The 56,136-nt window shown below is 56.5% G+C and carries 55 protein-coding genes (2 of these 55 running past the window's edge); 23 read left to right on the top strand and 32 right to left on the bottom strand.

From position 1 onward, the window contains the following. The 4 genes from dapF to ACUN9X_RS00520 form a co-directional block, all read left to right on the top strand. Window positions 1-67, top strand: the 3' portion of a protein-coding gene (gene dapF, locus ACUN9X_RS00535; RefSeq protein WP_445471862.1) for a diaminopimelate epimerase. The gene continues 884 nt to the left of window position 1, outside the view; 67 of the gene's 951 nt are visible here — the last part of the coding sequence; its start codon lies off the left edge, out of view; its stop codon occupies window positions 65-67. A gap of 109 nt (window positions 68-176) precedes the next feature. Next, entirely contained in the window at window positions 177-938 is a 762-nt protein-coding gene (locus ACUN9X_RS00530; protein WP_445471861.1) for a DUF484 family protein, read from the top strand. A gap of 95 nt (window positions 939-1,033) precedes the next feature. Beyond that, the gene (xerC, locus tag ACUN9X_RS00525) at window positions 1,034-1,999 is read left to right on the top strand and encodes a tyrosine recombinase XerC (protein ID WP_445471860.1); all 966 of its coding nucleotides are present in this window, start codon (window positions 1,034-1,036) and stop codon (window positions 1,997-1,999) included. Window positions 2,000-2,144: 145 nt separating this feature from the next. Then, window positions 2,145-3,800, top strand: a complete 1,656-nt coding sequence (locus tag ACUN9X_RS00520; protein WP_445471859.1) for a diguanylate cyclase — start codon at window positions 2,145-2,147, stop codon at window positions 3,798-3,800. Between the two features lie 29 nt (window positions 3,801-3,829). Here ACUN9X_RS00520 and ACUN9X_RS00515 read toward each other — a convergent pair whose 3' ends face one another. Beyond that, a complete protein-coding gene (locus ACUN9X_RS00515; protein WP_260036779.1) occupies window positions 3,830-4,063 on the bottom strand; it encodes a DUF2789 domain-containing protein in 234 nt (77 codons plus the stop codon). A 163-nt stretch (window positions 4,064-4,226) separates the two neighbouring features. On the opposite strand from ACUN9X_RS00515, the gene ACUN9X_RS00510 reads away from it, so the two are divergent. Then, window positions 4,227-7,367, top strand: coding sequence for a transporter substrate-binding domain-containing protein (locus tag ACUN9X_RS00510; protein WP_445471858.1), 3,141 nt, complete (start codon window positions 4,227-4,229; stop codon window positions 7,365-7,367). Here the strand turns inward: ACUN9X_RS00510 and ACUN9X_RS00505 are convergent. Beyond that, on the bottom strand, window positions 7,364-7,765 hold the full coding sequence (locus tag ACUN9X_RS00505; protein ID WP_445471857.1) for a hypothetical protein: 402 nt from the start codon (window positions 7,763-7,765) through the stop codon (window positions 7,364-7,366). The two genes, ACUN9X_RS00510 and ACUN9X_RS00505, sit on opposite strands and share 4 nt — an antisense overlap. A gap of 324 nt (window positions 7,766-8,089) precedes the next feature. On the opposite strand from ACUN9X_RS00505, the gene ACUN9X_RS00500 reads away from it, so the two are divergent. Further along, window positions 8,090-8,680 (top strand): hypothetical protein, encoded by a 591-nt coding sequence (locus tag ACUN9X_RS00500; RefSeq protein ID WP_445471856.1) that lies wholly within the window; start codon window positions 8,090-8,092, stop codon window positions 8,678-8,680. 177 nt (window positions 8,681-8,857) lie between these two features. Further along, window positions 8,858-11,128 (top strand): patatin-like phospholipase family protein, encoded by a 2,271-nt coding sequence (locus ACUN9X_RS00495; RefSeq protein WP_445471855.1) that lies wholly within the window; start codon window positions 8,858-8,860, stop codon window positions 11,126-11,128. Between the two features lie 35 nt (window positions 11,129-11,163). Here the strand turns inward: ACUN9X_RS00495 and ACUN9X_RS00490 are convergent, their stop codons facing one another. The 5 genes from ACUN9X_RS00490 to ACUN9X_RS00470 all read right to left on the bottom strand — a co-directional run bounded on the left by ACUN9X_RS00490 (window position 11,164) and on the right by ACUN9X_RS00470 (window position 15,823). Then, window positions 11,164-11,349 (bottom strand): hypothetical protein, encoded by a 186-nt coding sequence (locus tag ACUN9X_RS00490; protein WP_260036771.1) that lies wholly within the window; start codon window positions 11,347-11,349, stop codon window positions 11,164-11,166. Window positions 11,350-11,590: 241 nt separating this feature from the next. Continuing rightward, entirely contained in the window at window positions 11,591-12,283 is a 693-nt protein-coding gene (locus tag ACUN9X_RS00485) for a GntR family transcriptional regulator (RefSeq protein ID WP_445471854.1), read from the bottom strand. Window positions 12,284-12,414: 131 nt separating this feature from the next. Beyond that, on the bottom strand, window positions 12,415-13,845 hold the full coding sequence (gene cls, locus ACUN9X_RS00480; RefSeq protein ID WP_445471853.1) for a cardiolipin synthase: 1,431 nt from the start codon (window positions 13,843-13,845) through the stop codon (window positions 12,415-12,417). Window positions 13,846-13,872: 27 nt separating this feature from the next. Then, window positions 13,873-14,964 (bottom strand): AraC family transcriptional regulator, encoded by a 1,092-nt coding sequence (locus tag ACUN9X_RS00475; RefSeq protein WP_445471852.1) that lies wholly within the window; start codon window positions 14,962-14,964, stop codon window positions 13,873-13,875. 376 nt (window positions 14,965-15,340) lie between these two features. Continuing rightward, window positions 15,341-15,823, bottom strand: a complete 483-nt coding sequence (locus ACUN9X_RS00470) for a hypothetical protein (RefSeq protein WP_260036764.1) — start codon at window positions 15,821-15,823, stop codon at window positions 15,341-15,343. 170 nt (window positions 15,824-15,993) lie between these two features. Here ACUN9X_RS00470 and ACUN9X_RS00465 point away from each other — a divergent pair, with 170 nt between their 5' ends. Together ACUN9X_RS00465 and ACUN9X_RS00460 are read left to right on the top strand one after the other, a co-directional pair. Further along, the gene (locus tag ACUN9X_RS00465; RefSeq protein ID WP_260036763.1) at window positions 15,994-16,677 is read left to right on the top strand and encodes a hypothetical protein; all 684 of its coding nucleotides are present in this window, start codon (window positions 15,994-15,996) and stop codon (window positions 16,675-16,677) included. Window positions 16,678-16,687: 10 nt separating this feature from the next. Next, entirely contained in the window at window positions 16,688-17,476 is a 789-nt protein-coding gene (locus ACUN9X_RS00460) for an alpha/beta fold hydrolase (protein ID WP_445471851.1), read from the top strand. 87 nt (window positions 17,477-17,563) lie between these two features. On the opposite strand, the gene ACUN9X_RS00455 is transcribed toward ACUN9X_RS00460, so the two are convergent. Continuing rightward, the gene (locus tag ACUN9X_RS00455) at window positions 17,564-17,719 is read right to left on the bottom strand and encodes a hypothetical protein (protein WP_445471850.1); all 156 of its coding nucleotides are present in this window, start codon (window positions 17,717-17,719) and stop codon (window positions 17,564-17,566) included. A gap of 231 nt (window positions 17,720-17,950) precedes the next feature. Between ACUN9X_RS00455 and ACUN9X_RS00450 the strand changes: the two genes are divergently transcribed. The 3 genes from ACUN9X_RS00450 to ACUN9X_RS00440 all read left to right on the top strand — a co-directional run bounded on the left by ACUN9X_RS00450 (window position 17,951) and on the right by ACUN9X_RS00440 (window position 20,574). Beyond that, window positions 17,951-19,042 carry an SMP-30/gluconolactonase/LRE family protein gene (locus ACUN9X_RS00450; RefSeq protein ID WP_260036758.1) on the top strand — a complete coding sequence of 364 codons (1,092 nt, stop codon included), beginning with the start codon at window positions 17,951-17,953 and terminating at the stop codon, window positions 19,040-19,042. Between the two features lie 47 nt (window positions 19,043-19,089). Then, entirely contained in the window at window positions 19,090-19,503 is a 414-nt protein-coding gene (locus ACUN9X_RS00445) for an acyl-CoA thioesterase (RefSeq protein WP_260037348.1), read from the top strand. Between the two features lie 108 nt (window positions 19,504-19,611). After that, window positions 19,612-20,574, top strand: a complete 963-nt coding sequence (locus tag ACUN9X_RS00440) for an NADP-dependent oxidoreductase (RefSeq protein WP_445471849.1) — start codon at window positions 19,612-19,614, stop codon at window positions 20,572-20,574. Between the two features lie 33 nt (window positions 20,575-20,607). Here the strand turns inward: ACUN9X_RS00440 and ACUN9X_RS00435 are convergent, their stop codons facing one another. From ACUN9X_RS00435 to speA, 5 genes are all read right to left on the bottom strand, one after another. Continuing rightward, window positions 20,608-22,470: a cation:proton antiporter gene (locus ACUN9X_RS00435; protein WP_260036756.1), complete on the bottom strand. Its 1,863-nt coding sequence runs from the start codon at window positions 22,468-22,470 to the stop codon at window positions 20,608-20,610. Between the two features lie 90 nt (window positions 22,471-22,560). Beyond that, window positions 22,561-23,358, bottom strand: a complete 798-nt coding sequence (gene tcdA, locus ACUN9X_RS00430) for a tRNA cyclic N6-threonylcarbamoyladenosine(37) synthase TcdA (RefSeq protein WP_260036754.1) — start codon at window positions 23,356-23,358, stop codon at window positions 22,561-22,563. A 321-nt stretch (window positions 23,359-23,679) separates the two neighbouring features. Next, on the bottom strand, window positions 23,680-24,315 hold the full coding sequence (locus ACUN9X_RS00425; protein WP_445471848.1) for a ChrR family anti-sigma-E factor: 636 nt from the start codon (window positions 24,313-24,315) through the stop codon (window positions 23,680-23,682). Continuing rightward, entirely contained in the window at window positions 24,312-24,911 is a 600-nt protein-coding gene (locus ACUN9X_RS00420) for a sigma-70 family RNA polymerase sigma factor (RefSeq protein WP_445471847.1), read from the bottom strand. The genes ACUN9X_RS00425 and ACUN9X_RS00420 overlap by 4 nt, the downstream gene beginning before the upstream one ends. 108 nt (window positions 24,912-25,019) lie before the next feature. Further along, on the bottom strand, window positions 25,020-26,930 hold the full coding sequence (gene speA, locus ACUN9X_RS00415) for a biosynthetic arginine decarboxylase (protein WP_445471846.1): 1,911 nt from the start codon (window positions 26,928-26,930) through the stop codon (window positions 25,020-25,022). A gap of 225 nt (window positions 26,931-27,155) precedes the next feature. On the opposite strand from speA, the gene speE reads away from it, so the two are divergent. Further along, complete coding sequence (gene speE / locus ACUN9X_RS00410; RefSeq protein ID WP_445471845.1) at window positions 27,156-28,016, top strand: polyamine aminopropyltransferase; 861 nt, start codon at window positions 27,156-27,158, stop codon at window positions 28,014-28,016. Between the two features lie 231 nt (window positions 28,017-28,247). Then, window positions 28,248-28,454: a DUF6316 family protein gene (locus ACUN9X_RS00405; RefSeq protein ID WP_260036746.1), complete on the top strand. Its 207-nt coding sequence runs from the start codon at window positions 28,248-28,250 to the stop codon at window positions 28,452-28,454. A gap of 84 nt (window positions 28,455-28,538) precedes the next feature. On the opposite strand, the gene ACUN9X_RS00400 is transcribed toward ACUN9X_RS00405, so the two are convergent. Both ACUN9X_RS00400 and glnK read right to left on the bottom strand, forming a co-directional pair. Then, window positions 28,539-29,807: an ammonium transporter gene (locus tag ACUN9X_RS00400; protein ID WP_260036744.1), complete on the bottom strand. Its 1,269-nt coding sequence runs from the start codon at window positions 29,805-29,807 to the stop codon at window positions 28,539-28,541. A gap of 72 nt (window positions 29,808-29,879) precedes the next feature. Next, window positions 29,880-30,218 carry a P-II family nitrogen regulator gene (glnK, locus tag ACUN9X_RS00395; protein ID WP_260036742.1) on the bottom strand — a complete coding sequence of 113 codons (339 nt, stop codon included), beginning with the start codon at window positions 30,216-30,218 and terminating at the stop codon, window positions 29,880-29,882. A gap of 325 nt (window positions 30,219-30,543) precedes the next feature. Here glnK and ACUN9X_RS00390 point away from each other — a divergent pair, with 325 nt between their 5' ends. Next, entirely contained in the window at window positions 30,544-30,792 is a 249-nt protein-coding gene (locus tag ACUN9X_RS00390; RefSeq protein ID WP_260036741.1) for an accessory factor UbiK family protein, read from the top strand. Between the two features lie 135 nt (window positions 30,793-30,927). Further along, complete coding sequence (locus ACUN9X_RS00385; protein WP_445471844.1) at window positions 30,928-32,454, top strand: YifB family Mg chelatase-like AAA ATPase; 1,527 nt, start codon at window positions 30,928-30,930, stop codon at window positions 32,452-32,454. 20 nt (window positions 32,455-32,474) lie between these two features. Here the strand turns inward: ACUN9X_RS00385 and ACUN9X_RS00380 are convergent, their stop codons facing one another. Then, on the bottom strand, window positions 32,475-33,584 hold the full coding sequence (locus tag ACUN9X_RS00380; RefSeq protein WP_445471843.1) for a histone deacetylase family protein: 1,110 nt from the start codon (window positions 33,582-33,584) through the stop codon (window positions 32,475-32,477). A gap of 114 nt (window positions 33,585-33,698) precedes the next feature. Between ACUN9X_RS00380 and trmB the strand changes: the two genes are divergently transcribed. Further along, window positions 33,699-34,427 carry a tRNA (guanosine(46)-N7)-methyltransferase TrmB gene (trmB, locus tag ACUN9X_RS00375; RefSeq protein WP_445471842.1) on the top strand — a complete coding sequence of 243 codons (729 nt, stop codon included), beginning with the start codon at window positions 33,699-33,701 and terminating at the stop codon, window positions 34,425-34,427. A gap of 59 nt (window positions 34,428-34,486) precedes the next feature. On the opposite strand, the gene ACUN9X_RS00370 is transcribed toward trmB, so the two are convergent. The 10 genes from ACUN9X_RS00370 to ACUN9X_RS00325 form a co-directional block, all read right to left on the bottom strand. Further along, a complete protein-coding gene (locus ACUN9X_RS00370) occupies window positions 34,487-35,020 on the bottom strand; it encodes a hypothetical protein (RefSeq protein ID WP_445471841.1) in 534 nt (177 codons plus the stop codon). After that, window positions 35,020-36,282 (bottom strand): radical SAM family heme chaperone HemW, encoded by a 1,263-nt coding sequence (gene hemW, locus ACUN9X_RS00365; RefSeq protein ID WP_445471840.1) that lies wholly within the window; start codon window positions 36,280-36,282, stop codon window positions 35,020-35,022. The genes ACUN9X_RS00370 and hemW overlap by 1 nt, the downstream gene beginning before the upstream one ends. Beyond that, entirely contained in the window at window positions 36,177-36,785 is a 609-nt protein-coding gene (gene rdgB, locus ACUN9X_RS00360; RefSeq protein WP_445471839.1) for an RdgB/HAM1 family non-canonical purine NTP pyrophosphatase, read from the bottom strand. Before rdgB ends, hemW begins: the two co-directional genes overlap by 106 nt. A gap of 2 nt (window positions 36,786-36,787) precedes the next feature. Next, entirely contained in the window at window positions 36,788-37,249 is a 462-nt protein-coding gene (locus ACUN9X_RS00355) for a DUF4426 domain-containing protein (protein WP_445471838.1), read from the bottom strand. A gap of 10 nt (window positions 37,250-37,259) precedes the next feature. Then, window positions 37,260-37,853: a methionine biosynthesis protein MetW gene (metW, locus tag ACUN9X_RS00350; RefSeq protein WP_260036728.1), complete on the bottom strand. Its 594-nt coding sequence runs from the start codon at window positions 37,851-37,853 to the stop codon at window positions 37,260-37,262. Next, entirely contained in the window at window positions 37,850-38,998 is a 1,149-nt protein-coding gene (gene metX / locus ACUN9X_RS00345) for a homoserine O-succinyltransferase MetX (RefSeq protein ID WP_445473157.1), read from the bottom strand. The genes metW and metX overlap by 4 nt, the downstream gene beginning before the upstream one ends. Before the next feature lie 208 nt (window positions 38,999-39,206). Next, entirely contained in the window at window positions 39,207-41,171 is a 1,965-nt protein-coding gene (locus ACUN9X_RS00340) for a dynamin family protein (RefSeq protein WP_260036727.1), read from the bottom strand. 255 nt (window positions 41,172-41,426) lie between these two features. Next, window positions 41,427-42,011: a YggT family protein gene (locus ACUN9X_RS00335; RefSeq protein WP_445471837.1), complete on the bottom strand. Its 585-nt coding sequence runs from the start codon at window positions 42,009-42,011 to the stop codon at window positions 41,427-41,429. 63 nt (window positions 42,012-42,074) lie between these two features. Beyond that, complete coding sequence (gene proC / locus ACUN9X_RS00330; RefSeq protein ID WP_260036724.1) at window positions 42,075-42,911, bottom strand: pyrroline-5-carboxylate reductase; 837 nt, start codon at window positions 42,909-42,911, stop codon at window positions 42,075-42,077. 70 nt (window positions 42,912-42,981) lie between these two features. Continuing rightward, entirely contained in the window at window positions 42,982-43,704 is a 723-nt protein-coding gene (locus tag ACUN9X_RS00325) for a YggS family pyridoxal phosphate-dependent enzyme (RefSeq protein ID WP_445471836.1), read from the bottom strand. Window positions 43,705-43,972: 268 nt separating this feature from the next. Here ACUN9X_RS00325 and ACUN9X_RS00320 point away from each other — a divergent pair, with 268 nt between their 5' ends. The 3 genes from ACUN9X_RS00320 to ACUN9X_RS00310 all read left to right on the top strand — a co-directional run bounded on the left by ACUN9X_RS00320 (window position 43,973) and on the right by ACUN9X_RS00310 (window position 47,842). Then, the gene (locus tag ACUN9X_RS00320) at window positions 43,973-45,007 is read left to right on the top strand and encodes a type IV pilus twitching motility protein PilT (protein ID WP_260036722.1); all 1,035 of its coding nucleotides are present in this window, start codon (window positions 43,973-43,975) and stop codon (window positions 45,005-45,007) included. 53 nt (window positions 45,008-45,060) lie between these two features. Continuing rightward, the gene (locus ACUN9X_RS00315) at window positions 45,061-46,182 is read left to right on the top strand and encodes a PilT/PilU family type 4a pilus ATPase (protein WP_260036721.1); all 1,122 of its coding nucleotides are present in this window, start codon (window positions 45,061-45,063) and stop codon (window positions 46,180-46,182) included. A 256-nt stretch (window positions 46,183-46,438) separates the two neighbouring features. Beyond that, on the top strand, window positions 46,439-47,842 hold the full coding sequence (locus tag ACUN9X_RS00310; RefSeq protein WP_260036720.1) for an OmpP1/FadL family transporter: 1,404 nt from the start codon (window positions 46,439-46,441) through the stop codon (window positions 47,840-47,842). Between the two features lie 107 nt (window positions 47,843-47,949). On the opposite strand, the gene ACUN9X_RS00305 is transcribed toward ACUN9X_RS00310, so the two are convergent. Together ACUN9X_RS00305 and polA are read right to left on the bottom strand one after the other, a co-directional pair. Then, window positions 47,950-48,342 carry a hypothetical protein gene (locus ACUN9X_RS00305; protein WP_445471835.1) on the bottom strand — a complete coding sequence of 131 codons (393 nt, stop codon included), beginning with the start codon at window positions 48,340-48,342 and terminating at the stop codon, window positions 47,950-47,952. 267 nt (window positions 48,343-48,609) lie between these two features. Next, window positions 48,610-51,327 carry a DNA polymerase I gene (gene polA / locus ACUN9X_RS00300; RefSeq protein WP_445471834.1) on the bottom strand — a complete coding sequence of 906 codons (2,718 nt, stop codon included), beginning with the start codon at window positions 51,325-51,327 and terminating at the stop codon, window positions 48,610-48,612. A 90-nt stretch (window positions 51,328-51,417) separates the two neighbouring features. On the opposite strand from polA, the gene ACUN9X_RS00295 reads away from it, so the two are divergent. After that, window positions 51,418-51,735: a DUF2782 domain-containing protein gene (locus ACUN9X_RS00295; protein WP_260036715.1), complete on the top strand. Its 318-nt coding sequence runs from the start codon at window positions 51,418-51,420 to the stop codon at window positions 51,733-51,735. 38 nt (window positions 51,736-51,773) lie between these two features. Here ACUN9X_RS00295 and ACUN9X_RS00290 read toward each other — a convergent pair whose 3' ends face one another. After that, a complete protein-coding gene (locus ACUN9X_RS00290) occupies window positions 51,774-52,340 on the bottom strand; it encodes a fibronectin type III domain-containing protein (RefSeq protein WP_445471833.1) in 567 nt (188 codons plus the stop codon). A 309-nt stretch (window positions 52,341-52,649) separates the two neighbouring features. Here ACUN9X_RS00290 and ACUN9X_RS00285 point away from each other — a divergent pair, with 309 nt between their 5' ends. After that, on the top strand, window positions 52,650-53,057 hold the full coding sequence (locus ACUN9X_RS00285) for a hypothetical protein (protein WP_260036713.1): 408 nt from the start codon (window positions 52,650-52,652) through the stop codon (window positions 53,055-53,057). A 65-nt stretch (window positions 53,058-53,122) separates the two neighbouring features. Here ACUN9X_RS00285 and ACUN9X_RS00280 read toward each other — a convergent pair whose 3' ends face one another. Together ACUN9X_RS00280 and pyrE are read right to left on the bottom strand one after the other, a co-directional pair. Then, entirely contained in the window at window positions 53,123-53,788 is a 666-nt protein-coding gene (locus ACUN9X_RS00280) for a DUF4124 domain-containing protein (protein ID WP_445471832.1), read from the bottom strand. A gap of 74 nt (window positions 53,789-53,862) precedes the next feature. Then, window positions 53,863-54,501: an orotate phosphoribosyltransferase gene (gene pyrE, locus ACUN9X_RS00275; protein WP_445471831.1), complete on the bottom strand. Its 639-nt coding sequence runs from the start codon at window positions 54,499-54,501 to the stop codon at window positions 53,863-53,865. An 80-nt stretch (window positions 54,502-54,581) separates the two neighbouring features. Here pyrE and ACUN9X_RS00270 point away from each other — a divergent pair, with 80 nt between their 5' ends. Beyond that, window positions 54,582-55,388: an exodeoxyribonuclease III gene (locus tag ACUN9X_RS00270; protein WP_260036708.1), complete on the top strand. Its 807-nt coding sequence runs from the start codon at window positions 54,582-54,584 to the stop codon at window positions 55,386-55,388. 43 nt (window positions 55,389-55,431) lie between these two features. On the opposite strand, the gene rph is transcribed toward ACUN9X_RS00270, so the two are convergent. Beyond that, a protein-coding gene (gene rph, locus ACUN9X_RS00265) for a ribonuclease PH (protein WP_260036706.1) crosses the window boundary here: on the bottom strand, window positions 55,432-56,136 show its 3' portion. 12 nt of this gene lie beyond the right edge of the window; only the last 705 of its 717 coding nucleotides appear in the window; its start codon lies off the right edge, out of view — the gene reads right to left on this strand; the stop codon is at window positions 55,432-55,434.

Below are 56,136 nucleotides of genomic sequence, written 5' to 3'. Positions count from 1 at the left end.
AGGGCGGCAGTCGAATCGGAACAACAGAAGTAAATCCAGAAAAAAAGCTGGCGCTGGGACCTCTTGACGGGACTGGTAGTTGGATAACAAGAGTCGTGCCTTTGTGACTTGTATTACGCACTCCAAAAAGCGGGTGCTGCAACCACCAAGAGGCGGCCGAGAAAGGAGGATTCCGGATGACAGACCAGGCGGAACCGCAAACGTCGGGCACAGCGACAGAAGAAGATGTCGTTGCCTATCTGAAAGCACACCCAGAGTTTTTTGTGGGGCAGAGCGATCTGTTGCGCACCCTGACCTTGCCTCATGACAGCGGGCGCGCTATCTCGCTGGTTGAGCGCCAGGTTCATCTGTTTCGGGAACAACGGGATATGCTGCGCCATGAACTGGGCGAGCTGATTGAAATTGCCCGGCACAATGACCGGCTTTTTGAAAAGAGTAAGCGTCTGCTGACCCAGGTGATCGAAGCGCGCACCATCACCGAAATGGCGTCAGTCATCGACGACAGCATTCGTGGCGATTTCGGTCTCGATGCAGCCTCGCTGATTATTTTTGAGCAGGGCACGTTGAAGCCCGATGCCGATACTTCGGCTGCCGAAGGCGCGCTGGTCCGGGTGAACCGCAAGGAAGCAGAGACCCTGTTGGGTTCGCTGCTTGAGGGGCAGCGCGCCGTGTGCGGTCAGTTCCGTATTGATCAGCGGGCGTTTCTGTTTCCCCAGCGGGACACTCCCATTGCATCGGTTGCACTGGTGCCGCTTCGCCACGGCGATCTGCTCGGGCTGTTCGCGATTGGTAGCCAGCAAAGCGGCTATTTTGACGAGAGCATGGGGTCGATGTTTTTGTCATACCTGAGCGACACGCTTAGCCGCTTGCTGCCGCCTTTGATGGCGCGCCACAGTCAGTTGGAGCCGGTTTCCGACCAGGTAGCTGAATCCCGCTAATCGGCGCCCGTCGGGCGTAGAGGAAGTGGCAGAAGGTCGCGAACGCGGCGGTTTTGTCACACTCGCTGAAAGCGCCGACGAAACTGAGGTATGCGATGAGTGACTTACCGGACACGCTTGCCCTTTCAATGGCGGGTTTCGCCGAGCATCTTGCTTCCGAACGCCGCCTGTCGCCACATACCTGCCAACACTATCTCCGTGATATCGAGCGTCTCGCCGAAGAGTTGCATAGCCAGCAGCTGACGGACTGGAGCCAGCTCGATGTACATGGGTTGCGCCGTCATGTCGTTGAGCTGAGCCGGGAAGGCCTGGGTGGTCGCAGTATCGCCCGTCACCTCTCGGCTATTCGCCGGTTTTACGAATTCATGCTGCGCGAGGGTGCGGTAAAGGACAATCCCGCGCTTGATGTGCGCGCTCCCAAGTCCGGCAAGAAGCTTCCTCGTGTGGCCGACGTGGATCAGCTCAACCATCTGCTTGATGCTGACGCCGACGACGTGCTCGAAGTGCGCGACCGGGCCATGCTTGAACTGATGTATTCCTCCGGTTTGCGACTGGCCGAGTTGGTGGGGCTTGATCTGGTGAGCATGGACTTGTCGGGGGGCGAGGTTCGGGTGTTGGGTAAAGGCAGCAAAACCCGCATTTTACCAGTGGGGCAGAAAGCAGTATCTGCACTGAGCGCATGGCTGGATGTGCGTGCGTCGCTGGCCAGAGACGGCGAGGAGGCGGTGTTCCTCAGTCGGCAGGGCAAGCGGCTGAGCCCGCGCAGTGTTCAGGCCAGACTTAATCGCTGGGGCTTGTTCAAAGGGGCAGACCAGCGTCTGCATCCTCACCTGTTACGTCACTCGTTCGCCAGTCACCTGTTGGAATCAAGTGGCGATCTCAGAGCCGTGCAGGAATTGCTCGGGCATGCCGATATCTCGACCACGCAGATTTATACGCACCTTGATTTTCAGCATCTGGCCAAAGTTTATGATGCCAGCCATCCGCGAGCCCGTCGCCGTCCCGGCCCCGCTGCATCGCGATTGCAGGCAGAAAAATCGTCTTCACATGACGGTGACTAACAACGCCTGGTAGCGCATTGAGCTGGTGGCGAGCTAGAAAGACCTGCCGCCTGCGTCTACTTTTACAAAGAGGTCACGGCAAACGCGTTGCGTGCAACTGTCATTTCATATCAACAGGTTTTAATTGCGAGTGGGACTAATTGGAATGAACCAGAGCGACTGGCAGGAAGAGCGATACACGCTGCAAAGGCTTCTGGTAAGAGCAACGCTTTTTGCTGAAGGGCTGGACGGCGAGCTGGATCGCCTACTTGATGGTATTCGGGACGAGTTGCGGGGCGAGAGCGGCAACCTGGTGAACCTCAAGCGTGCTCAGGCCGGTCTCGACAAAGCGCTGGTGCGACTCGATGCCCGCAAGGTGGACGATCAGGCACATTTGGTCGAGAGCCTGTCACGGCTGCTTGCCGCCATCGATGAGACTGCCGGCGACAGGCTGGCTCGCAAGGATATCCGCCAGCTCGACAAAGCACTGGGCAAACTTGAAGACGGCGTTCGCCCTCTCAACACCTGGCTGGCCGGACTGACCGGGCTGGTTGAGTCCTGCGCACCGGCTGAGGGCCAGGCCAAACCGTCCTGGCGACGGCTGTTCTCCCGGGATAAAGACACCGCAGCAACGCCGCCGGCTTTGGATGCAGAGTCGCGCGATGCGGACGATGCAGACATTCGCAATTCTTCGGCTGTTAATAGCCCAGCCAGCCCTGAACCCGCCGCCGCTGCCCCGAATCAGACTGGCGCGCAGGATGACAGTTCAGGTGACGACCGGCTCAGAATCGCGCGGCGTATTGGCGAGCTGATCGGCCATATGCTGGCTCAGGTCAGCCTTGAGTCGTCTATGCAGGCCAAGGCGCAGCATCTGAAATCACTGCTGGATCAGAGTCAGGACTGGGACACCATCCGCGACGCACTGAACGATATTCTGGATCTGGTCGTCGCTGCAATGAGCCAGGGGCGATCGGAGTTTGAAGACTTTCTGAAACGTCTCGATGAGCGATTGCTGGCGCTGAAGGAAAACTGTGCAGCACAACTGGAGGCCAATGCAGATCGCCGGAGTGCCACCGAATTGCTGGACCGGGAACTGAATACCCGTCTGCAAAGCATTGGTGATGCGGTGGACACCTCATCCAGTCTGAACGATCTGAAAGCGTCGGTCAGCGACCATATTCAGGCTCTTGCTGAATCTTTCAGCCGTTACCGGGAAGGTGAGGGCCAGCGTGAACAGGTGCTGCAGGAGAAGCTGGCCGCCATGCAGGAAAAACTGGCGGGCATGGAAGTCTATTCCGAACAGGTGCAGGATCAACTCAAGGCCGAGCGTTCGCGGGCCCTCACGGATGCGCTGACCCAGCTGCCAAATCGGGAGTCGTGGCAGCAGCGTCTCGAGTTTGAGTATGAGCGCTGGGCCCGTTACCGGAATCCGGTCACGATGGCGGTTGTTGATATCGACTTTTTCAAGAAAGTGAATGATTCGTATGGCCACAAGGCCGGTGACCGGGTAATACAGCTGGTAGCAAAAACCCTGAAAGATCGCCTGCGATCAACTGATTTTGTGGCGCGTTACGGTGGAGAAGAGTTTGTTGTGCTGATGCCGGAAACGGAAATTGACGTGGGCTACCGTGTACTGGACGGTTTGCGTACCCATGTCGCCGAACTGCCGTTCCACTTTCACAGCACGCCGGTGCACATCACCCTGTCTGCAGGGATGGCAGCCTTCGGCGCAGCCAATACGGTTGATGAGATCTTTGATCTGGCCGACAAGGCGCTATACAAAGCCAAGCATGCCGGCCGAAACCAGGTGGTCCGGGCGTAATGCCAGGCTCGCCCGATGCCGGTCTTCGTTTAGTGTCTTAAACGCGCATCCAGTTCATCAATGACCTCCGCCCAGTCGGAGTCGTCGTCGATACCCTGATGCAGAAAACCGGCTTGAGCCTTGTTCCAGAAAGCCGCATCGGCAAGAGCAGTTTCCGGCGGTAACGGCGCGTGGCGGGCGATGAAGTCGTCGACGCTTTGAGTGTCGGATGGCAGGCCGAGTTGCTCAAATAATGTGGAAAGTGTGTGCTGGCTCATATCCATGATGAAACCTCCTTCAGTGCGATGATCGCCTGCAGCGCAGGCCGTCCTTCATTTGTTAACATGCTGATCTGAATAAATCCAGTTCATTGCCAAAGGATAATCTGTGATCCACCGCCTTGTTTTTTGGTGTTTCTGTTGCCTCATATTGATACCGGCGGCCGGGGTGCTTGCCGATCCGCGTATGCCATCGCCGCTACCCGTGCTGGGGGCAGAGGATCTGAGCTGGCTGGCTCAAAACGGGCCACTACGAATTGGTATTGCCGGGCAGCGAAAGCCATTGGCGTACATTGCGGCGGATGGCGAGATGGCGGGCACTCATCCGGCTTTCGCCCGGCTGGTTGCAGAAAAGCTCGACGTGCAGGTCGAACTGGTTCCGGGGGCTCCTGTCACGCTGGAGACGCGGCTTCAGCAAGGCGAGCTGGACGCCATTGTGACGCTTTACCAATCGCCCCACAGCGCCCCTGAAATGCTGTTCACTGACAGCATGATGTCACTCAACTATGGCCTGTTTGCCAATGCGGACGACGCATCGGTGCAGCGGCTGTCTGATCTTGAGCACAAGCGTGTGGCGCTGATCTCCGGCGACAGTCACCAATACAGCTTGTTGGATTCGGTGAAATCATTCCGCCCGATTCCTGTGCGCAGTGTCAGCGAAGCGGTGAATAGCATCACGTCGGGTCGGGCTGATGCCTTTTTTGCGCCCATGCCGGTGATTTCCGATTATCTGCGGGCCGGGTTGATCAACCAGATCTCGCTTGTGGCGGTGCTTAACAATCAGCCGGCCGAAGTGGTGTTCGCCACGGCGGCAAACAACATTCGCATGCAGCGCATTCTGAACGCCGGTGTCAATGCCGTCAGCGGCCAGGAAAATCGCGCGATTCTGGATGACTGGATTGGGTTCGAGCTTGCAGGTAAAGCGCCGGACAATGAGGTCAGCATTTCATCCCAGGAACAGCAATGGCTGAACCGTCATCCGGATTTGAAAGTGGCGTTCCGCCGTGACTGGCCGCCTTTCGAATTTTACGAGGATGGTCGCAGCACCGGGCTGGTACCGGATCTCGTCGGCAAGCTGGGTGACCAGCTCAATATCCGTTTTTCCAGCCCGAAAATTGACGACTGGTCCACTGCCGAAACCATGCTGCAAAACGGCGACGTGGATATTATTCCCGCCTTGCCTCGCACACCACGGCGGGAAAACCTGTTTCTTTTCACGCGTTCATACCTGAGCCTGCCCATTGCGCTGGTTATCCGTGACGACGGGCGGTTTATCGGCGATCTGCGTGAGTTGAGAGATGAGCGCGTCGGGGTTGTGCGACAACAGGCCAGCCATGAATACCTGCTGATCAACCATCCCGAACTGAACCTGTATCCGGTTGATAATCTCGAAAAAGGTTTGCTTGGGCTATCCAATGGCGATCTGGATGTGATGGTAACGCATATTCCAGGCGTCAGTTACACCGTGGCCCACTTGGGTTTGTCGAACCTGAGAATCACCAGTATCACGCCCTATCAGTACGAACTGAGGCTGGCCGTGCGAAAAGATGAGCCGGAACTGCTGCGAATTCTGAATAAAGGACTGGGCAGCCTGAAAAAGCAGGATTACGACACCGTCTACAATCGCTGGATCCATCTCGATATCGAACAGGATATCGACTATACGGTGGTCCGTCGGGTAGTGCTGATCGCCATCGTCGTGGTGCTGATTTTTCTTTACTGGAACCGCAAGCTATCGCGGGAAGTGGATGAGCGCATCCGTTCGGAGAACGCCCTTCGGGACAGTGAGGATGAGTTACGCGCAGCCAAGCTTGAAGCCGAGCAGTTGGCGCGAGCGGCGGAATCCGCCAGTCGGGCGAAAAGTGAGTTTCTTGCCAACATGTCCCACGAAATTCGCACCCCGATGAACGCGGTAATGGGTTACAGCGAGTTGCTTGAAGGCAGCGTGACGGATGCGCGCCAGCGGGGTTATATCGAGTCCATCAAGGCCGGTAGCCGAAGCCTGCTGACGCTGATTAACGACATTCTCGATCTGTCCCGCATTGAAGCGGGCAAAATGAAGCTTGAGTTTGGTGCGCTGGACCTGCAGCGATTGCTGGAAGATGTGCAGCGGATTTTCGAGATTCGCGCCCGTGCCCGCGATCTGACGCTCAGTGTCTCGCTGGCTGATAATATTCCCGCCGCCATGGTGCTGGATGAAACGCGGTTGCGGCAGGTGTTGTTCAATTTGGTGGGCAATGCCATCAAGTTTACCCACGAGGGTGAAATTCGCATTCATGCCCGTACCGAAAGTTGCCACACGGACGAGACGAGGGATGAGTGCCAGCTAGTGATAGAGGTGACCGATACCGGCATCGGTATCCCTGAAGACCAGCAGGATCGTATTTTCGATGCGTTCGAGCAGCAGGAAGGGCAAAGCAACCGGCAGTACGGCGGAACGGGCCTGGGGCTGGCCATCAGTCGTAAGCTGGTGCGGATGATGGGCGGGGAGTTGACGGTAACCAGTCACGCTGGTGAAGGTTCTTGCTTCCGGATCGTATTGCATGATGTGGCCACGTCGTCTGCCGGGCCGGAATCCAGTCGTGATGAGGCAGTGGTTTACCGGTTTGATAACGGTCTGGTGCTGGTGGTCGATGATAACCAGATCAACCGTCAATTGGTTCGGGACATGCTGGAACCTGTGGGATTGCGGGTCATTGAGGCGAGTGATGGTGCCCAGGCGCTGAATGTGGCGAATGAATGCCTGCCGGATGTCGTGCTGATGGATATCAGGATGCCAGTCATGGACGGTTTCAGTTGCCGCAAAGCCATGCACGAGGATGACAATCTGGCCGCTATCCCCGTTGTGGCGCTAACAGCATCGGTGATGCCGGGTGATGCTTCCCGCATCGACGAGGCCAGATTTGACGGCTTCCTGCAGAAGCCGGTCAGTCGTCAGGTTTTACTGGGTGAACTGGCGCGCTTTATGATCCATGAGACCGATCAGACTGACGATGAAGCTGAAGGCGATGACGCACGGCCGGAACTGCAAGTCGTGACCAACAGCTATCTGCGGCTGCAACTGGCTGAAGAGTTGAAGCAGACCTTCACCGATGACTGGCAGGCCACCCGCGGCAGCGGTGACCCTGAACAGCTGTCGCTGTTTGCCGGGCAGCTCGTGGAGTGGGGGCGTGATCGGGGTGTGCTGGAAATTGTTGAGTATGGCCGTGAGTTGCAGGAGGAGATTGACGCGTTCGATCTGGATAGCGTCCACGCCCGGCTGGAGCTGTTCCCTGAATTACTCAACGATGAGCCGCAGCAGGAGCCTTAAAGGCAGTCGTACTGGGACTGACGGTCAAATGCGACTGACACCATGTCATACCCCTGGTTGCTCAGGCGTTGCATCAGTTCCCGGTCGCGAATCATGGCCATGCAGATCGTGTTAATACTGGCTTGCAGTCGGCCATCGTCCGGCATCTCCTGATAGCGAAAATCGACGATCAGGTACTTGCGTTCGTAATTCGCCGATTCAGGAATATCGTCGCGATCAACGCTGGTCATGCCGATATAGGTAGGCCCCTGTTTGAACAGCCCGCTCATCAGCAGATCAATGTTTTCAGCATGCGCTGCGGGCATGGCAGAAAGCAGACCGAACAGAGCCGCGACAGTGAGTGACAGTGCACTGCGCCCCTGACGCCTGGATGAGTTGACCAATCGGTTGCTGGGCATAAGATGGCCTTGCCTGATGCATGTAACATTCTGTAACTATCTGTTGCGAATCATTATGACAAAGGAATGAAAATCTGCTTAGTGGCGGCCGCATATTTTTTCATTTGTTTGCAATGCGGCTGTGTCAGGAAGAGAGGGCGTTCTGGCGGACATTTCAGCCCGTCGGTGGCAGGCGGTTTTGGCAGCACGATATTCTGCGGGTGGGGTACACTGTAAAAAAACTGTCGGAACGTCAACGGCAGACAACAGGGCTTTGGCCTGTACCCATGAACCGGATTCACGATCGGTAATCAACGGGGCATGGTATTTCGGGGGAATCAGATCATGTATCAGTTAGTGTTCAGAGGCGAATGCACGCCACAAACCGATGAAGCAACCGCACGCGCCAACGCGATGGCGCTATTCAAGGCAACGGTTGATCAGGTCGACAGGATGTTCAGCGGTCAGCGCGTCGTGATCCGCAACAAACTCGATGAAGCCCAGGCCGGCAAGTACGAGGCGGTGTTGCGAAAGCACGGCATGATCGCCCATATCGAACCGATGGAAGGGACCGCGCCACCACCACCGGCTGCTTCACCTGCACCGGTTCAGGCGCCCGAGCCTGCACCGACGACCCCGCAAGCACCCGCCGCATCTGAGAGCAGCTCTCAGGTCCCTGTCGAGCCGGGCGACCGGCTTCAGGTGGCTGGTGAAAAGGTTGATGCCATTCTCTCGGGTTCTTCTTTACGTGTGGAGCAGGCTCACGACCGCCTGACGGAAGAGCGCCATGTTGATGCCCCCATGTTTCAGCATCTCGATGAATGGACCCTGGCACCGGCTGGCAGCACGCTGGTTGAAAAGAAAGAGGAGATCCCGACCGCGGTGCCGGATATTTCCCATTTGTCACTGGTCAGTGACGAAGGCGATCGCGAATAATAGGCCGGCCATAGCGCCCGGCCAACTCTTGGCAAGTACTCGTGGATGATCCGCTCCGGATCACGTTCGCGGGTGCCAGGGGTTGCCGGGTAAAAGGGCAGGTTTGTTAACGGTCAGTGGGTCTTCGATGGACTGTCTTCAGGACGGGGTCGCAAGATCATGGGTAGGGAGTCCCAAGTGTTTCGGGTATTGTTTTCGTTTGTTCTCGCCAGTCTCTCGTTATCCGTTCAGGGGCAGCCGTCCGAGGGTGAAATGGACCGGTCCCGGTCCGCTTCTGACAAGCAAGTGGTCGCGCCCGCTTCGGAGCGTCCGCTGGTTGCGCTTGTCCTGAGTGGCGGCGGGGCCAAAGGCATGGCACATGTGGGGGTGTTGCGGGCTCTGGAAGAAATGCATGTGCCAGTGGATATCGTTGTGGGTACCAGTGCCGGTTCAGCCGTAGCTGCACTCTATGCGCTGGGGATGGATGTAGACGATATTGAAGACCGCTTCATCGATATGGATTGGCTTTCCAGCTTTCGTGACAGTCCGGGGCGTGCCTATAAACCGGTACGTCGTAAAATGGAAGACTGGCGCTATCCAATCGATCCGGGCATCGGTGTGGGGCGTGACGGGCTGAAATTGGGGCGCGGTCTGGTGGCCGGCCAGAATCTCGGATTTATCCTCAATGAACTGACTAGCAACGCTTCGTTGGTCAGGGATTTCGATGAGCTGCCTTTGCGTTTCCGTGCGGTCGCCACCGATCTTGAGACTGGCGAAGAAGTGGTGATCGGCGATGGCGCCCTGGCGACGGCTATTCGCGCTTCAATGAGCATTCCCGGGGTTTATGCGCCCACCGAATACAACGGCCGCTGGCTGGTGGATGGCGGGATTGCCAACAACCTGCCGATCAGCGTCGCGGAGTCGATGGGTGCAGATGTGATTATCGCTGTGGATATCAGCGACACGCTGCTGGACAACGACCAGCTTACCGGCGCATTTTCTGTTGTCGGGCAGCTCACCACGCTGATGACTCGCAGCAATGTGGAAGAGCAGCTTGAACTGCTTACTGATGAAGATGTGCTGATCCGTCCTAATCTCGACGGCCTGACCTCAGCCGATTTTTTTGATTCCTCACGCATTATGGAAGTCGGCGCCACTGCAACCCGGAACGCCGCGGTTGCCTTGAACCGGCTTCGGGTCGACCCGGTTACCTGGGCCGGCTATCAGCAGCGGCGTTCTGTTAACCACTTTACTCCCAAGTTGATTTCCAACATTGAAATAAAAGATGACTCACGCCTGTCGTCGGAGTTTCTGCTATCCCGCTTGCGCCAGAAAATTGGTGAGCCTTTGGACGCCGAACAGCTTCGGGATGACCTTCGCCGTATTTACGGGCTCGGTTACTACGAAACCGTCAGCTATGCGCTGCAGTCGGACGAGTCGGGTGAGGGATCGACGCTCGTTATTGAAGTTGAAGAGAAGAGCTGGGGGCCAAATTACATGCGGTTTGGTCTTGGTTACGAAGACAACTTCGAGAATGACACCCGCTTCAATGTAGCCGCGAACTTCCAGATGACGCAGTTGAATGCGCTGGGTGCCGAGTGGAATACCGGTGTGCAGCTCGGTACCGAGCCGTACGTGCGGACCGAGTGGTTCCAGCCGCTGGACTACGGCTACCGTCGGTTTTTGCTGCTGGGCGGCGACTATCAGCGGGAAGCCTATAGCGTGTTTGACGACCAGGGCAGTCGGGTTGCGGAAGTCGAGGTCGAAAAACAGGAAATCGATGTCAGCCTTGGCCTCGAGCTGGGCGCCGAAGGGGAACTCCGGGGTGGCTATCAGCGGGGTTATTCGTCGGTAGATGACGCTTTGGGTTCAAGCGGAGCCTACTCTGACAGTCGCATTGAACGCGGCGCCTGGGATCTCCAGCTTACAGTCGACACACTGGACGACCCGTTTCTGCCCAGTAGCGGTGGGTTCCTTGGGATTAATGGCCGCTTTGAACGCCCCGGTCTCGGGTCCGACAGCGATTACGATCGCACCACGCTTTTGGGTATTGGCGCTCAGGAATGGGGGCAACAGGTTGTGGTTGGGCAACTATACGGCAGCATGATTACGCGCGGCGAAGCGGGCGTTGAAAGCTATGTGTCACTGGGTGGCTTCCGCCGATTATCGGCCTATGCCCGAGGAGAGGTGACCGGCGCCGATGCGGCACTGGCAAGCCTGTATTCCTATCGCCGCTTTGGAGGGCCGGTGGTGCCGTTTTTCGCCGGGGCAGGCTATGAGGGGGGCAACGCCTGGCAGAATGTGCGGGACGCCAGCTGGAACGATGTCATCCATTCCTGGAACCTGTTTGCGGGTATTGATACGTTCCTGGGGCCAGTGCAGCTCTCCACGGCTTATGCCGATGATGACCACTGGACGACATTCCTCACAGTGGGTTACTCACTGGAAAGCCTGTTCATTGCCCCCTGACGCCATGTCTGCCTGCGGTTTGCAGCAATTGGCCACTATCTGACCGGTCCTACCAGCACCAGACGCGGTGCTTTGCAGTCACCGTTCAAGGGCCGCTCCAGAATGGCGCGGTATTCATCGCCAGGCCGGGCACTATCAGGTGCCGGATAAAACAGGATGTCGTCGCCGGGGAAAAATTGCCAGGTGCCGACACGAGCCGTCCTTGCCAGAAGTGATACCACGCCTTTCACCCTGCTCCAGGCGCAACTGGCGGGAGGATAGGGCTCAGCGGGTTTCGATACCGCTGGAGGCTCCGTAGCCTGGGGTTCCTCAGGGGATGGCTCCGGGGGCGCGGGTTCAGGAGCAGGTTTGCGCTCAGGCACGGGGCGGACCGGCTCGGGTGTCGTCGGTTTCGGGCTGCTGGCACACCCCCCGAGCAGCAGGGCTGCAATAATCAGAGCTACCGTGGTTGTTGATTCGGATTCACGAGGCCGCATTGCGACCGGTTTTCGTCGGTTCTGCATCGATAAACGCCAGTACCTGTTTGCACTGTTGTTCTGCATACCCTTTGAGAATAGCGACAAGCCGCTCTTCATCGTGTGCTTTAATCGCTTCAATGGACGCTCGCATGTGGGCGAGATTGTCTTCGAGCACTTGCTGATTGGCGTGCTGGAACGCCACAAATGCGCAGCGCTTCGCCGACGGCCATAAATCCTTGATGGCCTCCAGAATAAAATAATTGTCTGCGTAGGTCAGGGATGCCTGAGTATATTCGATACCAAGATCCAGAAACGCGAGCAAGTCACCCCGGCGGTAGCAATCTTCCATGCTGGCATAGAGTGATTCCAGTGCTTCCATGTCTTCCGGTTGCCACTGGCGGGTCAGCTTGCGGCCGGTGTGGCACAGGTAGAGTTCGAGCACCTCGTACAAACTGCGGACAAAATAGTCGTTCAGTTCGGTAACAAAGGCGCCTTTTCGCGGCACGTTGCGCACGAGATGCCGCTTTTCCAGCAGCAGCAGACCTTCCCTTACGGAGCCGTGGCTGACATCCAGCTGTTTGGCCATGGCGTTTTCAAAGATGCGCTCGCCGGACCTCAGTTGACCAAAACAAATCAGGTTCTCAATGTGCTGTGCGACCTGTTCGGTCAGCGTTTCACGTGGCTTGAATGGTTTCATCAATATACGTCCGGGATGATGACAGCAATCGGGCGCGATGCCCGGCCGGGTAGGTCAGCAGGATGTTTCACTGCCCGATTCGAGTGCAATGGTTATGCTCTCACATTCCCTGATAACTGCAAGTGCAGTCGCTATAACACGGGGGCCAGCAGACGCACGGCGCGGCAGGTTAAGCGGAATGGCAGCGAACGTTGGCTGTAATCGGCCGGCGTCATCTCCCGACAGTGACCGAGATCGGTTTGGAGCATGGCATCGACTTCCGCAATGAAAGACGTTGACGTTACCAGTGCCCCGATTTCAAAATTCAGTCGCATGGAGCGATTATCGAGATTCGCCGTGCCCACCATTGCATAGCGGTCATCCACCAGCACCACCTTTTGGTGCATGAAGCCGGGTTGGTAGCGATAGATACCGATACCGGCCTGGCTGGCCTGAATCAGGTAAGAGTAGGCGGCCAGCCGGACCAGCAGGTGGTCGGGGTTTTCGGGAATGATAATGCGGACGTCCACGCCCCGCAGCGCAGCCAACTGCAGAGCATTGACGATCTGCAGGTCGGGGACGAAATAAGGGGAGCTGATCCAGATCCGCTCCCGGGCGCTGTTGATGCAATTGAGGAAAAACAGGGTGCAGGTCTCAAACCGGTCTGCCGGGCTTGAAGGCAGAATCAGCACGTCGTGTTGCCCTTCGGGATTATGTGAAGGTGTCCAGTTGAGTTGGGGCAGGGAGTTCGATGCCCACTTCCAATCCTCGGCGAAGGCGAGCTGAAGGCCCATCACCGCAGGGCCTTCGATCCGGCAATGGGTATCGCGCCAGGCAAGACGGTTGGACTCAGTGCCCAGATACTCGTCGCCCAGATTGATGCCGCCAACAAACCCGACATTTCCGTCACAAATCAGCAGTTTGCGGTGATTCCTGAAATTGATCTGAAAGCGCCGTCGCCGGACATTGCCATCGCCGAAAGCGTATACCTCGGCGCCGGCCCGGGTCAGGGCCTTGATGTAGGCTCGGGGCAGCCAGGCACTGCCGATATCATCGTAGGTAAAGTAAACCCTGACGCCTTCGGCGAGTTTACGCTCCAGAATCGACTTGATGCGCTGGCCCACCTTATCGGAACGGATGATGTAAAACTCCAGCAGAATATAGTCGGTGGCGTTCTCCATGGCCTCGAACAGCGCCTCAAATGTTGCTTTGCCATCCTGCAACAAGCTGCATTGATTGCCGCTGGTGAACGGCTGACGGGCAAGGCTGGTCAGCACCTGAAGATCAGGATCCAGAGACGCTGGTGTGACGACATGGGGTTCACGGGACTTGTTCTGGAACACGCTGAGCAGATGATTGAGGGAGACATCCCGTGAGCGGCGTGCCTGCACATAACCGGAAAAGCGGTTGCGACCAAACATGAAAAACAAGGGGAGTGCGAGGTAGGGGAATGCCAGCAGCGAGATAATCCAGGCGATGGCGCCCTGAGTGGTTCTGTAGTTCAGCAGTGTCCGGAACACACAAAACAGTGCCAGTCCGTAGACGACGGCGAGAAATAGCAGAAACAGCGTCGGATTCCACATGGCGACTCCGGATGGCTCGATAACAGGTCAGCGATGTCTGGCACGGTATTGTGCGGGGGACTCGCCTGTCCAGCGTTTGAAGGCCCGGCTAAAAGCGCTCAGCTCCGAAAACCCCAGCAGAAATGCGATCTCACCCAGCGCATACCGGTCGGCGGCGACGTAACGCAGGGCTTTGTCCTTTCTCACATGTTCGACCAGTTCGTGAAAGCTGAAACCTTCTTTTTTCAGGTGACGGTAAAGTGTTTGCCGGCTCATGTTGAGCTGATGAGCCAGAGAATCGGCATCAATCCGCTCACTGGCCATTTGTCGTGAAATCAGGCGGCGCACTTTCCGGCTGAGTCGTCGCCGGGACTGAACCCGGGTCAGCAGACTGTTGACCTGGCGCAGCATCGCGGAGTGGATATAGGGATTTCGATGAGGAATAGGGCGGGTCAGATAGCGGGCGCTGAAAGCAATCGCCATGCGCGGCATATCAAACTCGATCGGACACTGCAGGATGCGCTGGTATTCGCTGGCATACACCGGCGCGGGGTGCGCAATATGAACCCAGGCAATATCGAGCGACGGATGAATGAAATGTCTGGCCCGACTGACGGTGGCTGACAGGGTCCGGTCCATATCCTGGCGGCAATAGTGCGCCGGTTCGTCCACTTGCCAGGACAGAATGGCAAGATCGTCGGTTTGTTCGAAGCGCAGGCTCACGGTTTCGTTGATCAGACGATGCAGGCGGACATATTGCGTGACGGTTGCGCCCAGCGTGTCGCAGTTGAAAAAAACATGTCCGAGTAGCCCCATGCGGTCAGGATCGACAATTTCGCCGGCATGGAGGCCGATGGCCTGATCACCGGTTGCCTTTTCGGCGAGAGCCCAGAGGGCGTAGTGGTGGTCAGCAGAAATGCGGATATCGGGATCAGACAAGGCTTCGATCGAGCAGTCCAGCAGCGATTCAACCGCTTGGGAGTCGAGCAGCTGACGTTCCTTCAGGTAATGCACCAGCCCCAGGGAGGTAGAAGCGGCGACCTGCGGAATATGGCGCCTGGTTTTCTGCTTTTTCGCGCCATCTGTTGTTGCTCCAGATGTTGCACCAGATTTACTGGCACCGGATTTTGCTGGGCTCATTGCGACCGTTTTTATTGGAGTGGTGTTACCAAATGTCAAACAGTTGGGACGGAGTGTCAACGCATTGAAGGTTTTTCAGGGTTATTCTTTGGTCATATTCATAACCCGACCAGAACCAAGGAGGTCGCAGGTATGCAATTTGAAATCTTTGTACCCCATAACGAGTTTGAGCGTCTCAACTGCATTGAGCTGGAAAAATATCTGAACAACATTTTCTATTGCTGATGCGCGCCGCTCGGCAGCGACATGGCAGCATCTTCAGATGTTGAGTAACAGTAGTCCGAAAGTACCCTTCGAATTGGCCGCCTGAAAAGGCGGCCATTTTTTTGTCTGGCGAAAATGGTGTCTGCGAGTATTGAGCGAGCCAGGCCTGGCGTCAGGATTGATCGTTGCGGGCAAATGCGGGAATGGCGTTCAGGGGCTGTACTCTTAGCCTGAGTTTTTCCGTGCGATCCAGAATGCCTTCAATACGCCCCAGTTGTGCTTTGGTATGCTCTGACCGCATATAACGATTGGCTGCAAAATCGAACATCAGTCCGTAGAGGGTGGCATCCCCGATACTGCGTTGATTCTGTACTCTGGCCACGAGCCGCTCAACGACCAGGTCACCGGTCGCCATTTCGAGCACCAGTCGCAGTTCGACCCGGGTGCCCTTCGAGAGGGCTGAATCGCCGGTGGCCTGCCTTTTCACGAGAATAGAGACACCTTCACGGGTGAAGTCTTGGCTTTGGGCCAGTGCATACGGGGTAAAGAACCCTTTCCGGATGCGCCAGGACACTTGCAGCTGGGCGGCAGGAAAACGGCGGAACTTCCGGCGATCATTGGTTGAGGGCGCTTGCATGCGTGCGGTTTTTCTCATTATTGAAACATACTGCAATAGTCAGTAGGGATTGGCGGCGACAATCCGAGCATATCCTGACAAGCTGTCCGCTGAAAGGGCCTTGTCCACGTTTCGCCCGATCCATCTCTTTTTTTCGGGGACTGTCTCATCTCCGGAGCCCGTCATAAATGTTGCGGAGGACGTTTGGTTTGTCTCAGAAATTGATGATTTTTGATCTGGATGCCGGCTTTCTTGATGATGAATTGCTGGCCAGCCAGATGCGCTTGTTGGTCGGCCTGGTGAGTACTGACCGGGCGCGCAGTGCGGGTGATCGGTTACCGCTCGCCTGGCGGGGCCATGAAGACGCATTGACCCTGCGCCTGAACCAGTTGATGGACGAGATGACCTTGCGTTCGCTGGCAACGCCCGGCACCGTGGCCACCACCAATGAGGCGGTTATCTGGCCGCCGACTGACCGGGATATGCTGCAGGCGCAGCTGACCGAGATTCGCAGCCGGGCGGAAAAAGGATTCAAAGGGCGGATCCGGCTGCCGAAAAATGAACATGAACTCTGGGCGAGCTACAAATACAGTCTGCTGGCACGTAACCGGCAGGCCTATGAGAGTTTTGGTCGTCGGGTGGCGGCCCGCACGGTCGACTTGATGGACCTCTGGCTGGCGTTGGAAAATGCGTCACGTATCGCGCCTCCTGAAGGCGGTATTCGCAACGCCCTGCAGCACATGTGGGGTTACGTGTCGGGCTTTTCGTCACTTAGTCCGCAAACCGATGACCTGGATGGACTTGCCCAGGAAGTACAACTCCTTGCCTGCCAGCATCAGGTATCCTATCTGATCAATTCAACGGCGTTGGGAGAACTCCGCGCCTGGTTGTAAGGAGAGCGTTGTGAGTCTTGATCTGAATGCGCGCGTGACAGGCGAGGGTGATCCCCTGATTGTTGTTCACGGGCTTTTTGGTTCACTGGAAAATCTGGGGGGCATCACCCAGCGTTTGTCGGATGAGTGGCAGGTGCATGCAATTGATTTACGCAATCACGGCCGTTCCCCCCATGCCGATACCATGAGCTATCCCGAGATGGCGGCGGATATTCTGCGCTACATGAATCAGCAGAAGCTCGACTCTGCTTGCCTGCTGGGACATTCAATGGGAGGCAAAACGGTGATGGAGCTGGCGTTATCCGATCCGGCCCGAGTCAGTCGACTGATTGTGGCGGATATCGCGCCGGTGACCTATCCGCCGCACCACGACGCCATTATTGACGGCCTGACCGGGCTGGATCTCGATGCTGTTGGCTCCCGCGGAGACGCAGACAAGGCGCTGGCGGAATCCGTTGAAATACCCGCCGTCCGACAGTTTCTGTTGAAAAACCTGGTGCGTACTGATGACGGTGGTTTTCGCTGGCGCCTCAATCTCGACGCGATTGAACGGGAGTATGCCAGCATTGCCGCAGGCCCCACGGCGCAAGGACCGTATAACGGGCCGACGCTGTTCATCAAAGGCGGGGAGTCAGATTATATACAGGACAGCCAGCACGATGCCGTTGCAACGCTGTTCCCTTCGGCACTGATGCGGATCATATCGAATACCGGCCATTGGCTGCATGCTGAAAAGCCGGAACTGTTCGCCACACTGTGCCGGCGTTTTTTGAACGGAGAGTTTGACCAGAAAGGTTGATGGAAAGTTAGATCGTGCCTGGAACCACGGCCTTTAAACGCAAAAAGCCACGGCATCGCTGTCGTGGCTTTTTGTGATCCCGCGGGCTCAGGCTTCGGCGCCGTCACTCATGCTGGTATCGGTATTTTGTTGCTTCAGTTGCGCCATCTTGGCATCGAAGAAGGTTTTGGCGGAATAGAAAATGCCGAACAGAACAGCCAGTGCTGCCACGGTGTACAGCGGTGACGCCAGATCGTAAAGCATGGTGACGATTCCCCTGAAGGTGGATGTTCGACCGCAGTCGACCAAAAAGTGAGCAGCGAATATACCGAAGGGACCTGTGCCAGACAACCGGTAGATGCCGCAATGGATGCTTGAACGACGGCTCGAGTCTGTCGGGGGCCTTTGCTATGGTGATGGCGCGATAGTGATACTCACGCTCGCTTTATTGAATCTGGTTGGGCCGAGACTGCAGAAGTGAAACAAGGAGAAAATATGCGTTGGGCTTACGCATCAGGTGTCCTGATATTTCTGGTGGTGGGTGGTTTTCTTTTCAATCCTTCTCCGGTGGACAGTGTGGCCTGGACCCCGCCAGCGGCGCCCGGATTCAAGGGCAAGGCGGCTCCGAATGAGCTGCTGACACTCTCAGAAATTATTGCCGTGCGTCAGGTCAATGGGCCGGAAGATGTGGACGTTGATTCCACAGGCCGGGTATATGCCGGCAATGCTGACGGCAACATTGTAAGGGTGTGGCCGGATGGCCGGGTTGAAAAGTGGGTGAATACCGGTGGCCGCCCGTTGGGGCTGGATTTTGATGCGCGTGGCAATCTGATCGTCGCGGACGCGGTAAAGGGCTTGTTGTCGGTGAATGCGGACGGTGAGATCACCACGCTGACAACAGAGGCGGCGGGTACAAGCTTTGGTTTTACCGACGATGTGGATGTCGGGCCGGACGGCATGATTTACTTCTCTGATGCCAGCACTCGCTTCGGTATGGATGAGTTCCGTCTGGACCTGCTGGAGATGCGCCCGCATGGGCGTTTGCTGCAATACAATCCCTCAACTGGCAAAACCCGGGAATTATTGAAAGACCTCCATTTTGCTAATGGTGTTGCGGTCGCTCGTGATGGATCCTATGTACTGGTGAACGAAACCTGGAAGTACCGCACGATTAAATATTGGCTGAAGGGCCGTAACGCCGGCAAGGCTGAAACCTTTGTAGATAATCTTCCGGGGTTCCCTGATGGCATTGCTGCCGACAGCGAGGGACGTTTCTGGATTGCCTTGCCGACCCCCAGAAACCCGCAGATTGATGCGATGCATCCGCACCCCTGGATCAAGGAACAAGTGGCCAAATTGCCGGACAGTTGGCAGCCACCGGTACAACGTTACGGTCTGGTGATGGCATTTGACGGTGACGGCAAGCTGCTGGCCAGCCTGCATGACACCAAAGGCAAGTATCTTGAAGAAATCACATCAGTGCAGCCGCACCTTGGCATGCTGTATTTCGGCACCTTGCACAATGACCGGATTGGCCGCTTGCCGATCTCGGCCATTCCCACATTGAATAAGGAGTCTTCCAAGTGACCGACGTGCCGAACCTGATTGACTGGGATTTGCCCGAGCCTTTTATCATGCCGATTCAGGTTCAGCCTGAAGACGTCGATCGTCTGGGGCACGCCAATAACGTGGTCTATGTGCGCTGGCTTGAAGACATCAGCTGGGCACATATCGAAAGCCTAGGCATGACCTGGGAGAAACACGAAGCGACCGGCAAGGCGATGGCGATCACCCGTACCGAGATTGATTATCTCGCTGCTGCCAATTCGGGCGAACACCTGTTGTTGGGTACCTGGCTGGTCGATTTCGATGGCCGGTTTCGCTCCGGGCGTCGTTTTCAGCTAGTGCGCCCGGATGACAGCAAAACACTCGTCCGTGCGCATTCGACTCATGCCTGTATTGATCTCAAAACACAGCGGCCGTCCCGGGTCCCCAAAGAGTATGCCGAGCTCCTTGGTGGCGCCGTGCACAATACGCCGGCCACCTGAGCGGCTTTTCTGCTAATCTTTCCTGATACGGTTTCGTGCCGTTGCTATTGCTGATCGCTGGCAAAGTGAACGGTCCTATCCCCGCACCACCTGTTCTGGAGACTCGTCATGCGTCGCGTCATTTACTCGCGTTTCGGTGAAGCCGAAGAACTTCAACTGATCGAATCTGACATGCCGGTGCCGGGAGACGGCCAGGTCTGCGTGGCCGTTGCCGGAGCTGGTCTTAATCCGATTGACTGGAAAACCCGCAAGGGGCTTGGCTTTGCTGCTCAGCAAATCGCCGATCGCTTGCCCTGGACGCCGGGGTATGACCTTTCCGGCATTGTTACCGAGGTAGGCGACGATGTGACAACGCTCGCGCCGGGGGATCGGGTAATGGGATTAGTCGGGTTTCCTTCGGGCGGCGGCGCCTATGCGGAGTACGCACTGGCCAGAGCCGATGAGCTGATTCTGGTGCCTGAGGAGATGGATCTGGTGGAAGCCGGGGGCTTGCCGCTTGCCGCACTGACTGCCTGGCAAGGGTTGTTTGAGGTGGCTGAGCTTGAGCCTGAACATAAGGTGCTGATTCACGCCGGTGCCGGCGGAGTCGGGCATCTGGCCATTCAGTTCGCCAAGGCCAGAGGCGCCCATGTGATCGCCACTGCCTCAGCCGGTAACAGCGATTTTCTGGCAACGCTGGGGGCGGATGAAGTCATTGATTATGCCCATGATGATTTTACCGATGCCTGCTACGGACTGGATGTGGTGTTTGATCTGGTGGGCGGTGATACCGGTCATCGTTCACTGCACACGCTGGGAGAACATGGTGTGCTGGTAACGGTACCCACTGTCACTGCAGATCCGATTATTACTGAGGCGGAGAATATGGGCCTGCGCGCACATGGCATGACGGTGCGCCCCGATGTGTTCCATCTCGATGAAATTGCCGAACTGATTGAAGACGGCGATGTGCGACTGCATGTGGAAACGATCTATCCGCTGGACGCAGTCGTTGAAGCGCATCGCCAGTTACAGACCGGTCGTGGCCGGGGCAAGAAAGTGTTGCGCTGCCAGCCCACATACGCTGAATAGCGAGCGATGGCAGACAGCGCGATAGTCCTCCCGTCAGGCCGGTAGCGGCGACGGATCGGCAGCCGGTCCGTTGCTGTCCTTCTCTTTTTCTTTGCGCTCTTTTGGCGGCTGGGACGGCACCAGGCTGATCAATTTCCAGCCCTTCTCAAGTTTGAACGTCGTGTCTGCGGTGACCGCATATATCCGCTCACGCGGATCAATCACAAACATCAGCAGAGCTTGATGGTCGTATTGCTCCCGGAAGTGCTCGTAGGTGAAGGTTTCACTGAGCTGTGTGGTTTTGAACTGATAGCCTTTGCTCACCATGCTGGCGAGCTTGGCATAGCTGATATCACCGAACAGGCCGCGAGTCTGCTGGATCTTCTCTGCCGTCTGATGGCGGGCTTTCTGGTCCTGATCACCTTCAGACAAACTGTAAACGCTGCCTGTCCCGAACCAGTCCAGGAAGTGATAGGTCGCCAGAGAGTTAAGTTGCTTGTAGGGCGAAATCACCAGCAGGTTGCCGATGCCGGTGAGATCCAGATGGGTAGACGCATGCTCGGAAACCGGGTTGCCGAAGTACACATGCAAATTTTCCATCCGTGCCTGGCGGACGTTTTCCCAGTTGGTATCCGTCAGCGTTACCGGAACGTCCAGCTTTTGCAGGGCGAGACCAATCTGGCGGGCGACCGCGTTGGCTCCAAGAATCAGGAAGCCGTAATCTGCCGGCTCATCGACTTTGAGCAACTGGGCAATCGGCCGCGCGGTAAGGCTCTGCAGCGTGACGGTTGCGATGATCACCATGAAGACCAGAGGCACCAGCACACCGGCATTTTCGTAGCCGATTTTCTGCAACTGGAAAGCAAACAGCGCTGATACCGCCGCTGCCACGATACCCCGTGGGGCGACCCAGCTGAGGAACAGCTTTTCCCGAAGGTTGAGATTGGTGCCGATGGCCGACAGGAAAATACTCAGCGGTCGAGCTACCAGAATCAGGACCGCCAGCAGAATCACCAGCCCCCAGCCCAGGCTGGCAATCGCCGCGAATTCGATACGCGCCGCCAGAATGATAAACAGGGCGGAAATCAGCAATACGCTGAGGGATTCCTTGAACTCCAGAATACTCTCGATCGGCACCTGCTTCATGTTGGCCATCCAGATCCCCATCACCGTCACCGTCAGTAGCCCGGATTCATGGGCCAGTTCGTTCGACAAGGCGTAAACACCCAGCATGAAGGTCAAGGTGCCGGCATTGTGCAGGTACTGGGGGATCAGGTGCTTGCGCAGCGCAATGCCGTTCAGCCAGCCGGCCGCACCGCCAATCACTACGCCGACCAGAATGGTGGTGCCGAAAATATACAGTGAGTGTTCAAATACATTGCCCTGACCCCAGGACACAATGCCTTCAAAAACCAGTACGGCCAGTAGCGCGCCTACAGGGTCAATAATGATGCCCTCCCAGCGCAGAATATTGGCCAGCTTCGAGACTGGCTTGACCGAACGCAGCAAGGGCGCAATCACGGTAGGCCCGGTGACAATCGAAATGGCACCGAACAGCAGCGCGATTTCCCACGAGATGTCCAGCACCCAGTGCGCGGTGAGGGTACCAATCGTGCAGGTGACGATGGAGCCGATTGGCACCAGGTTGCGCACCATCACGCCGTGGCCCTTGATCTCCTGATAGCGCAGCGTGAGGCTGCCTTCAAACAGAATGACGGCGACCGCGAGCGATACCAGCGGAAACAGCAGGTCACCAAACAGCTGTTGCGGTTCGAGCCATCCCATTACGGGGCCGGCCACAATTCCACCTGCCAGCAGAAACAGAATCGCTGGTACCCGCAGGCGCCAGGCAAGCCATTGGCAAAACAGGGAGAGGACACCGATGCTGGCAAGGATAAGCACAATGCTGACTGACATAAGAGATTCAGTTCCGTTGAATAAATGAGAGGTTGGTCAGTGCCGTCACGCAGACGTTCACCGGCGAAATCACTTGGGCCAGAGTGGCTATCATGCCGTTGAACTGGCCTTGCGGGCAATGCGATTCAATAATCGCGATGCGGCGAATAGTCCAAACGTTGCTGTCACCGGGCTGGCCGCGCCAAAACCGGTGGCGCAATCCAGCCGCACTGGCCCATCAGTAGCCGGCTTCTGCAGGCAAACGTCGCCGTCGCCGGTAGGGTAGGTCAGTTGCTCCAGCGAGTATACTGCCTCTATCCCAAACCGACGTTGCGGGTTGCGAGAAAAGCCATACTCCCTCCGCAACAGGTTGCGTACCTTTGCCAGCAGCGGGTCCTGCGTGGTGCGGCTCAGATCGCCGACCTGAATCTGGGTCGGGTCCATCTGACCACCGGCACCGCCGGAGCAGACCAGGGGGATTTTCCGGCGCTTGCAATGGGCAATCAGTGCGGCTTTTGATTTTATGCTGTCGATTGCATCCACCACACCGTCAATATCCGTTGTGATGAGTTCCGCTACGTTTTTGGGGGTCACAAACCCAAAGTGGATATGAATCTCGACAGTGGGATTGATGGCCTTGAGGCGCTGCGCCATGGCGTCGGTTTTGGTCATCCCGTACTGGCCCTCCAGCGCATGCAGCTGGCGGTTGGTGTTTGAGACGCAAATATCGTCCATGTCGATCAGTGTGAGCTTGCCAATGCCGCTGCGTGCCAGCGCCTCTGCTGCCCAGGATCCCACGCCGCCGAGGCCGGCGATGGCGATGTGAGTCTCACGAAATGCCTGGGTTGCCTGGCGGCCGTAGAGTCGCTCAATGCCACCAAATCGAAAGCTGTAATCGTCCGCTGTCATGCCTGGCCTTTGTCGGGATGGAGAAATCGATGACTGGGTCTGTTGGCAATTGTACCTGAGAAGGCGTGCACAGGCAGTGGGCTGACTATCAGGGATGTCCGGAGGGCGAGCAATGAGACATAAAAAAAGCCACGACAAAGTCGTGGCTGGACAAGCAAGGACCTATCCGTCAAAGGCAGGCCGGGATTAGTTCAGAGACACTAATCAACGCCACCCATTATCCCCGGTTTTCGGGGGTTTGGTAGGTCAGAAAGGGCCAAGGCTCGGTAAGTGACGGCCACCTTGAGGCTGGGTGGCCGTTGTTCGGGGTTCCGGTCAGTGTCAGCTGATAAACGGATTCAGCAGCCGCGTAAAGGTGCCGGTTAGCTTAAGAGGCGCGCTCAACACCGATAGCGTGATGCAGTCTGGCCCTTCAAGCGCGATGGGTTTGTGAGTGTCTTCCTGGTCCAGCACCACAAAGTCCCACTGATTAAATACCCCCTTGTGATCACTGAAGGCGCCCTGCAGGACAATCGTGGTTTCCTGGCCCCGATGGGTGTGGGCAGGGGCCTTGCCACCGGCCGCCAGTTTCTGGAGAACAACCTTCTCGGGCTGGTCGGGAAACAGGTGGCTGATATCAAATACGCTCACATCCGCGAGTTGACGCTTCCAGGGCAGGTCGTTGATGTCGCTCTGCACCAGTCTTTCGAGCGCGTTGCCGGCTTTGTTCACGGCCGTTGGCGGTATTTCGGGCTCATCGTTCAGGCGCGCCAGAATATGGTCGAACATGTCCGCGGAGACGCTGACGCTGGCCTGCTGCTCCATTAGCACCGCACCCAGGCTGTCGAGCGTGTCGACACGGCTCTGGCAGTGGTCACACTGGTCAAGATGAAGGCGAATACAGAGGGCGTGGGGATCACTGAGATTCCCTGCGCTGTATTCCATCAAGCTGTGACTGTCGGGGTGGTGCTGGGTCATGCGTTCTGGTCCTGCAAAATCACTTTAAGCTTGCCCAGCGCCAGTCTGACGCGACTTTTGACGGTGCCGAGCGGGATGTTGAGTTCATTGGCGACGGTCTGATGGGATTTGTTTTCCATATAGACCTTGGCGATCACTGTGACCTGTTCTTCCGGCAGGTGGCGCAGGGATTCACGGATCCGGCGTTCGGCCATCAAGCGATGCAGGGAGGTCACCGGTTCGTTGTCGTTCTCGCCCGGAATCTGCCAGAGGTCTTCGGTTTCAATGGTAATTTCAGCGTTGGTCCGCTTCAGCTTGCGGAGAATATCAATGCGTTGGTTACGGGCGATGGTGAAAATCCATGTCGAAGCGGCAGCCTTACGCCAGTCATACAGGCAGGAACGGCGCCAGATCGAGACAAACACCTCTTGCACCAGTTCTTCCGCGTGACTGGCCAGCCCATTCGCCATCGCGTAATACTTGATCTGCGGACCAAAGTGCTCAAAAAGCGCTTTGTAGGCCTGACGATCCTGGGACTTTCCCACCTTCTCGAGAAGCTGGCTCCAGGGATCTTTCTTGCCATCAGCCCGGTTCGGCGTTGAATTCGGGGTGGACACTGAACGGTCCCCTGTAGTGGCTTTTATTGCTCTTATGGAGTTTGTCATTCTAGGCGCCTGCCATCAGATTGTCAGTCTGGAACCATACGGCAGGCGCAGAAAAGTGGATCAGTCTTCCAGGTAAGTGTATCCGCTGAGCCCTTGAGCCAGCTCCTGATACAGCGTGGTTTTTTCTTCGTCCGCCAGACTGCTGGCTGCAAGCTGGGCCTGATAGGCTTCCAGCAGTGCCTCGGGTTCGAAGTTCACATACTTCAGTACCTTGGAAACGGTATCGCCTTCAACGTGGTTACAGATCTGGTACTGGCCATCCGGGCCACGGCGGACATCAACCGAGTTGGTGTCACCGAACAGGTTGTGCATGTCGCCGAGGATTTCCTGGTAGGCGCCGGTCATAAAGAAACCGATCAGCATCGGCTCGTCAGCGTTTTGTTCAGGCAGCGGGAGGGTGGTTTCAATGCCTTGCCCATCCACGTAACGATCAATGCGACCGTCAGAATCGCAAGTGATGTCCTGAATAACAGCACGGCGGGTGATCGGGCGATGGAGGCCGTTAATCGGCAGCACCGGGAAAATCTGGTCAATGCCCCAGACGTCGGGCAGCGACTGGAACAGCGAGAAATTGACAAACAGCTTTTCGGCCAGCTTCTCGTTCAGCTCATCAATGATTTCCCGGTGCGCCCGGCTGGCGCTGTTGAGCTGGGCCTGTAATGTCCGGCAACAGGCGGTGTAAAGCTGTTCCGCCTCAGCCCGATGGGTCAGTGACAGCAACCCGTGGGCATACAGTGCGTGGACATCGCTCAGGGCGTGCAACACGTCGTGATAGATCTCCACTCTGGAGCGCGGTGTTTCCGGTGATTGCAGACTGGTGTAGTCCCGCCACAGGTCATGCAACGGGGGCGGTGCATCCGCAGCCGGCTCTGTCGGTTTCGGGTCAGTGGGGGTTTCGTGGTCAATGACGTTGGTTACCAGTACCGCGTGATGCGCCGTCAGGGCCCGGCCGGACTCGCTGATCAGGTTGGGATGCCGGATGCCTGCCCGGTCGCATTCAGCCTGCAGCGTGTGAATCACGTTATAGGCATATTCGGACACGCTGTAATTGATCGAGCAACTGCTGCGCGAACGGGTGCCTTCATAGTCAACGCCCAGGCCGCCACCGATATCCACGGTGTCTATTGGTGCTCCCAGTTGGCAAAGCTCGCTGTAAAAGCGGGCACACTCCTTCAGGCCGGTCTGAATATCCCGGATATTGGCAATCTGTGAGCCCAGATGAAAATGGAGTAGCTGCAGGGAATCCAGCGCGTCTGCTGCCCTGAGCTGGCTGACCACATCCAGTACCTGGCTGGCTGACAGGCCAAATTTGGATTTTTCACCACCAGTGTTCTGCCAGTTGCCTTTGCCGATGGTGGCCAACCGGGCGCGCACGCCAATCAACGGCTTCACGCCGAGCCTGTCGGCCTCTTCCAGAATTTCCGGCAATTCGGACGGCTTCTCTACGACGATGAATACCTGATGCCCCAGCTTCTGGCCGATCAGCGCAAGCCGGATGTATTCCCGATCCTTGTAGCCATTGCAGACTATGACGGAGCCGGGCTTCCGGGACAGTGCGAGCACCGCAATCAGCTCCGGCTTGCTGCCGGCTTCAAGACCGATCTGGCCCTTGCTTGCTGCCGGCTCGGAGCTGATCAGCTCTTCCACTACATGGCGCTGCTGGTTGACCTTGATCGGGTAAACCGCTGTGTAGCGGCCGGTGTATCCCTGTTCGTCAGCGACCCGGTTAAAGGCATCGCAAAGGTTGTTTACCCTGTCATGGAGAATATCGCTGAAGCGGATCAGTACAGGCAGCGGGACACCCTGGCTGACGAGTTTTCGGGTGAGCGCGGGCAAGTTGATATCGGCGCCGCTCTGGCCGCGATCAGGCCTGATCAGTACATCACCGGCAGGATCAATGCCGATATAGCCCTCACTCCATTGCGCGATATTGTAGATCTTCTGAGCATGTGTGCCGGGGCTGTCAGTCATTGCGAACTCTATCCTTTGGGCGAGTGGCTATTGTAATGAAAGGAGCAGGGCCGCTGAAAGCCTATACCCTGGAAAATTAAAGAAATCGGAAACTGTATTTTTACCGAGTTGCGCGGGACAATATGAGCCAATCCAGGGGGCCGCTTTTTCGAGCGGCTCGTCACATCCATTCCGATCATGCTGGCTATTGGAATCACCAGCATGAAGGCAGGAGGGTCATGCGCAATGTCGGTATTGAATGAAGGGTGGTTTACGGAAGTTTTCCAGAATCAGGGCACGGCGTTTTCGTTGCAGGTGAAACGCAAGCTGCATGAAGAGCAAACCGAGTTCCAGAAACTGGAGATCTACGAAACCGAGACCTTTGGCAACCTGATGGTATTGGATGGCTGTGTCATGCTGACCAGCCGGGACAATTTCCTTTATCACGAAATGATGACCCATCCGGCATTGTTTACCCATAAGGCCCCGCGCAAGGTTGTGGTGGTCGGCGGTGGTGACTGCGGCACCTTGCGTGAAGTGCTTAAACACCCGGATGTAGAAGAAGCCTGGCAGGTCGAAATCGACGAGCGCGTCACGCGAATGTCGGAGAAGTACTTCCCTGAGCTATGCGACGCCAATGAAGATCCGCGCGCGAATTTCTTCTTCGGCGACGGTATCCAGTGGATCAGGGACGCTGATCCGGACAGCATCGACTTGATCATCATCGACAGCACTGATCCTGTCGGCCCGGCTGAAGGGCTGTTTGCGCTGGATTTCTACCGTGATTGCATGTTGGCGCTGCGTAAGGGGGGCATTATTGTCCAGCAGAGCGAATCGCCGTTGTTGCATACGGAGACCATCATCAAGGGTATTCACAAGGACATGAAAAAGGCCGGCCTTGATCATGTTATCACGCTGCCATTCCCGCAGCCGGTGTATCCGACAGGCTGGTGGAGCTGCACCATGGCGAGCAAGTCCAACCCGCTGCATTACTTCCGCGAAGCCGACGCCGCCGAACGGCCTTTTGTGACCCGTTACTATAACGAGGCTATTCATACCGGAGCGCTGGCACAGCCCCAGTTTATGCGGGATATCCTCGAAGACTGATATCTCCTGTGCGGTCATGTCGGCGCTCAAATGGCCCGGCATGATCGATCTGTCTTTCATGAAGGCCTGTTTTCATTCCCTTCCGAAATAACGAACCCGATTTTGACGCAGAGATGTTCTCTCCCTGAGGACTGATCTCAGCTACCCTGTGGGTACTGCATGCATGCAGTTAATACCGGTCATTGATGAGTTGAGAAGTGAGCATCAGTGGCCCGTTTTACGGGAGGTGCTATGGCCGTTCGGCATGGAGAACGAGACAGAAACTGGTTCAGAACAGAGCGCTTCAGTTACGTGAATAGCGAATGGTATTTTGAAACACGGGAAGGGTCGATTGAGGGGCCTTTCGAGACGCCATTGGAAGCAGAGCTCGAGCTGAATCATTATCTCCGGGTGGCGCAGTCCATGCCCGGTTCTTCGGGGAAGAGCAAAGACCACTGACTGTCGTTGTGACATTACTGAAGAATTAGTGAAGATGAAAAAGGCGCCCCGTGGGGCGCCTTTTTCATTTGAGGGTGAGCAGTATTACTTGGTGCTCACAAACTCCGGGTAGGCTTCCATTCCGCACTCGGAAAGGTCGACACCTTCGTACTCTTCTTCTTCAGTGACCCGCAGGCCCATAACCGCTTTCAGGATGCCCCAGACAATCAGGCTGGCAACGAAGACCCATACAAAGATGGTGATCGCGCCGATGATCTGGCCACTGAAGCTGACGTCGCCGTTGGTGATAGGTACCAGCAGCAGACCCAGCAGGCCACAGGTGCCGTGAACAGAAATAGCGCCGACCGGATCGTCAATGCGCAGCTTGTCCAGCGTCACGATGCTGAATACCACCAGGATGCCGCCCAGGCCGCCGAACAGAGTTGCTTGCAGGGCAGTTGGCGTTGAAGGCTCAGCCGTGATGGCTACCAGACCAGCCAGCGCGCCGTTCAGCAGCATGGTCAGGTCGGCTTTGCCGAACATCAGGCGGGCCGTAATCAGCGCGGCGATGGCGCCACCTGCCGCCGCCGCGTTGGTGTTCAGGAATACCATGGCAACTGAGTGTGCGCTTGCGATGTCGCCCAGTTTCAGTACCGAGCCACCGTTAAAGCCGAACCAGCCCATCCACAGGATGAAGGTACCCAGTGTTGCCATTGGCAGGTTGGCGCCAGGGAAGGCGCGGATTTCGCCGTTAGGACCGTACTTGCCTTTACGGGCACCCAGCAAGAGAACACCTGCAAGGGCCGCAGCTGCGCCGGCCATGTGCACGATGCCTGAACCGGCGAAGTCACTAAAGCCAAGGTCGCCCAGCGTGTACATGCCAAATACTGATGCACCGCCCCAGGTCCAGGAACCTTCCATCGGGTAGATAAAGCCTGTCATGAAGACCGCGAAGATCAGGAAAGTCCAGAGCTTCATGCGCTCAGCTACTGCACCCGATACGATCGACATAGCAGTTGCAACGAACACAACCTGGAAGAAGAAGTCGGAAGCGCCAGAGTAGATTGAACCGCCTTCAAAGCCGTCTTCACGGCCGGCGAAGTCGCCCAGAACGCCTGCAACGTCAACATTGCCCATGCCACTCAGGAAAAGGTTTCCGTCATACATGATGGCGTAGCCGCACACCAGATACATGGTGCAGGCAATCGCAAACAGAGCAACGTTCTTGGTCAGGATTTCGGTGGTGTTTTTAGCGCGTACCAGTCCGGATTCCAGCATGGCAAAGCCCGCTGCCATCCACATGACCAGTGCACCACAAATGAGGAAGTAAAAAGTGTCTAAAGCATACTGCAACTGAAAGATATTACTTTCCATCGGAAGCCCTCCGCACGAGGCTCTTCAAGGATTAATAGGTTAAAGCGTTGGCGTTAAAGAATCAGACGAGCCTTATACGGCTTCTTCGCCGGTCTCGCCGGTTCTGATTCGAATGGCCTGCTCCAGCTCGGTCACGAAGATCTTGCCGTCACCGATCTTGCCGGTGTTGGCGGCCTTGGTGACAGACTCAATCACCTGGTCGAGCAGGCTGTCACCAATGGCGACCTCAACCTTGACCTTGGGCAGGAAATCCACCACATATTCGGCACCCCGATACAGCTCGGTATGCCCTTTCTGCCGTCCGAAGCCTTTGACTTCAGTGACGGTCACGCCTTGAACGCCTATCTCGGATAATGCCTCGCGGACATCGTCGAGCTTGAACGGCTTGATGATAGCTGTCACAAGTTTCATTGCTGTCTCCTTGGTAATGCCGTCTCAAACTTTTTTCGGTATGAATCAGGGTTTGAGTTCGGGATGCTGCCACCTCGCACACATTCGTGCGGATTGCGTACGTGGTTTAAAGCATCGTGTGTGCCAACGCTAAAATAACCTATAAAAACAGTAATATATGATCATTTGGCCCTGATATGGGTCACGCAGATGCGCCATTGTAGAGCGACCGGAAAAGTGACGCACATATTTGGTGCATTGCGGTGTGCCACAATTGGCCAACTGGCAATCACACCGGCTATGTTACACTTTTCCAAACCTACCTTGGGAACCACAGAGGTGCATTTTGAAAACACCCCAGGACTTTTTGTCACAATTGCAGGGACAGTTTAGCCAATTTGTGCCGGATATGGCGCGCGCAGCGAAAGATGATTTTGAGCAGCAAGCGCGTGCGACCGTCATGTCAGTGCTGGCCAGACTGGATCTGGTAACCCGCGACGAATTCGATGCACAACAGGCTGTGTTGATGCGCACCCGTGAAAAAGTTGAAGCGTTGGAGAAGCAGGTCGCTGAGCTGGAAGCTCGCATCAAGTAATGGCAGGGGCGGGGTAAGCCCTGCCGGGATGTAAATGAATCTATAGTGGGTGCTGCAGGACGCGGTGCCCGGCTTGCCGGCCAACGCAGTTGACGATGGGCTGGCGATCCTGAAATGAAACCATGGAAGGTCTGTATGCTAGCTATTGTCCATACCCGGGCGCGCCTTGGCGTTTCCGCTCCGCCGGTGACGGTGGAAATACACCTCTCGAACGGATTGCCCTCCCTCTCAATTGTCGGCTTGCCTGAAACCGCTGTTCGCGAAAGCAAAGACCGTGTCCGCAGCGCACTGATGAATGCCGGCTTCGAATTTCCAACCCGTCGGATCACTATTAATCTGGCACCGGCAGACCTGCCCAAGGAAGGAGGGCGTTTTGATCTGCCGATCGCACTGGGCATTCTTGCGGCTTCCGGCCAAATTCCTGCCGAACCGTTGGCGACACTTGAGTGTGTCGGCGAACTGGCACTTGATGGTGCGCTGCGTCCGGTCAGGGGTGTGTTGCCCGCAGTAATGGCCGCGCGGCGGGCAGGGCGACAACTGCTGATTCCCGAAGACAATGCTGAAGAGGCCTCGCTGGCGGCCGGCGATGATGTGCTGGCCACAGGGCACTTGCTGAAGGTCGTCGCGCACCTGTGTGGCAATGAAAAGCTGGCCCCGCTGGAACGCTGCGAAGATGCGCCATTGCCCACGGATTACCCCGACCTGCGGGATGTGCGTGGTCAGCATGTACCCAAGCGGGCACTGGAAATAGCAGCGGCTGGTAGCCACAACCTGATGTTGTTCGGGCCTCCGGGTACAGGCAAGAGCATGCTGGCCAGTCGAATGCCCGGCATTCTCCCGCCGCTCACGGATGCAGCTGCGTTGGAAGTAGCGAGTGTGCGCTCGGTGGCGGGCGAAGCGGTGGATCCTGGTAGCTGGCGGCGACCGCCTTATCGGGCGCCCCATCACACGGCCTCCGCCGTGGCGTTGGTCGGGGGCGGTAGCAGCCCCCGGCCGGGTGAAATCTCGCTGGCCCATCGTGGTGTTTTGTTTATGGATGAGCTGCCGGAATTTGATCGCAAAGTGCTTGAGGTTCTGCGTGAACCGATGGAGTCTGGTGAAATCGTGATCTCCAGAGCGGCTCAACAGGTGACCTACCCGGCCCGGTTTCAGGTCCTCGCTGCAATGAACCCATGTCCTTGCGGCTATCGCGGACATCCGTCGATCGAATGCCAGTGTAGCCCTCAGCAAATCGTCCGCTACCAGTCTCGTCTCTCCGGACCTCTGCTCGATCGCTTTGATTTGCATGTGGAGGTGCCGGTGCAGAGTGGCGATACGCTGCTCAAACAGGAGCGTGCACCGGTCGATAGCGCAACGGTACGGGCGAGAGTGATGCAGGCGCGAAAGATTCAGGCTCAGCGCGGAGCGCTTAATGCCGATCTGAGCGGCGAGGCATTGGATCACTACTGCAAGCCGGGGCTTGCCGGTGAGAAACTGCTGGCGCAGGCGATGGAGCGCCTGGGGCTGTCGGCCAGAGCGCTGCACCGGATACTGCGGGTGGCGCGTACGTTGGCGGATCTCGCCGGTGAACAAGAGCTTCAGCACAATCATCTGGTGGAGGCGCTGGGTTACCGCAAGCTTGATCGGCGGAATGTGTCCGCGACGGGACGAGCGCCGGCCTGACAGACGGTTGCATCAACTCCTCAGGATTGCTCGTCCGGCGCTTTGAATGCGTCACGGTGAAATGCCGCCGCGGCTTCTACCTCCGGGTACCCGCAAATGGCCGGGGTTACCGGCTGGGCCCCAGCCAGCACGCTGAGAACGGAATGAACGCCATGGGACAGGGATTCAAGGTTGTAGCCGCCTTCAAGGACAAAGGCAATGCGGCCATTGCATAGCCTGCGGGCCAGCGACTGCAGATGCCCCGCCATCGCGCCAAAGCCGTCATAGGATACGTTCATGGCCATATCGAGCCAGTGTGTATCGAATCCGGCCGATACCAGTATCAGGTCTGGCTGAAACCATTCCGCGGCCGGCGTGAGAATGTCTTCAAAGGCTTTCATGTACGCCATGTCCCCGGAACCTCCGGGCAGCGGGACATTCACTGTGGTGCCGTCACCCAGGCCTGCGCCAATGTCTTCCAGTTTGCCGGAGCCGGGGTAAAACGGCGCGGCACGATGGAGGTCAAAGAACAGGACATCCGGATCGGCCCAGAAAATGTCCTGGGTACCGTTGCCGTGGTGTGCATCCCAGTCGACGATCATGATGCGCTCGCAGCCAAGTTCCGCCTGCGCGTGAGCGGCGGCTACGGCGACGTTGTTGAACAGGCAGAACCCCCGGGCCCGCACGGGTTCGGCATGGTGTCCGGGTGGACGCACCAGCGCGAAGGCAGATTCAGAGGCGCCGGAGATGACAGATTCAACGGCTGCGATTGCAGTACCGGCAGCGACTTCTGCGGCTTCTACGCTACCGGGTGAGACCGCTGTGGTGTCGATGTCGAGCCATGCGTGCTGGCCCCGGAGCTCAAAGATATCGTTGAGATACGCCGACGTGTGGACCCGACCCAGTTGCTCAGTAGTCGCTGCTTTGCCGGGTGCGAGCTGGATGCCGGGGATCGGTTGCTGCTGGAGCAGATCCATAATCGCGGTCAGGCGGCCCGGATGCTCGGGGTATTTCCAGGGAACATTCAGGTCTGACAGGATCTGGCGAACGCGTCGATCCACCCGGGATGGCAGGAACGACGCTTCGGAGTCGGGAGCGTGGGCGAGAACCCGCTCATCATAGAAAACGGTTACCTTGCTGGGCGTTGTCATTGTCACCTCCGTGTTTTGTAAACTTAGCACAGAATATCCGGAGACTGTTGTGCTGCAGATGTTGGCAGGTTTGGTACACTTCTCACATTCCCAATCTATTGATGAGAGGCTCCAATGACCGAAGAGAATGACAAAAGCCATTCTTCCTCCGGCGCTGAACCGGTTACCACTCGCCGTGGTATCCGCAGCTTTGTATTACGCCAGGGCCGCATGACAGAAGGCCAGAAAAAGGCCTATGAGCGGAATTGGCCGAAGTTCGGTTTGACCCGCGAACACGGCATGATTGATCCGCGCGAGATTTTTGGTCGTGAAGCGGTTCTGAATCTCGAAATCGGTTTCGGTATGGGGCAATCACTGGCCGCAATGGCGGAGGCCGCACCAGAGCAGGACTTTATCGGCGTTGAGGTGCACACCGCCGGAGTCGGGGCTTTGCTGAAGGAGGTTGAGGACCGGGGGCTGGAGAATGTCCGGGTTTATAACATTGATGCCAACGACGTGATCGATCTGTGCCTTCCGGATGCCGGGCTGGACTGCGTCATGCTGTTTTTCCCCGATCCCTGGCACAAGAAACGTCATCACAAGCGCCGGTTGGTGCAGCCGGAATTTGTTCAGCGCATCCGCCACAAGTTAAGAGTCGGGGGGATTTTTCATCTGGCGACAGACTGGGAAAACTATGCCGAGCACATGATGGAAGTTCTCAGTGCCTCGGAAGGTTTTGCCAATACACAGCCTGAGGGTAGTTACTCGCCCCGTCCCGAGCAGCGCCCGCAGACCAAGTTTGAACGGCGCGGTCTGGATCGCGGACACGGTGTCTGGGATTTGTTATTCCGGCGTACCAACTGATAGACGTTGTTTGAGCGGTGATATCAACCTGCCAGACACCGGTCGTGTTTGGCAGGTATTTACTCGTTGCTCGCGGATGACCCCGAGTAGCGATGCGCTGATCGCAGCACTACCAGCCCCGCAAACCCCACTAGCAAACCGGTAAACTTGATAAATGCAAACCCGGTTGCCATCAGGCTAAGGGTGTCTGTTGGCTGCTCCAGATTGTTGAGCAGGCAGGCGTTCTCTGCCCAATCAGCGAGACCAGCCACGATAAAGAGCGTTTGAATCAGGCGGCCTGTCTGGCGCGCCCGCACGCCCGGGCGGTAGGAAAGCAGGTAGCGTGTCACCGCCACCAGCGTCAACGCATAAACCAGTGCAAAGGGTATATCCAGAATCAGTGATACGTGGGGCCAGAACAGGCTGTCCCAGCTATCAATGATGGTCTGGCTTTGTTCGGCGTTGGCCGCGAGTTGCAGGCTTACAATACCTTGCGGCGAGGCCGGCGTGGTTAGCGGAATGTTGATCAGCACCAGTGCTGTCAGCAGTGTGATGGTGAGGCCGATCATACCTTTGAGCCGGCGAGGCATGGGTGGGCGTGTAGTCGGGGGCATCAGAGGAAGCGTTCCAGTATGCTATTGAGATACCGCTGTCCTAGCGGCGTGGCTTGCAGCCGCGAGGCCTCGAACAGGCCTTCACTGCGCACTGTGGAAAGTATCTCAGCAATCCCGGCAAGGGGTAAACCTGTCCTTTCAGTATACAGTTTTTCGCTAACGCCTCTGTTCAGGCGCAATGCATTCATCATGAATTCCAGCGGTAATTCATCGACGGCAATGGCCTGTTGGCCAGCCGTACGGCTGCCTATACGGTTGAGATAGGCTTCCGGCTGGCGGGTTTTCCAGTAGCGCCGGATTTCGTTGTCTTCCAGGAACGTGATCTTGCCGTGCGCGCCTGCGCCCATTGCCAGATAGTCGCCAAACTCCCAATAGTTCAGGTTGTGACGGGATGCTTTTCCTGGCTTGCTCCAGGCTGACACCTCGTAATCCTGATAGCCGTTCGCTCGCAGCAGGTTGCCTCCGGCTTCGATAATGTCCCAAAGCGCGTCATCTTCTGGCAGGTCGGGTGGTCGGCTGTAGAATTCAGTATTGGGCTCCAGCGTGAGCTGATACCAGGACAGGTGCGGTGGATCAAACGTCAGCGCCTGTTCGAGATCGTTAACCGCCTCGTCCACAGTCTGGTTTGGCAGGCCGTGCATCAGATCAATGTTGAAGTTGTCGAAGCCGGCTGCGCGGGCTGCATTGATAGCGTTGCGAGCGGCCTGATCATCATGAATCCGCCCCAGCGTTTGCAGGTGAACAGGATTGAAGCTTTGAACGCCCAGCGACAGCCGGTTGATGCCCGCCGCACGGAAACCTTCAAAGCGGGATTGTTCAACGGTTCCCGGGTTGGCTTCCAGCGTTATTTCGGCATCGGGGGCGAATTGCAGGTGCGCCGATAAACGCTCAAACAGCTGCCGGTAGAAATCCGGTGACATCAGCGATGGTGTCCCGCCGCCGATGAATACCGTTTCGATAGAGCGACCCTGAACGCCGGCGATATCGGCCGTCACGTCCTCCATCAGTGCGTTCAGATAGGCCTGCTCCGGAATATCACCTTTCTGTGCGTGGGAGTTGAAGTCACAGTAGGGGCACTTGCGAACGCACCAGGGCACATGAATGTAGAGGCTGAGCGGAGGCAGAGTGGCAATGCTGGGGTTTTGTGCTGCGCGGGTCATTGTGCCTGTCGCAGTTTGAGCGTTTCCAGCAGCCCCTTGAGTGCCTTGCCCCGGTGGCTGAGGCGGCTTTTCTCGCTGCGACTTAACTCTGCAGCCGCACATTGTTTTTCCGGCACCCAGAATACCGGGTCATAGCCGAAACCGTCGGTGCCTCTGGGCGCTTCAAGTATCCGGCCTTCCCAGATGCCGTGACAGATCAGTGGCGTTGGATCAGCGGCGTGACGCAGGAACACCAGTACGCAGTGGAATTGGGCACTACGTTGCGCTTCGGGTACATCAGCCAGCAGCGTTAGCAGGTGATCGATATTGTCCTGATCAGTGGCCTGTAACCCGGCGAAACGGGCGGAACGGACGCCTGGCGCGCCTTGGAGTGCGTCAACGGCAAGCCCGGAGTCATCAGCCAGCGCCGGCAGGCCGGTGTGAGCAGAGGCATGGCGCGCCTTGATAATCGCGTTTTCGACGAAGGTGACGGCAGGCTCTTCCGCTTCAGACACGCCCAGCGATTTCTGGGAGCTGATCTTGAGGCCAAGCGGGGCGAGCAGTTCGCCCAGTTCGCGAATTTTGCCCTCATTGTTACTGGCGAGTACCCATTCCTGAGGTGTCATGTTTAATCGTTCACCAATGACTGGGCGACACGCACCGGCATGCCCTGGCGGGCCCCCGGAGCGTTTGCCTTGAGTTCGAACGTCAGCAGTTCGCCGTTAATGTATTGAAACTGGGCGATGAAATAGACCGCATCGCCCTCGTCAATGCGACGGAATGCCAGAAAGCGGTTTTGCTGGATATCGTTGATGACCTTGCCTTCAACCTGTCCGTTAACGGGTTTGAAGGTACCATCATCGGCCTTGTGCAAAATGCTGACGTTTACAATACCAACGGATTTACTGCGCACCAATTCGTACTGTTTGGCAATGTCTGGTGTCAGGAAGCTGCTGGGGAAAATGCTGTAGTGCACCTGGTAGTCGCCGAAATCTTCAAATTGACCGGCTTGGGACAGGCTGGATAGGAGTATCAGCAGGCCTGCAGTCAGCAGAATCCGGAATTTTGTGTTGTGCTTCAGGGCGTTCATGAAAAGGCTCCTAGCGGGTGATGCGGTAAATCGCAATTTGCCCGAGCATGTTCGGCCACAACCTGTTGAACCAGCGATAGCGGTGTTCGCCGTCGACAACAGTGCGGTTTTTGATTTTGATGTTCTTACGATAGCAGAGTGCTTCAAAATCGTTGAACGTGCACAGATGAATGTTGGGCGTGTTGTACCACTTGTAGGGCAGGGTTTCGGATTCCGGCATCCGGCCATTGCGCATCAGGTACCAGCGCAGGCGCCAGTAGGCAAAATTCGGGAAGGTGACGATGCATTCGCGCCCCAGGCGCAACATCTCGTCGAGCACCACGTCTGGGCGGCGCACGGCTTGCAGGGCCTGAGTCATGAGCACGACATCGAAGCTCTGGTTTTCAAAGTTGCCGAGACCCTGCTCGTCCATATCCTGTTCGATCACACAGACACCACGCCCCATGCAGGTCGTAATGTGCTCGGGGTTGATCTCTAGCCCGAAGCCGGTGGCCTGGCGTTCACGCTGCAGATAATCCAGCAGGGTGCCATCGCCGCAGCCAAGATCCAGTACGTGACTGTTTGGCTGAATCCACTTTTCGATAATTTCCAGATCAGCTCTCATGCGCCAACCTCCCGGGCAACCCGTTTCATATAGGCTGAAAAGGCATCGATGTAACGCGGCGTGGGGATCAGAAAGGCATCGTGGCCCCAGGGCGCATCAATCTCGGCGTAACTGACCTTGCGGCGTGCTGCGATCATGGCTTTCACGAGTTCCTCCGAACGGGCGGGTGTAAAACGCCAGTCGGTGCTGAACGATAACACCAGAAACTCACATTGAGCTTGCGACAGGGCGGCGGCGAGATTGTTGTCTGCATCGTAGGCCGGATCAAAATAGTCCAGGGCCTTGGTCATCAGCAGGTAGGTGTTGGCGTCAAAGCTTTCAGAAAAACGCTCGCCCTGATAACGCAGGTAACTTTCGACCTGGAACTCGGCGTCATAGCCAAATTTATATGCCTGCTCCCGCATATCCCGACCGAACTTCTCGCCCATGGACGCATCCGACAGGTAGGTGATATGGCCCACCATGCGCGCCAGTGTCAGGCCGTGACGAGGGGTGGCGTTGTGTTCCTGGTAACGGCCTTCGTAAAACTCGGGGTCAGAGGTGATCGCTTGCCGCGCTACTTCGTTGAAGGCGATGTTCTGTGCAGTCAGGCGTGGTGTTGACGCAATGACCACGGCATGGCGCAGTCGGTCAGGAAAAGTAAGGCTCCATTGCAATGCCTGCATGCCGCCCAGTGATCCTCCCACGACGGCTGCCCAGCACTGGATGCCCAAACGGTCTGCCAACGCCGCCTGGCTACTGACCCAGTCTTTCACCGTTATAACCGGAAAGTCCGGGCCGTAGCATTTACCGGTAGCCGGGTTGGTGGATGTCGGGCCGGTACTGCCGTGACAGCCGCCCAGATTGTTCAGGCTGACGACGTAAAAGTGATTGGTGTCGATGGGCTTGCCAGGGCCGATGCAGCTATCCCACCAGCCGGGCTTGCGGTCGCTCATGTCGTGAAAACCGGCCGCATGATGATGGCCGCTCAGGGCATGGCAGATGAGTACGGCATTGGAAGCCTCTGCATTCAGCTCGCCATAGGTCTCAATCACCAGATCATATTCTGGTAGTGACTGGCCGCAGGCGAGCGGAAGCGGTTCTGAAAAATGCAGGGTTCTGGGGGTGACCAGACCAACTGAATCAGGCGGTAACGAATCAGGCATCGGCGCAAACTGTTCCTGAGTAATGCCGGCAGGATAAAGGAGATACAGTGCCGGCCAGCGAAGCAGTTTAAAGGCGGGTGCCATGCGCTGCAACAGGCAGCCCGGGTTGAGCCAACTTTAACCCGCAGCAGATGTGACAAAGGCCCGCACGAGGCGAGCCTTTGTCAGCGGTGACCTTGTTCCGCCACAGCGTTCAGGGGAAAATCTGTCAGGCGATGCCCGACAGATTCACAACCTTTTGCTGGATCAGCGTCGGAGCCGGCTTGCGGATCTGCCGGTGCATGTTGTCTGCAAGCTCGAGCTGACGGTTGAGATCGGCAATGTTGTCCGCCAGACGATTGCGCTCTTCTTTCGAGGAGCGATCATTGCGAACCATATCGCGGATCCGGCGAATCTGGTGCTCAAGCAGTTTTTTCTGCTCCATCGAATACTGCATGATCGGCAGCAGAGCTTCTTCAGGCCAGCGCTCAACATCGGAGCGTACTCTGGAATGCAGTGTTCTGGCTTCGCTCACCATAATGTTGAAGAACCGGCGGATCAGCAGCGTTTGTTCCATCATCATGTTCTTTGGGTTGCGGCGGAAGCGGTCCGCTTTCTTGCGCAGCTCGCGCACCGCAATCACATGTCGGCCGGCACGTAGCGGGATCGGCTCCAGATGACGGGCGCGGGTATCTTCGTTGTAGCGGCGGTAGATCGACGACACCATCTTTTCGGCGAGCTGGCCCTCCGACATCAGGTTGGCGTAGTCGCCTTCGATCAGTTCAAAGAAATAGTTCATCGAGCGGCTCATGCCGGCCGTTGTCCAGCTCTTGCTTAGCATGCCCCTGACTTTGGTGACATGGCTTTCAAACCGTTCTTCGGTGACCAGGTCTTTCAGCATGTCGCCCTGGGACTGCATGAGCCGACGGCTGGAACGCAGGGTGATCAGTTTTTTGTAATAGAAGTCGTAATCGTGCTGGGCTCTCTCGGCCAATCGTTTCAGCGCATCCCGGTCAACGTGGGTTTCACCACAGGCACCCAGTTCTTCGCGCAGGGTGGACAGCCGGGTTTGCATTGCCGCCTGACTGTTCTGGAGCATGCCGAGCAGATCGTTGATCAGGCTCTGGGTGATCAGCTGCTCCTTATGCATCAGGATGCGGTGGATGATCAGCTTTTCCAGTTCGGGCAGACGGCTGCGTTCGAACTGCGCTTCGTCGTTGTGAACCCGCGCCAGCAGACCTTGCTTGGCAGAAACCGGAATAACATCTTCCGGCCGGATGTTGAGATGGTCGGCGGTATATTCGCGCACTTTGGTGATAGAAGCTTCGGTATGCGCGGGGCCTTGGAGGTCGTCCCAGAGCACGTCGATCTTGTTCAGTACTGCAAAGCGGCCAGCCCGGTGGTCCGAGTTTTCGGTCGCGATGTGGTCTTTCCAGATCGTCATGTCACTGGCGGTGACGCCCGTATCGGCGCTGAGCAGGAAGATCACGGCATGTGCCTTTGGCAGCATGCTGATGGTCAGTTCCGGCTCGGAGCCCAGAGCGTTGAGTCCTGGCGTGTCGAGTATGCGCAGACCGCGCTCAAACAGCGGGTGGCGGATACTGATCTGGGCATTGCGCCATGCCGGTACCAGTACCTTGCCAGGCTCACTGCGATCGTGCTCCAGCATGTTCTCCTGAAAGCCGAGGTCGCGGGCTTCTGCCGCCGTAACGCTTTTAACTCGGGCAACTTCTGCCAACACTTCCCGCATGGCCTCTGGCGAGCCGGGATCAAGCTCGTAACGGGTCCAGCGGTCTGGTTGTTTGCGGAGTTGTTGCAAGGAAGTTTCTTCGCGACGGGTCTCGATGGGGAGCAACAGCAGATAATCGCGAGATTCGGTGCGATCGTAAAACAGTTCGGTCGGACACATGGTGGTCCGGCCTGCCTGTGAAGGCAGCATGCGCTGGCCGTATTCGGAGAAAAACAGGGCGTTAATCAGCTCTGTTTTGCCGCGCGAATATTCACCGACAAACGCAATCGTCAGCTCGTCCTCGATCAGCTGTTCAAGGCCGCGACGAATACGCTGGCTGATATCTTCCGAAAAGAGGTCATTGTCCTGCAACCAAAGACGGTAGCGGGATATTTGACGGATAAGTTCCTTTTTCCAGGCGTGATACGCCTCTACCTGATGAGCCAAACTGCCAGGTGAATGCATGGGGCTAGCCTTTTACGCGTCTTTATAATTAGGTTGTCACATCGGCAGGCGCCGATTCAGGACGGTATTACGTGAGTGTTGGACATAGAATAATCGATTCTGAGTGGCGGCTATGTGACCTGAATCTCCAGTTTGGTTAAAAAACAACCGTGTTGGCGGGTTTTGGTTTGGTAACTTCAATAAAAACAGGCGACTGCATCACTGCTAGTCGCCTGCGGAATTGCGATTCATTTTGTGTCGATATGTAATGTTATATTACAGACCGATGCCGATACTGCCCAGGCCGACGCTCGCCGCCATGTGTTCCACCACAACTGACAGCACGTTGAGAATCAGGAACACGACTATCGGTGACAGATCCAGGCCACCGAGAGCCGGCATTACATTGCGAACCGGACGCATAACCGGCTCGGTCAGCTGCGCAATCAGTTGAATGGCCGGGTGGGCGCTGCCGGGCGCGACCCAGCTGATCAATACCACCGCGAGCACGGACCAGAAGTAGATCTTGATGATCAGTCCGAGCACCGTTACCACCGACCATGCCAGCAAGGTTAGCGGGTTGATTGCGGGGAAGCCGCCGTTCAGCGCTGTCAGAATCAGCAGGAAGGTAACGGCCTGAATCAGAATGGCCAGCACCAGTGCAGCACCATCAATGCCGCCCCAACCGGGAATGATTTTGCGCAGCGGGCGCAGCAGTGGGTTGGTGGCCTTGACCACGAACTGACAGATCGGGTTATAGAAGTCAGCCCGTGCCAGTTGCAGCAGGAAACGTAACAGCACAATCGTCAGATAAAACGTTGAAATAATCTGCAGTGTCGTGATCAGGATCTGCGCCAGCATGGTTTACTCCGTACTCGGGTTTCGGCGTCAATAATGCGTTTGAAATGTAGCAATTTCCAGCTTTTAGCTGTCGTCCTTGCTCAACTCCACTGCCATTTCTTCTGAGCGGGTATAGGCGGCCGAACAGGCTTTGTGCACCAGGCCGCGTAGATCACCGGATTCATAAGTTTTAATGGCCTGCTCTGTCGTGCCGCCGGGCGACATCACGTTGCGTTTAAGCTGAGCCGGCTCATCCGGGCCACGTCGAGCCATTTCAGCGGCGCCAGCCATGGTCTGGATCGCCAGGCTGCGGGCTGTTTCAGGCTTTATGCCATTGGCGACGGCGGCTTCTTCAAGTGCCTCCAGCATCAGGAAGAAATATGCCGGACCGCTACCAGACAGCGCGGTCACCGCATGCAGTTCATTTTCCTCATTAACCCAGACTGCGATGCCAATGCTTTCGAAAATAGCCGTTACTGTCTTACGTTGTGTCTCTTTCACAGCATCGGTGGCGTAAAGCCCGGCGGCACCCTTGCCGACCAGAGAGGGCGTGTTGGGCATCACGCGCACCACAGGTAGCCCGCCGCCCAGCCACTGATCCAGCGTAGCCGATTCCAGACCGGCCGCGATTGATACCATCAAAGGGCGGGTATTCTGTACGACCGGTGCTATGTCCTGGCAGACACTGCGCATGACCTGCGGTTTGACTGCCAGCACAATAACGTCGGCTTGCTGGGCGCAGTAACGGTTGTCAGTTGTGACGCTGACGCCGAACCGCTTGCGGATGCTTTGCAGATGATCGTCATCCGGGGCGCTGACCCAAATGTTTTCGGCGTTATAACCGTTTTCAAGCATGCCACCAATGATGGCACTGGCCATGTTGCCGGCACCGATAAAAGCGATTGTCTGGGATGTGCTCACGCTGCAACTCCGTCAATCAGATGAATGGTGTGGGATTCTTTGGTCCGGATCATAACAGGTTGGCCCCGGGTTATGCCTGCCCGGGTTTCCGTTCGCGCGCGCCGAACAACGCGGTGCCGATTCTGACAAAGGTGGCTCCCTCGCCAATGGCGAGCTCGAGATCGCCTGACATGCCCATGGATAAGGTGTCCAGTTCATTGGCTTCCGGATGGCGGGTGCCAAGCTCGGAGAGCAGGGCAGCGAGTTCGGCAAAGCGCGCCCGCAGGCTGTCTTCTGGCTGGTCCGGGTCCGGGATCGCCATCAGTCCGCGCAGTCGGACGTTGGGCAATGTCAGGATACCTTCGGCCAGGTCGGCCAGGTCGGCCAGGTCATCCGGTGCAATGCCCGCTTTGCTGGCCTGCGCATCAATGTTGATCTGCAGGCACAGATTGAGCGGAGGCATGCCTTCGGGGCGCTGATCGCTCAGGCGGCGAGCGATCTTGAGCCGGTCCACACTGTGAACCCAGTCAAAATGTTCGGCAATATCGCGGGTTTTGTTTGACTGGATAGGGCCAATGAAGTGCCATTCGATATCCGGAATGTCGTTCAGTGTGGCGATTTTTTCGAGGGCTTCCTGCAGGTAGTTTTCGCCAAATGCCCGCAGGCCTGTAGCGGCGGCTTCACGCAGTTCGTCGGGGGTCCTAGTCTTGCTGACGGCAAGCAGCCGAACGCTCTGTTCAGGGCGGTTTGCGGCCATTGTTGCTTTTTGTATGCGTCGGGTTACGGCCCCGATGTTGTCTGCTATGCTGGGCATTTAGGAACCTCTGAATAAGTCTGGTGGTGATTCTGGCTCTCTCTGACATGCGGAATCAAGGCGCGTGTTCGCAAGGGCGGCGTTAAAGGGGCGTTGTGTCGCCAATAGACTTATTCAGAGGTTTGATAGAGCTCTCTGGTCGATCGTGAACTTATTCTGACTTGGCACTCCCCGCTGAGACAAGACTGAACACCGGCGAACCAAGCTGCTGGCGGGTCATGCATGCGACTGTTTCGAGAAAAAGAACAAAGCCTTCCGAGGATTATGAATGGATATTACTGAACTCCTGGCCTTCTCGGCGAAGCAGGGCGCGTCGGATTTGCACTTGTCAGCAGGTCTGCCACCGATGATCCGGGTTGACGGGGATGTGCGTCGTATCAACCTGCCGCCGATGGAACATAAAGATGTCCACGGACTGATTTATGACATCATGAATGACAAGCAGCGCAAGGACTACGAAGAGTTCCTTGAGACTGACTTCTCGTTTGAAGTGCCGGGTGTCGCCCGTTTCCGGGTTAACGCCTTTAACCAGAATCGCGGTTCAGGTGCGGTTTTCCGGACCATTCCGTCGAAGGTTCTGACGATGGAAGATCTGGGTATGGGGCAGGTCTTCAAGGATGTCTCCTCGGTGCCGCGCGGCCTGGTGCTGGTAACCGGACCGACCGGCTCGGGTAAGTCCACTACGCTCGCCGCCATGCTTGATTACATCAACGACAGCCGCTACGAGCATGTCCTCACCATTGAGGACCCCATCGAATTCGTGCACGAATCCAAGAAATGTCTGGTGAACCAGCGGGAAGTCCATCGGGACACGCTGGGCTTCAACGAAGCGCTGCGTTCAGCGTTGCGGGAAGACCCGGATATTATTCTGGTCGGTGAGCTTCGTGACCTTGAAACCATCCGCCTGGCGCTGACAGCAGCGGAAACCGGTCACCTTGTATTTGGCACCCTGCACACCACCTCCGCTGCGAAAACCATTGACCGTATCGTTGACGTATTCCCGGCAGAAGAAAAATCGATGGTGCGCTCGATGCTATCGGAATCACTGCAGGCGGTTATATCCCAGACGTTGATGAAGAAGGTGGGCGGCGGCCGGATTGCGGCGCACGAGATCATGATAGGGACGTCGGCCATCCGTAACCTGATCCGCGAAGACAAAGTCGCGCAGATGTATTCGTCAATCCAGACAGGCAGCGCCGTTGGTATGCAGACCCTTGATCAGTGTCTGCAGCGCATGCTGCAGAAGGGCCAGATTACCCGCGAGGCGGCACGTTCTAAAGCCAAGATGCCGGATAATTTCTAATCATTTTGACTCAGCGGCAATCGGTGCCGGAACAATGACAAACAGGTGTTGTGATGGAATTTGAAAAACTGCTGCGGCTCATGGTGGAGAAGGGCGGATCGGATCTTTTTATAACGGCCGGCGTGCCGCCAAGCATGAAGGTCAACGGGAAAGTATTACCGGTCACCAAAACGGCGCTGACGCCGGAGCAGACCCGGGAGTTTGTCTATGGCGCGATGAACGACAAGCAACGTGCCGAGTTTGACGAAACCCACGAATGCAACTTCGCCATCAGCGCCCGCGGCGTGGGGCGTTTCCGGGTGAGTGCCTTTTTCCAGCGCAACTTGTGCGGCATGGTGTTGCGGCGGATAGAGGTCAAGATTCCGCAACTGGATGATCTCGAATTACCTGAGATTATCAAGGACCTGGCGATGACCAAGCGGGGTCTGATTATTTTCGTCGGTGCGACGGGCACGGGTAAGTCCACCTCGCTGGCGGCGATGATCGGCCACCGTAATCGCAATAGTCGGGGGCACATTATTTCGATCGAGGATCCGATCGAGTTTGTGCACCAGCATCAGGGCTGCATCGTGACCCAGCGAGAAGTGGGGATTGATACCGAGAGCTTTGATGTCGCCTTGAAAAACACCTTGCGTCAGGCTCCGGACGTTATTCTGATTGGTGAGGTGCGTAGCCGGCAGACAATGGAGTATTCGATCCAGTTTGCTGAAACCGGTCACCTGTGTCTCGCGACACTGCACGCCAACAACGCCAACCAGGCGCTGGACCGTATTATCCAGTTTTTCCACCCTGATCAGCACAACCAGATCTGGATGGATTTGTCTTTGAACCTCAAGGCCATTGTGGCTCAGCAGTTGATACCAACCCCCGATGGTAAAGGGCGTCGGGCGGTTATTGAAGTGCTGATCAATACGCCACTGGTGCAGGACCTGATCCGAAAAGGCGAAGTGCACAAGCTCAAGGAGTTGATGACCAAATCAACAGAGCTGGGCATGCAAACGTTTGATCAGGCGCTCTATCGCCTATACGCGGACGGCTCGATTACCTATGAAGACGCGTTGGCCCATGCCGATTCCGCCAACGACCTTCGCCTGATGATCAAGTTGGGCGCAGACGCGACTGGCGCCGATAAGCTGTCGTCAACGGTTGATAAGCTGAGCATTCAGGAAGACTAGATCCCTGTCCCGAGGCTGAAACCGGTGTCATTCTGACCGGTTTCAGCCACTGCGTTGCCGTTCGTTCCATGCGTTACTCCTTCCTGTGCGTCGCTTTTAGCGCCCTATATCTTTTCGATTCCAGGTCCTACGATTACTGTCGAATGTTCATTGTCTTATAGTTAGCATTGCTAATAGGTTGGTTTGGCATTTGAGGCCAAACTCCAGGCGTGCGTATACTCCGCGGCCTTAGACTAATGGTGGAGAATCAATTCTTATGTACAAAAACAATCGCTTGTCCCAGGCCATTCTTGCAGCCACACTCGTTGTGCCTGCCATTTCATTTGCGGGTGGTTTCGCCCTGAATGAACAGAGCGCCAGTGCAATGGGTACCGCGAACGCGGGTACTGCTGCTAACCCGGAAAACGCCACTACGGTCTACTTCAATCCAGCCGGTATGAGCCAGCTTTCGGGCACCAATATGTCCTTTGGCGCGTCTGTGCTTGATATCTCTGCCGAGGCGAAAAGTGAAACGGCGAGCGCGACAGATACGGTGGGTGCGCCGGTCCAGGGCTCCAATGGCGGTGATCTGGTGCCGGTTGCCGTATTGCCTAACTTCTTTATGACCCATGAAGTCAACGACACTGTTGATATCGGTTTTGGTCTGCATGCGCCATACGGACTGACGGCAGATTACGACGATGACTTTGTAGGTCGTTATTTTGCTGACAAGACCGAACTTATGGCGATCGCCTTGAGCCCGTCGATTGCCCTGAACAACGGCGACGGATTCTCGTTGGGTTTTGGTGTGAACATCATGTACGCAGAGGGTCGTCTGTCCAAGTTCCAGGATTACAGCGCAAATGAGGCACAGGCCCGTCAACTGGGGTATGCCGGCCCGGGTTTCCAGGACGGCTATGTTGATATCAAGGGTGACGATGTGGGCGTTACCTTCACCGCGGGTTTCCTGTGGGAAGTGACGGATTCAACCCAGATCGGTGTGTCCGGTCAGACAGGTACCCGGCTTGAGCTGGAAGGTGATGCAACGCTCACCAATGTGCCTCAGCCAACTGTTACCTCCACCGGCCTTGACTTCGATTTTGCGACACTTAAAGAAGATGTGATGGTGCCGATAGAGATTCCTGAAAGCATCACCTTCGGCGTTCGCCATCAGTTGACCGACTCGGTAACTCTTCTGGCTGGCGCGACATGGGCCAAGTGGAGCCGTTTCGAGGCGCTGGATGTAGTGAGCGAAGAAGAGAACGGTTCCATCTCTGCCCTTGGTGGCCCCAAGTACGGCCAGGATGATCTGGTCGGGCACGTTTCAGAAAACTGGGAAGATACTTGGCAGGCCAACGTGGGTGCCATCTGGCAGGCAACCCCCGCCTGGGCATTCAAGGCCGGTTATGCCTTTGATCAGTCGCCGGTAAACTCGGATTTCCGTACGGCGCGTATCCCGTCCACAGACCGCCACTGGCTCACCCTGGGAACTCAATACGCGAATCTGTCGAGTGGTTGGACTGTTGATGTAGCGGCCGGCATGTTGTTGTTTGATGACGTTGATGTCAACGAGCAGGAATACACCGTTGATGATCAGCCTGCCGCAGGTAATGCCAGCTACTCAGCGACTTATGAAGTCGATAGTTGGGGCGGAGCGGTCCAGATCAGCAAAGCATTCTGATCGGCTTGTAACGCTGTAACTGAAAGCAGTGAGCGCGGGTCGGCAGGCCTTGCGCTCACTGCTTTTGTCGTTTATGTCCCGCCGTAAACCGTCTCACTAGTCCTTACTCAGACCGGCACTTCAATTGTCTGCCCGCGGTAGGTGATGGTGCGGGTGCGCCCGGATGCAGAATCCTCCTGACCCCGTTCATCGTGTATTCCGGCATGTCCCGGTTCATTACTCTCTACCGGTTGGCCGCGGTACATTTTTCTTGGGACTGTCGTCTGCGGTTCCTGTGTCTCCCCATTATTCTGAAGCTTCTCCCTGAGCTCTTCCCAGACGTTGCTCAATTGGGGTGAGCGTGATTTTTTTGCATAGGCGGCGAGCTGCGATTTCAGGTGCTCGTCCGTCAGATGAACCTTGATGCCGAATTCTGCCAGTATCAGCCTGCGGCATTGATGGACCAGTTTCAGAAGTCCTCTGTCGAGTAGCCAGCTGCGCTCTGCTGCGAGTGTCATCATCTTCCCACCTCTTTCTCTGGCATGTGCTGATTGCTCGTCACACGCGTGTCACGACATGACAATTTCCGCAGAAAAGGTGTCGCTGCGGTTTGTCGACAGCAATAGGAAAGCGAAAACTATGCCGCTTTCAAACAGTTGGATAATCGGGGGGAAGTGGAGGGAGTTCGGATGGATGTGCACAAACTTGACGCATGGCGCGTGTATTTTGCACTCAAGTAGTTGATGCAGACCGCCCCTGACGAGGCGGTCTGGAAAGGGTGGGCGCGATCAGTGGGCTTCGTCCCAGTTGTCGCCAACGCCGGCTTCCACCAGCAGAGGGACCTCAAGCTCAGCGGCGCCAGACATTCTTTGAATGAGGCCTTCAATCACCTCATCCACTTTGGTGGCCTTTACCTCAAGCACCAGTTCGTCGTGAACCTGCATCACCATGCGGGCATCGTTGGGGTGGCTGTCCAGCAACCAGTCTTCCACCGTTACCATCGCGCGTTTGATGATGTCGGCTGCTGTGCCTTGCATCGGCGCGTTGATGGCCGTGCGCTCCGCGGCTTGCTGGAGCTGCTTGTTGCGGGCATTGATTTCAGGCAGGTAGAGCCGGCGTCCGTACAGGGTTTCCACGAAGCCCTGATCGTGGGCGCGGGCACGGATATCATCCATGTATTTCAGCACGCCGGGATAACGGTTGAAGTAGAGGTCGATATACTCCTGCGCCACCTTGCGCGCGATACCCAGTTGGCGTCCCAGGCCGAAAGCGGACATGCCATAGATCAGACCGAAGTTGATCGCTTTGGCGCTTCTGCGTTGATCGGACGTCACCTCGTCGAGGCTGGCGCCAAATACCTCAGCGGCGGTCGCCTTGTGAATATCCTGTCCTTCGGCAAATGCTTTCAGTAGTCCCTTGTCGCCGGACAGGTGCGCCATGATACGCAGTTCAATTTGCGAGTAGTCGGCAGCCACCAGTTTGTAGCCCTCCGGGGCAACAAACGCCTGACGGATACGCCGACCCTGCTCGGACCGAATCGGGATGTTTTGCAGATTGGGTTCCGAAGACGACAGCCGGCCCGTTGCGGTGACCGCCTGATGGTAAGATGTGTGCACCCGCCCGGTGCGCATGTTGATCATTTCCGGCAGGCGATCGGTATAGGTGGATTTCAGCTTGCTCAGGCTGCGGTGCTCCAGAATGAGCTTCGGCAACGGATAATCATGCGCCAGCTCCTGCAGCACGGGCTCCGCTGTCGAAGGAGCGCCTTTTGGCGTTTTCTTGATAACCGGCAGGCCAAGCTTGTCATAGAAAATAGCCTGCAACTGTTTTGGCGAGCCAAGATTAAAGGTTTCACCCGCTTCATCGTGAGCGGCCTTCTCCAGCTCAGCCATGCGCTCGGCCAGCTCCTGGCTATGGTTTCGCAATGTACTGGCGTTGATCATTACCCCGCGTTGCTCCATGCGGGACAAAACCGGTACAAGCGGCAGATCGATGGTCTCGTAAACTGAGGCGAGTTTTCCCTCTGCGGCGAGTCGGGGGCGCAGTGCCTGATGGAGGCGCAGGGTGATATCAGCATCCTCTGCAGCGTAGGGTCCGGCCTGCTCCAGATCTATCTGGTTGAAGGTCAGTTGCTTGGCGCCTTTGCCCGCGATCGACTCAAACGAAACAGTTGCTTCACCGAGGTATTTCAGGGCGAGGCTGTCCATGTCGTGGCGGGTCACGGTGGAGTTGAGTACATAAGATTCCAGCATCGTATCTTCAGCAATGCCGTCGAGGCTGATATCGTGATTGGCCAGCACGTTTTTGTCGTACTTCAGGTTTTGCCCGACTTTTTTCTTTTCCCGGTTCTCAAGCAGTGGTTTGAGTTGGGCCAGTACGCTGTTCCGGTCCAGTTGTTCCGGGGCTCCCATGTAGTCGTGGCTAAATGGCACGTATGCCGCTTCACCGGGTTGTATGGCGAACGATACGCCCACGACTTCAGCATCCATGTAGTTGAGGCTGGTGGTTTCGGTGTCAAAAGCAAACAGGTCGGCATCATTGAGTCGCTTGACCCAGCTGTCCAGTTCCGACTGGTCGAGGATGATCGAGTAGTGCTTCTCAGGAATCTCCGGTGTCGGCTCGCTGTCATCACTGCTGGCAGTGGCGCCTTGTTCCAGTTCTGCAACCCAGGACTTGAACTCCATTTCCCGGAACATGGCGAGTAGCTTATCGTTGTCTGGCTCTTCGTGAGTTAACTGACGGATGCCGAACTCCAGTTCAACGTCAGTTTTGATGGTGGCCAGCTCTTTGCTCAGAGGGAGTTGTTCAGCCGCGCTACGGAGATTGTCGCCAATCTTGCCTTTGATCTCGTCGGCATGCTCGAGCAGGTTGTCGAGGGTTTCGTAGGACTCCAGCCATTTAACGGCTGTTTTGGGCCCGCATTTGTCAACGCCGGGAATGTTGTCGACCTTGTCGCCGACCAATGCCAGATAGTCGATAATCTGTTCCGGGGTGATGCCAAACTTGGTCTTAACGCCATCGCGATCCATGTGGGTGTCGGTCATGGTATTCACCAGTGAAACGTGATCGCTCACCAGCTGCGCCATGTCTTTGTCACCGGTGGAGATGATGACGTCCACGCCTTTGTTCGTGGCTTCGACCGCCAGCGTGCCGATGACATCATCAGCCTCAACGTCCTTCACGATCAGCATTGGCAGGCCCATGGCGCGAATGATTTCGTGGATAGGTGCGATTTGTGACGCAAGGTCTTCGGGCATGGGCGGCCGATTGGCCTTGTACTCGGCATAGAGTTCATGGCGGAACGTCTTGCCTTTGGCATCAAAAACCACCACCACCTTGGAGCCGGGGAAATCCTGGTCCAGACGGCGGATCATGGAAATGACGCCCTTGATGGCTCCCGTAGGCTGGCCTTTACTGGTGATCAGGGGCGGCAGTGCGTGAAAGGCACGGAAAAGGTATGACGATCCGTCGACAAGTATGACCGGAGGAGTCTGTTTCTGGCTCATAAATAGCAGTATCCGGAATCAGGTTGTGAAGCGTGCGGTCTTGTGTAACGCTCAGACGTATTAAAAGAATTTCAGGAAACCAAGGTTAACATGAAACAGATAATTTCAAGTGCGATTGTCATGGCTGCAGTGACGCTTTCCCCGGTGCTGCAAGCAGAGGAAGCGGCGCCATCAGCCCCGGTTCGTGCATCCGAATACCGACCAAGTCCGAGTGACCCTCAGGTGGTGATCCGCTCCGGCGAAAAAGAAACCTATTACGAATACCGGGTAAACGGTGAATTGAAGGAAATTCGGGTTGAGCCTGAAGTGGGGCCTGTCTACTACCTGGTGCCGGCGGACAATGGCGGATTCATTCGTCAGGATGGTTCCCAGCTCGTGGTGCCGAGCTGGGTACTGTTCAAGTGGTGATGCCGGTTTGCCACCGCTTGCGGCGCGGAGCCACCCGCTCAGATAATATTAACGGAAACCGCTTTTGATCGGGTGCTTTCCAGGCCATCGGTGTCCAGAGTGGTGACTGCGAACTCGTATACACCGGCTTTGAAGTTGGTGAGTTTTAGTCGGGTTCTGGTGGCATCAGAGAGTTGGATAACCTGATAGCTGTTTTCATGGCGCAGCTTGTAGTAGATCCGGTAGCCCTTGATTTCCCCGGTGTAAAGCTTGCTGCCGTCAGCCCTTGTGGCCGGGGCAACCCAACTCAGTGAAGGCGTGCTACTGCCGTTACTTGCTTCGCGGGCTACAGAGTTGCTGTTATTTTTGGCTGATTCGGAAGTGTCTGGAACCGCGGCTACAGGTGTTTCAGTGACAGAGTCCTCTCTATCTGACTGCTGCGTGCCGGAAGGTGAAGTGATGTCGCTTCGCGAAGACTGTGCTGTTCTTGAGATGGATGGTTGAGCGGGTTCGAGTAGCGTACTTGTCAGCGCCTGGTCACCACCTTTGCAGCCGCTCAAGGCAATAGCAATAGTGAACCACAGGGCAAGCGGAAGCCGCCCGGTAATAAGGGTAGAGTCAAACATGGAATGGCCCGTATTCTCTTGATTGTTACCTGCTCAGGCAGGCTTATTTTATCAAAGAGGTAAAACGAGGTCCGATATCCCCACCCTCTGAATCATTGCGCATGAGCATTATGCAAATTCACAAAGTGGACTCAAATGAAATTTATGTAGGATTGAGGGTTCTGGCACAGAGAGGGCAGTTTACCTGACGAGAAACCGCGTCCGGGTTAGTATGAACATTCTAAATTTTACTCGTATTCTTCATGTTGCTATCAAGGTAGGCGTCATCGGCGCTTGATTGAATCCGGAACAATGCAATGGAGAAACCTTATGGGTAAGCTTAGAAACTATCAGGAACAAATTCAGGATATCGTCGAGAAAGGCATCAACGCCGCTGAAGAGCAGCAAAAGAAGCTGGCAGCGAAGCCGTTTGAGTATGCCGAAAAGCTTGAATCCGAAGCGCGTGAGTACAGCGTAAAATCGCTGCGCAAGCGTTACGATGGCTACAGCGACAACGTTTTTGGCCAGCTTCGCAGCCTGAATTCACGGCTGGGCAACTTCGCTGCTGACCTGGTAGCGAAGATCGAAAAGGAAACAGCTGAAAGTGCTGAGGCGGTTTCTGAGGCTGCTGAAGGGGTGGCCAAGGAAGCGCGGCCAGTCAAGAAGTCCACGACTTCCAGTGATCGCAAAACGACTGCTCGTAAAGCGCCAGCCAAAAAGGCGTCTGCATCTGCGTAAGCGGATTCAGTAGACTAAAAAAGGGACGCTGAGGCGTCCCTTTTTTGTGCCGCGGATAGGCTCCGTCAGGGCTTGTTGCTGACTTCGCTGCTGGTAGTCGGCGGGTTCAGTTCCAGAGTGCGTTCCTGGCCGGTAAGTTCCTCCAGTCGCTCAATCTTGTCTTCGAATGCTTCGCGTATGGATTGGGTCTCCTGGGATTGTGCCGAGATTTCGCGCTCGATATCGAGAATCTGTGACCGGAGGCGGTCGATGCGGTTTCGCAGATTGTCCGGAACCTCGCGGCCCGATCGCTCCAGGTCGGCAGCCTTGCTTTGCTGCTCCTGTAATTGGCTTTCAATCACCGAAATATTGCCGCGTTTGAGTTGAGAAATGCTCTCAAGCTCCTGAAGCTTGCGGCGCAGGGCTTTGACGGCGTCGTCCGGATGGCTGAAGGTGCGCAGCAGTTCGGCGTCTTCTCTGCGCTGCTCCTCTAGCGCCTGCTTGCGTTTTTTCTGGGCGTCGCGGTCGGCAAGCTCTTCTTCGGTAGGCGCGGGCGCGATCACCTGAATGACGCGTCCCTTGTCGTTGAGGATTTCGTAGCCCCGGGCGGTGCTTTCGGACGGCACGGTATTGCTGATAACCATGCGTCCGTTGCTGTCTTTATAACGGTACATGGTGGAGGCAGTGGCAGACGTGCTAACCAGGCTGGCAAGGATAACTGCGGCCAATGCAAGTCGTGGTAGGTGTCTCATAGAATGCTACATCACTGTTTTATACGGTTTGCCATGAAGCATAACAGACCTTTTCCAGCGCGTGGAAGAAAATGTCAGATGCCGTACTTTTCCCGATATTCGGCAACTTGGCGGGCATTTTCAGAAAAGTCAGCACTTTTGTTGAGGTAGCTGATAACCTGCTCGAGGCGGATAATGCTGATAACCGGCAGCCCAAACTCGTTCTCGACTTCCTGAATGGCGGACAGTTTGCCCTGCCCACGCTCCTGGCGGTCAAGGGCAATCAGCACGCCCGCGGGCTCTGCTCCGGCGGCCCGGATAATATCGATGGATTCACGGATGGCGGTGCCTGCGGTGATGACGTCATCAACAATCAGGACTTTGCCCTGTAGCGGTGCGCCGACGATCTGTCCGCCCTCGCCGTGATCCTTTTTCTCCTTGCGATTGAACGCATAGGGGCGGTCATCACCGGACTGGGCGAGTGCGATGGCAGTCGCGGCTGCCAACGGAATGCCCTTATAGGCAGGTCCGAACAGCATGTCATAATTCAGGCCGCTATTTTGCAAGGCTGAAGCATAGGCTTGACCGAGCTGAACGAGGTCTGATCCCTGGTTAAACAGGCCTGCATTAAAGAAGTAGGGGCTGGTTCTGCCAGACTTGAGCGTGAACTCGCCGAAGCGAAGAACATCGCGGCGAATGGCAAATTCTATAAAATCGTGCTGATAGTGGTGCATGACAAGGTTTCTGGCGGGTTGGAATCTGTTAAAACGTCATAAAAACGGTATCATACACACAAAAGTTTCAGGGAACATCTATGCGGGTAGTATCAATCAGTGTTAACGGTCTCAAGCAGGCGGTTGACCGTGGTTTTTTTGACTGGCTGGCCGAGCAGGATGCAGACGTGGTTTGCGTGCAGGATCACCGCATGCGGATCTATGAATTTGATGACCCGCGATATGTCCCTGAAGGCTATGAACCCTACTTTATAGACGGTGAGGACACCGAGCACGGTGGCGTCGGCATCTACACCCGTCATTTCCCGAAAGCGATTATCTACGGTTTCGCCAATGAACAGGCTGACCGTGAAGGCCGCTTTATTCAGGCTGATTTTGACAAGGTCAGTGTGGCCTGTGCGCTGGCTCCGAGTGCTTTGGGGCGCGAAGACGTGCCAATTGGTGATGATGATCTGACCGCGCTGGATCATAAAGACAGCTTTCTGGAAGCTTTCGGTATGCACCTCCAGAAAACGCTGCGCAAGCGTCGACAGTTTATCTTCTGTGCCAATTTGCAAACGGCGCATCACGTAACCGACACCAGCGCCCGCTACCACAAGCTCGATGTGTCCGGCTTTCTACCGCATGAAAGGGCATGGCTGGATCGCCTGTTTGATGAAATGGGGTGCGTGGATGCATTCCGTGAAATCAATAAAAGCGGTGATCAATTTACCTGGTGGCCTGAATGGGCTGAGGGCTGGCGCCGTCATGCGGGCTGGCGGACGGACTATCAGCTGGTCACGCCGGGCATTCGCAAGGCAATTGAAGATGCCTGGATTGATGGGGCTACACGATTCTCGGACCATGCGCCGGTAATCGTTGATTATGATATTGAAATAGGATTTTGATTCCCGGCCTGCGCTCGCAGGCCGGTTCACTGTTTTCTCTGTTTTAGCTTTCGAGCGCTTTTTTCTGCAGTTCGAACAGTTGGTTAATGGCCTGCTTGGCCAGACTCAGCATGCTGTCCAGTTCTGTCTGGTCGAAAGGCGCACCTTCCGCCGTCCCCTGAATCTCGATGAAGCCGCCGCGGTCCGTCATGATAACGTTCATATCGGTTTCGGCAGCGGAGTCTTCCGGGTAATCCAGGTCGACAACGGTTGTGCCCTCGAATACGCCGACCGAAATTGCGCCGACCATTTGTACCAGTGGTGATGCTTTCAGTTTGCCGGTGCTGACCAGGTGGTTCAGGGCATCGACCAGGGCGACGCAGCCGCCGGTGATAGCAGCAGTACGGGTGCCGCCATCCGCCTGAATCACGTCGCAATCGATCGTGATGCTGTGCTCGCCAAGCTTGGTCAGATCAACCGCAGCACGCAGGGATCGACCGATCAGACGCTGGATCTCTACCGTGCGCCCGCCCTGTTTGCCGCGAGCGGCTTCGCGGCCCATGCGGCTGCCGGTTGAGCGCGGCAGCATGCCGTATTCGGCGGTAATCCAGCCTTTGCCTGTGCCCTTGAGGAAGCGGGGCACACTGTTTTCGATCGATGCAGTACAGATCACTTTGGTGTCGCCAAATTCGATCAGGACTGACCCCTCCGCATGTTTGGTGTAATTGCGGGTGATGCGGATGTCGCGCGGTTGCTCAGGCGTTCTGCC

The sequence above is a fragment of the Marinobacter sp. V032 genome, assembly GCF_052645435.1.
Note: the sequence above shows the minus strand (reverse complement) of the source record. Positions and strands in the feature narration are given on the sequence as shown.

What these genes read in the sequence shown, in the direction of transcription:
- ACUN9X_RS00530 (WP_445471861.1), top strand. Translation starts at nt 177, where the DNA reads ATGACAGACCAGGCGGAACCGCAAACGTCGGGCACAGCGACAGAAGAA.
- xerC (WP_445471860.1), top strand. Translation starts at nt 1,034, where the DNA reads ATGAGTGACTTACCGGACACGCTTGCCCTTTCAATGGCGGGTTTCGCC.
- ACUN9X_RS00520 (WP_445471859.1), top strand. Translation starts at nt 2,145, where the DNA reads ATGAACCAGAGCGACTGGCAGGAAGAGCGATACACGCTGCAAAGGCTT.
- ACUN9X_RS00515 (WP_260036779.1), bottom strand. Translation starts at nt 4,063, where the DNA reads ATGGATATGAGCCAGCACACACTTTCCACATTATTTGAGCAACTCGGC.
- ACUN9X_RS00505 (WP_445471857.1), bottom strand. Translation starts at nt 7,765, where the DNA reads ATGCCCAGCAACCGATTGGTCAACTCATCCAGGCGTCAGGGGCGCAGT.
- ACUN9X_RS00500 (WP_445471856.1), top strand. Translation starts at nt 8,090, where the DNA reads ATGTATCAGTTAGTGTTCAGAGGCGAATGCACGCCACAAACCGATGAA.
- ACUN9X_RS00485 (WP_445471854.1), bottom strand. Translation starts at nt 12,283, where the DNA reads ATGAAACCATTCAAGCCACGTGAAACGCTGACCGAACAGGTCGCACAG.
- cls (WP_445471853.1), bottom strand. Translation starts at nt 13,845, where the DNA reads ATGTGGAATCCGACGCTGTTTCTGCTATTTCTCGCCGTCGTCTACGGA.
- ACUN9X_RS00475 (WP_445471852.1), bottom strand. Translation starts at nt 14,964, where the DNA reads ATGAGCCCAGCAAAATCCGGTGCCAGTAAATCTGGTGCAACATCTGGA.
- ACUN9X_RS00470 (WP_260036764.1), bottom strand. Translation starts at nt 15,823, where the DNA reads ATGAGAAAAACCGCACGCATGCAAGCGCCCTCAACCAATGATCGCCGG.
- ACUN9X_RS00455 (WP_445471850.1), bottom strand. Translation starts at nt 17,719, where the DNA reads ATGCTTTACGATCTGGCGTCACCGCTGTACACCGTGGCAGCACTGGCT.
- ACUN9X_RS00450 (WP_260036758.1), top strand. Translation starts at nt 17,951, where the DNA reads ATGCGTTGGGCTTACGCATCAGGTGTCCTGATATTTCTGGTGGTGGGT.
- ACUN9X_RS00445 (WP_260037348.1), top strand. Translation starts at nt 19,090, where the DNA reads ATGCCGATTCAGGTTCAGCCTGAAGACGTCGATCGTCTGGGGCACGCC.
- ACUN9X_RS00440 (WP_445471849.1), top strand. Translation starts at nt 19,612, where the DNA reads ATGCGTCGCGTCATTTACTCGCGTTTCGGTGAAGCCGAAGAACTTCAA.
- ACUN9X_RS00435 (WP_260036756.1), bottom strand. Translation starts at nt 22,470, where the DNA reads ATGTCAGTCAGCATTGTGCTTATCCTTGCCAGCATCGGTGTCCTCTCC.
- tcdA (WP_260036754.1), bottom strand. Translation starts at nt 23,358, where the DNA reads ATGACAGCGGACGATTACAGCTTTCGATTTGGTGGCATTGAGCGACTC.
- ACUN9X_RS00425 (WP_445471848.1), bottom strand. Translation starts at nt 24,315, where the DNA reads ATGACCCAGCACCACCCCGACAGTCACAGCTTGATGGAATACAGCGCA.
- speA (WP_445471846.1), bottom strand. Translation starts at nt 26,930, where the DNA reads ATGACTGACAGCCCCGGCACACATGCTCAGAAGATCTACAATATCGCG.
- speE (WP_445471845.1), top strand. Translation starts at nt 27,156, where the DNA reads ATGTCGGTATTGAATGAAGGGTGGTTTACGGAAGTTTTCCAGAATCAG.
- ACUN9X_RS00405 (WP_260036746.1), top strand. Translation starts at nt 28,248, where the DNA reads ATGGCCGTTCGGCATGGAGAACGAGACAGAAACTGGTTCAGAACAGAG.
- ACUN9X_RS00400 (WP_260036744.1), bottom strand. Translation starts at nt 29,807, where the DNA reads ATGGAAAGTAATATCTTTCAGTTGCAGTATGCTTTAGACACTTTTTAC.
- glnK (WP_260036742.1), bottom strand. Translation starts at nt 30,218, where the DNA reads ATGAAACTTGTGACAGCTATCATCAAGCCGTTCAAGCTCGACGATGTC.
- ACUN9X_RS00385 (WP_445471844.1), top strand. Translation starts at nt 30,928, where the DNA reads ATGCTAGCTATTGTCCATACCCGGGCGCGCCTTGGCGTTTCCGCTCCG.
- ACUN9X_RS00380 (WP_445471843.1), bottom strand. Translation starts at nt 33,584, where the DNA reads ATGACAACGCCCAGCAAGGTAACCGTTTTCTATGATGAGCGGGTTCTC.
- trmB (WP_445471842.1), top strand. Translation starts at nt 33,699, where the DNA reads ATGACCGAAGAGAATGACAAAAGCCATTCTTCCTCCGGCGCTGAACCG.
- ACUN9X_RS00370 (WP_445471841.1), bottom strand. Translation starts at nt 35,020, where the DNA reads ATGCCCCCGACTACACGCCCACCCATGCCTCGCCGGCTCAAAGGTATG.
- hemW (WP_445471840.1), bottom strand. Translation starts at nt 36,282, where the DNA reads ATGTGCGGCTGCAGAGTTAAGTCGCAGCGAGAAAAGCCGCCTCAGCCA.
- rdgB (WP_445471839.1), bottom strand. Translation starts at nt 36,785, where the DNA reads ATGACACCTCAGGAATGGGTACTCGCCAGTAACAATGAGGGCAAAATT.
- ACUN9X_RS00355 (WP_445471838.1), bottom strand. Translation starts at nt 37,249, where the DNA reads ATGAACGCCCTGAAGCACAACACAAAATTCCGGATTCTGCTGACTGCA.
- metW (WP_260036728.1), bottom strand. Translation starts at nt 37,853, where the DNA reads ATGAGAGCTGATCTGGAAATTATCGAAAAGTGGATTCAGCCAAACAGT.
- metX (WP_445473157.1), bottom strand. Translation starts at nt 38,998, where the DNA reads ATGCCTGATTCGTTACCGCCTGATTCAGTTGGTCTGGTCACCCCCAGA.
- ACUN9X_RS00340 (WP_260036727.1), bottom strand. Translation starts at nt 41,171, where the DNA reads ATGCATTCACCTGGCAGTTTGGCTCATCAGGTAGAGGCGTATCACGCC.
- ACUN9X_RS00335 (WP_445471837.1), bottom strand. Translation starts at nt 42,011, where the DNA reads ATGCTGGCGCAGATCCTGATCACGACACTGCAGATTATTTCAACGTTT.
- ACUN9X_RS00325 (WP_445471836.1), bottom strand. Translation starts at nt 43,704, where the DNA reads ATGCCCAGCATAGCAGACAACATCGGGGCCGTAACCCGACGCATACAA.
- ACUN9X_RS00320 (WP_260036722.1), top strand. Translation starts at nt 43,973, where the DNA reads ATGGATATTACTGAACTCCTGGCCTTCTCGGCGAAGCAGGGCGCGTCG.
- ACUN9X_RS00315 (WP_260036721.1), top strand. Translation starts at nt 45,061, where the DNA reads ATGGAATTTGAAAAACTGCTGCGGCTCATGGTGGAGAAGGGCGGATCG.
- ACUN9X_RS00310 (WP_260036720.1), top strand. Translation starts at nt 46,439, where the DNA reads ATGTACAAAAACAATCGCTTGTCCCAGGCCATTCTTGCAGCCACACTC.
- ACUN9X_RS00305 (WP_445471835.1), bottom strand. Translation starts at nt 48,342, where the DNA reads ATGATGACACTCGCAGCAGAGCGCAGCTGGCTACTCGACAGAGGACTT.
- polA (WP_445471834.1), bottom strand. Translation starts at nt 51,327, where the DNA reads ATGAGCCAGAAACAGACTCCTCCGGTCATACTTGTCGACGGATCGTCA.
- ACUN9X_RS00295 (WP_260036715.1), top strand. Translation starts at nt 51,418, where the DNA reads ATGAAACAGATAATTTCAAGTGCGATTGTCATGGCTGCAGTGACGCTT.
- ACUN9X_RS00290 (WP_445471833.1), bottom strand. Translation starts at nt 52,340, where the DNA reads ATGTTTGACTCTACCCTTATTACCGGGCGGCTTCCGCTTGCCCTGTGG.
- ACUN9X_RS00285 (WP_260036713.1), top strand. Translation starts at nt 52,650, where the DNA reads ATGGGTAAGCTTAGAAACTATCAGGAACAAATTCAGGATATCGTCGAG.
- ACUN9X_RS00280 (WP_445471832.1), bottom strand. Translation starts at nt 53,788, where the DNA reads ATGAGACACCTACCACGACTTGCATTGGCCGCAGTTATCCTTGCCAGC.
- pyrE (WP_445471831.1), bottom strand. Translation starts at nt 54,501, where the DNA reads ATGCACCACTATCAGCACGATTTTATAGAATTTGCCATTCGCCGCGAT.
- ACUN9X_RS00270 (WP_260036708.1), top strand. Translation starts at nt 54,582, where the DNA reads ATGCGGGTAGTATCAATCAGTGTTAACGGTCTCAAGCAGGCGGTTGAC.